Origin of the sequence: Streptomyces sp. NPDC059534, assembly GCF_042743475.1 — a bacterium.
Lineage (GTDB): Bacteria > Actinomycetota > Actinomycetes > Streptomycetales > Streptomycetaceae > Streptomyces.
In genome coordinates this window covers 1-57,532 of sequence record NZ_JBHWAQ010000035.1, presented here as the reverse complement: position 1 = coordinate 57,532, position 57,532 = coordinate 1, and the positions used below count along the sequence as shown (strand labels likewise).

The window sequence follows — 57,532 nt, the reverse complement described above, 5'->3', positions numbered from 1 at the left end:
GTCCGCGTCGGCGGCGGGCTCGCCGTCCGCCACGAGATGCAGACCGTCATCCAGGAGGACCTGCTGCGGGCCGAGCTCATCGCCCTGCCCCTCACCCTCGTCCTGCTCGTCATGGTCTTCGGCAGCGCCGTCGCCGCCCTCCTGCCGCTCGGCGTCGGCATCGTCGCCATCCTCGGTACCAACGCGGTGCTGCGCGGCATCACCGAGTTCACGGACGTCTCCGTCTTCGCGCAGAACCTGACGACCGCGCTCGGGCTCGGACTCGCCATCGACTACGCCCTGTTCGTCGTCCGCCGCTACCGCGAGGAGCTGGCGGCCGGCGCCGACACGCGCACCGCCGTCCGCACCACCCTGCGCACCGCCGGCCGGACCGTGCTCTTCTCGGCCCTGACCGTCGCCGTCTCGCTCTCCGCGATGCTGGTCTTCCCGCAGTACTTCCTGCGCTCCTTCGCGTACGCCGGGATCGCGGTCGTCCTCCTCGCCGCGACCGCCGCGCTCACCCTGCTCCCGGCGGCCCTCGTGCTGCTCGGCGACCGGGTCAACGCCCTCGACCTGCGGCGCCTCCTGCGCCGCCGGGGCCGGCCGGAGCGCGCCGGGGCAGGGGCCGCTTCGGAGGCCGAGGCCGGGGCCGGCTGGGCGCGCGCCGCCGCCCTCGTCATGCGCCGGGCGCCGGTCTTCGCCGTCCTCACCACCGCCGGGCTCGTCCTGCTCGGACTGCCCTTCCTCGGCGTGAAGTTCGGCACCGCCGACGACCGCCAGCTCCCCGTCACCGCCTCCTCCCGGGTCGTCCAGGACCAGCTGCGGGACGGCTTCCCCGGCAACCCCGGCGGCGGGATCACGGTCCTCGCCGAGGGCCCGGCCACCCCCGCGCAGTACGCGGCCTACCGCGAGCGCATAGCCGTCCTCGACGGCGTCGACCGGGCCGACGGCCCGGTGACCTCGGGCGGCGGCCACGCCTACTTCACCGTCGTGCCCGAGGGCGAGACCGTCGGCGCCGGGGCCCAGCGGGTCGTGGGCGAACTCCGCGCGGTCCCCGCCCCCTTCGACACGTCCGTCACCGGCCAGTCCGCCGTGCTCGTCGACTCCAAGGACGCCCTCGCCGAGCGGCTGCCCTGGGCCGCGGCGATCGTCGTCCTCGTCACCCTGCTCCTCGTCTTCCTGCTCACCGGCAGCGTCGTCATCCCCGTCCAGGCCGTCGTCCTCAACGCCCTCAGCCTCACCGCGATGTTCGGCGCGGTCGTCTGGGTCTTCCAGGAGGGACACCTCGCCGGACTCCTCGGCTTCACCTCCACCGGGGACATCGAGACGACCCTGCCCGTCCTGATGTTCTGCGTCGCCTTCGGACTCTCCATGGACTACGGGGTGTTCCTCCTCTCCCGCGTCAAGGAGGAGTACGACGCCACCGGCGACCACGAGCACTCCGTCCGCTTCGGCCTGCGCCACACCGGCGGCCTGATCACCGCGGCCGCCGTGATCCTCGCCGTCGTCATGGTCGCCATCGGCACCTCCCGGGTCACCAACACCAAGATGCTGGGTCTCGGCGTCGCCCTCGCCGTCCTCATGGACGCGATGGTGGTCCGCAGCCTCCTCGTCCCCTCGGTGATGAAGCTGACCGGCCGCTTCACCTGGTGGGCCCCGGGGCCGCTGCGCCGCTTCCACGACCGCTTCGGCGTCAGCGAGTCGGACAGCTCCGGCCCCGCGCCCGCCCCGGAGGTCCCCGGGGCGATCGGGGAGCGGCGGGAGACCGCGGCCGCGGCCGCGCGCCGCTGAGACGACGCGGCACGGCACGGCACGGCGCCGGGTCCGGAACACTCCGGACCCGGCGCCGTGCCGGTGCGGGACGGGGTCAGTCGCGCCGGGCCCGGTTGCCGGGGCGGCCGGCGACCCAGACGCGGATCGTGTCCGCGTACCAGTAGGGCTTGCCCGACGTCACCTGGTCGGGCGGCGGCAGCAGCCCGTGCTTCCGGTAGGAGCGGACCGTGTCGGGCTGCACCCGGATGTGTGCCGCGATGTCCTTGTACGACCAGAGACTTCTGTCCGTCATGCCGGTACCTCCCTGCGCACCGCGCAGCGGCGGCAGGGGGTGCCGTTCGGGGGCGCTGCGGGCGGGCGTTGGCGATCAATCAGCCTGTGCCCCTTGCAACGACCTCTTCCTTCGGAAGGAGAGCGGCTGTCGACCGCCTGTGACGCAAAACCCGCGTAACGGAGACACGCGTGACGGCGCAGGGACCTGTGTGACGGAAGCGGCACATGCGCCCATCGGTGTGTCCGCGTGCGTCACCCCTGGTCAGCCCGGTATGCGCCGCGCCGCGCGCCGGTCACACGCCGCAGGAGCGGAGGAAACGCCGGGTGCGCAGCGCGATCGGGTACGGGACGTCCGGCTCGCACGGGTACATGTCCTGCTCGACGATGGCGAACAGGTCCACGTCCAGGGCCGCCGCCGCGGCCAGGACGGGTTCGAGGGCGGGCACCCCGGACGGCGGCTCGCACATCACGCCCCGCGCCACCGCCGGCCCGAACGGCACCTCCTCGGCCACCACCCCGGCCAGCACCTCCGGATCGACCTGCTTCAGATGGAGGTAGCCGATCCGCTCGCCGTAGGTCTCGATGAGCTTGACGCTGTCCCCGCCGGCGTACGCGTAGTGCCCGGTGTCCAGACAGAGCGCGACGGCCTCCGGGTCGGTCGCGTCCAGGAAACGCGTCACGCTCTCCTCGCCGTCCAGGTGGGTGTCGGCGTGCGGATGGACGACGATCCGCAGCCCGTACCGCTCGCGGACCTCCCGGCCCAGGCGCTCGGTCAGCCGCGCCAGGTCCCGCCACTGGGCGGCCGTGAGCGCGGGGTCCTCCAGGACCTCGCCCGTCCGGTCGTCCCGCCAGAAGGACGGGATGACGACCAGATGGCTGGCGCCCACGGCCTGGGCGAGGGCCGCGTTCTCGGCGACGTGGGCCCAGGTGCGGTCCCAGACGGCCGGACCGCGGTGCAGCCCGGTGAAGACCGTCCCCGCCGAGACCCGCAGCCCGCGCCGTGAGGTCTCCTCCGCGAGGACCGCGGGATCGGTGGGCAGATAGCCGTACGGGCCGAGCTCGATCCACGCGTACCCGGCGCCGGACACCTCGTCGAGGAAACGCTGCCAGGGCACCTGCCGCGGATCGTCGGAGAACCACACCCCCCACGAGTCCGGGGCGGAGCCGACGCGGATACGGGACGGCGGCGGAGACGGGCGGGACGGCTCTGACGGTGACGGTTTCCACGGCTTCGTCATGACTGCCACCTTGGCCGGGGCCCGAGAGCACCGTCAAGCGGGCCGCACGTCCGAATGTCCGGACATGTCGTTGACACGCCTCCGGGCGGACGGCTAGACCTGGACGCGGGGCCGAGGGCGGCCGCGGCGAGAGGTGGCGCGTGGAGACGGAGCCGTACGAGCTGATCACCATGGGGCGCCTCGGGGTGGACCTGTACCCGCTCACGAGCGGCGTCGGCCTCGACCGGGTCGAGAGCTTCGGCAGGTTCCTCGGCGGCTCCCCGGCGAACGTGGCCGTCGCCGCCGCCCGGCTCGGCCGCCGCACCGCGCTCGTCTCCCGCACCGGCGCCGACCCCTTCGGCACCTTCCTCCGCCGCGAGCTCGGGGAGTTCGGCGTGGACGCCCGGTGGGTCGCCGAGGTCGGCGCGTACCCCACCCCCGTCACCTTCTGCGCCCTCTTCCCGCCCGACGACTTCCCGCTCTACTTCTACCGCCGCCCCCACGCCCCCGACCTGGAGATCCACCCGCACGAACTCGACCTCGACGCGATCCGCGCCGCCCGGGTCTTCTGGGCCACCGGCACCGGCCTGTGCGCCGAGCCCAGCCGCACCGCGACCCTGGAGGCGCTGCGGGCCCGCTCCGGGCAGGAGACGACCGTCCTCGACCTGGACTGGCGACCGGTGTTCTGGAGCGACCCGGCCGAGGCCCGCACCGCCTATGCCGAGGCGCTGCGCCACGCCACCGTCGCCGTCGGCAACCTCGACGAGTGCGAGGTGGCGACCGGCGAGCGCGAGCCGTACGCCGCCGCCCGCGCGCTGCTCGCCACCGGGTCCGTCCGGCTCGCCGTCGTCAAGCAGGGCCCCCGGGGCGTCCTCGCGGTCGCCGCCGACGGCACCCGCGCCGAGGTGCCGCCGCTGCCGGTGGAGGTCGTCAACGGGCTCGGCGCGGGCGACGCGTTCGGCGGCGCGCTCGTCCACGGGCTGCTCGCCGGCTGGGACCTCGAACGGACCCTGAGCCACGCCAACGCCGCCGGCGCCATCGTGGCCGGCCGCCTGCCCTGCTCGTCCGCCATGCCGGACGCCGCCGAGATCGCCCAAGCCCTCGCCACCGGCACGGGAACGATCCCCACCGGCCCGGGAACGATCCCGGGGAACACGGGAACGATCCCGGAGAAGGGGTAGGGATCCGCGTATGAGCCCCGACCGACCCCGCTCCCTCCACCTCCCCGCGGGCACCACCGCCCACGGCCCGTACACGCTCGACATCGACCCCGGACGGGCCGGATGGACGTACTCCGCCCTCCGCGTCCTCACCCTCGGACCGGGGCGGACGCACGCGTTCGACAGCGGAGAAGACGAATGGCTCGTGCTTCCCCTCGCCGGTGCCTGTAGCGTGCGCGTCGACGGCGAGATCCTCGAACTCCAGGGCCGCGCGAGCGTGTTCGACGGAGTGAGCGACTTCGCCTATGTACCGCGCGACGCCCACGCCCAGATCGCCTCCGGTGCGGGAGGCCGCTTCGCTTTGGCAGGAGCGAAGTGCGAGCGACGACTCCCCGCCCGCTACGGCCCCGCGCCGGAGGTTCCCGTCGAGACCCGGGGCACCGGCGACCGTGCCCGCAGCGTGCGGAACTTCGCCTCGGCCGACGCCTTCGCATGCGACCGGCTCATCGCCGTCGAGGTCGTCACCCCCGGCGGCAACTGGTCCTCCTACCCGCCGCACAAGCACGACGAGCACCGGCCCGGCGCCGAGTCCGTCCTGGAGGAGATCTACTACTACGAGATCGCCGGCCCGCACGGCCTCGCCTACCAGCGGATCTCACCCTCCCGGCCGGGCGGCGCTGACCTCCTCGCCGAGGTCCGGGACGGCGACGCCGTCCTCGTCCCCGACGGCTGGCACGGCCCCTCGATCGCCCAGCCGGGTCACGACCTCTACTACCTCAACGTCATGGCGGGCCCGGGCGGCGAGCGGGAGTGGAAGATCTGCTTCCACCCGGACCACACGGAGGGATACGCATGAGCATCCGGCTGACCGTCGCCCAGGCGCTGGTCCGCTTCCTCGCCGTCCAGCACACCGAGCGCGACGGCGAACGCCACCGGCTGATCGCCGCCACCTGGGGGATCTTCGGCCACGGGAACGTCGCCGGGATCGGCCAGGCGCTCGTCGAGGACCCCGCGCCCATGACCTTCCACCAGGGCCGCAACGAACAGGCCATGGTCCACGCGGCCGTCGGCTACGCCCGCCAGTCGAACCGGCTCTCCGCGCACGCCGTCACCACCTCCATCGGCCCCGGCGCCACCAACCTCGTCACCGGCGCCGCCCTCGCCACCGTCAACCACCTGCCCGTCCTGCTGCTGCCCGGCGACACCTTCGCCACCCGCCCCGCCGACCCCGTGCTCCAGCAGCTCCAGCTCCGCCACACGGGCGACGTCTCCGTCAACGACTGCCTGCGCCCCGTCTCCGCGTACTTCGACCGGATCGGCCGCCCCGAGGCCCTGATCCCGGCCGCGCTCGCCGCGATGCGGGTCCTCGCCGACCCCGTGGAGACCGGCGCGGTGACCCTCGCACTGCCCCAGGACGTCCAGGCCGAGGCGTACGACTGGCCGGAGGAGTTCTTCGCCGACCGGATCTGGCGGGTCCGCCGCCCCCGCCCCGACCCCGCCGAACTCGACGCCGCCGCCGCGGCGGTCAGGGCCGCCCGACGCCCGCTCATCGTCGCCGGCGGCGGCGTGCGGTACAGCGGCGCCGAGGAGGCCCTGCGCGCCCTCGCCGAACGGACCGGCATCCCCGTCGCCACCACCCAGGCCGGCAAGGGCGTCCTGCCGTACGACCACCCCCGCGAGACCGGCGGCATCGGCCACACCGGCAGCTCCACCGCGAACGCGCTCGCCGGGGCCGCCGACCTGATCCTCGGCGTCGGCACCCGGTACACCGACTTCACCACCGCCTCCGGCACCCTCTTCCCCGCGGACGCCCGCTTCGTCAACCTCAACATCGCCGGCTTCGACGCCCACAAGCTGGGCGCGCTGCCGCTCGTCGCCGACGCCCGCGAAGGGCTGGCCGCGCTCACCGCGGCGCTCGGCGACCACCAGCGGGAACCGGCCGGATGGATCTCCGCCGACAAGCGGGACTGGCAGGAGCGGATCGACACCGCCTACGCCGTCCCCGACGAGGACGCCCGCCCCACCCAGGCCCAGGTCCTCGGCGTACTCGACACTCTGGTCGACGGCGGCGACATCCTGATCAACGCCGCCGGCTCGCTCCCCGGCGACCTCCACCGGCTCTGGCGGACCCGGTCCACCGACCAGTACCACGTCGAGTACGGCTACTCCTGCATGGGTTACGAGATCCCCGCCGCCCTCGGCGTCCTGCTCGCCGCGCCCGGCCGGCCCGTCTGGGCGCTCGTCGGCGACGGTACGTACCTGATGAACCCCACCGAAATCGTCACCGCCGTCCAGGAAAGGCTGCCCCTGCGGCTGGTCATCCTGCAGAACCACGGCTACGCCTCCATCGGCGGCCTCTCCGAGGCCGTCGGCGCCGAGCGCTACGGCACCGACTACCGCCACCGGGACGCGGACGGCGGCTTCACCGGACCACCGCTCCCTGTCGACCTCGGTGCCAACGCGGCCTCCCTCGGCATGCGGGTGCTCCGCCCCCGCACCGTGCGTGACCTGCGAGAAGCCCTCACGGACGCGCGGGCCACGACGGTTCCCACATGTGTCTACGTCGAGACCGAAACGCCAGACACAGTGTCGGGCCCGCCCCCGGCCCAGGCGTGGTGGGATGTGCCCGTGGCCGAGACCTCGACGCGTCCGTCGGCGGTCAAGGCCCGCGAGGAGTACGACCGGCACGTCACCGCCCGACGCCGCCATCTCTGAAGGAGTAACTCGTCATGACGAAGACCGTCCACCACTGGATCGGTGGCAAGACCGTCGAGGGCACGTCGGGCAACTGGGGCCCGGTCACCGACCCGGCCACCGGCGCCGTCACCACGCAGGTCGCGCTCGCCTCCGTCGACGAGGTCGACGCCGCCGTCGCCGCCGCGAAGGACGCCTTCGCGACGTGGGGCACCTCCTCGCTCGCCCAGCGCACCACCATCCTCTTCAAGTTCCGCGCGCTGCTCGACGCCAACCGCGACGCGATCGCCGAGCTGATCACCGCCGAGCACGGCAAGGTCCACTCGGACGCGCTCGGCGAGGTCGCCCGCGGCCTGGAGATCGTCGACCTGGCCTGCGGCATCACCGTCCAGCTCAAGGGCGAGCTCTCCACCCAGGTGTCCAACCGGGTGGACGTGGCGTCGATCCGCCAGCCGGTGGGCGTCGTCGCGGGCATCACGCCCTTCAACTTCCCGGCCATGGTGCCGATGTGGATGTTCCCGATCGCCATCGCGACCGGCAACACCTTCATCCTCAAGCCGAGCGAGAAGGACCCGTCGCCGGCCCTGAAGATCGCCGAGCTGCTCGCCGAGGCGGGCCTCCCGGACGGCGTCTTCAATGTCCTCAACGGCGACAAGGTCTCCGTGGACCGCCTCCTGGAGCACCCGGACGTCTCCGCGATCTCGTTCGTCGGCTCGACCCCGATCGCCCGCCACATCCACACCACCGCCTCCGCCAACGGCAAGCGCGTCCAGGCGCTCGGCGGCGCGAAGAACCACATGCTGGTCCTCCCGGACGCCGACCTCGACGCGGCCGCCGACGCGGCCGTCTCGGCGGCCTACGGCTCCGCCGGCGAGCGCTGCATGGCGATCTCCGCGGTCGTGGCCGTCGGCGCCATCGGCGACGAGCTGGTCCAGAAGATCCGCGAGCGCGCCGAGAAGATCAAGATCGGCCCCGGCAACGACCCGACCTCCGAGATGGGCCCGCTCATCACGGCCGTCCACCGCGACAAGGTCGCCTCCTACGTGCACGGCGCCGCCGCCGAGGGCTGCGAGGTCGTCCTCGACGGCACCGGCTACACGGTCGACGGTTTCGAGGACGGCCACTGGATCGGCCTCTCCCTCCTGGACCACGTGCCGACCACGGCCACGGCCTACCAGGACGAGATCTTCGGCCCGGTGCTCTGCGTGCTGCGCGCCGACACGTACGAGGAGGGCCTCGCCCTCATCAACAGCTCGCGCTTCGGCAACGGCACCGCGATCTTCACCCGGGACGGCGGCGCCGCCCGCCGCTTCCAGATGGAGGTCGAGGCCGGCATGGTCGGCGTCAACGTGCCGATCCCGGTGCCGGTCGGCTACCACTCCTTCGGTGGCTGGAAGGACTCGCTCTTCGGCGATCACCACATCTACGGCAACGACGGCGTGCACTTCTACACGCGCGGCAAGGTCGTCACCACCCGCTGGCCGGACCCGTCCGAGGGCCCGACCGGCGTCGACCTGGGCTTCCCGCGCAACCACTGACGGGCCCGTCCGACCACGGCCCCCGGGGTGCTGACAGCACACCCCGGGGGCCGTCCCCGTGCCGGAGCCCCGCGTCAGCCCTCGTCGAAGGTCCAGCCGAGCATCGCGAAGACCCCCTCGTCCGCCGCCCCCGCCGCCCGGTACGTGGCGAGCGCCGCCTCGTTGTCCGTGTCCACCGGCACCCACGCGCCCCGGCAGCCGAGCGCCCGCGCCTGCGCCACCAGCGCCTCCGTCAGCGCCCGGCCGATGCCGAGCCGCCGATGCCCCTCGTCCACCGACAGCTCGTACAGGCACATCTCGGCGCCCTTGTCCGGATGGACCATCTCGATCCCGGACACGAACCCGGCCGGGAAGCCGTCCTCCGCGTACGCGATCAGCATCAGATGACCGGCCGCCGCCAGGAACCGTTCGGCCCACTCCCGCCGCGCCGGGCCGTCGTACAGGTGCTCCGCCGCGACCAGCTCGGCCGCCGTCGTCGCCCGCCGGATCTCCATCCCGCACCTCCCGATGCGCGCACCCCGGTGCGCATACCGCGCCTGCTGTACGCGGACCGTAACGCGTACGACTCCAGGAGGCCGCCGAATTCCGCCTCGGGAGCGCCGCGCCGGGGCCGCCGCCCCGCCTAGGCTCGACACCATGCGACTCCGACTTCCCCGGTGGGCCGCGGTCACCGCCGCGCTCGCCGTCCTCGCGGGCGCCGGCACCTGGACCGCCGCCGCCTCGGACGATCCACCGCCCGTGCACCGCGCGGACCGGGTCCTCTCCGTCGACGGGGTACGGCTCGACACCTCGTACTTCACCGGAGACGACTCGGGACGCCGGCCCGCCGTCCTCCTCGGGCACGGCTTCGGCGGCTCCAAGGACGACGTCCGCGCCCAGGCCGAACGGCTCGCCCGCGACGGCTACGCCGTCCTCACCTGGTCCGCCCGCGGCTTCGGCGCCTCGACCGGCGAGATCGGCCTCAACGACCCGGACCACGAGGTCGAGGACGTCCGCAAGCTGATCGACTGGCTCGCGGCCCGCCCCGAGGTCCTCCTCGACAAGCCCGGCGACCCGCGCGTCGGCGTCACCGGCGCCTCCTACGGCGGCGCGATCTCGCTGCTCGCGGCCGGACACGATCCCCGCGTCGACGCCATCGCCCCGCAGATCACCTACTGGAACCTCGCCGACGCCCTCTTCCCGGAAGGCGTCTTCAAGAAGCTCTGGGCCGGGATCTTCTTCTCCACGGGGGAGCGGCCCGGCGCCGCCGCCGACGGCTGCGGCCGGTTCACCCCCGAACTCTGCGCCCTCTACCAGCGGGTCGCCGTCGCCGGGAAGCCCGACGACGCCGCCCGCGCCCTCCTCGAAGCCCGCAGCCCGTCCGCCGTCGGCGCCCGCGTCAAGGTGCCCGCCCTCCTCGTCCAGGGCCAGTCGGACTCCCTCTTCACCCTCGCGCAGTCCGACGCCATGGCCCGTACCCTCACCGCCAACGGCGCCCCCGTCGCCGTCGACTGGATCGCCGGCGGCCACGACGGCGGCGACCGGGAGACCGACCGCGTCGAGCGCCGGATCGGCGCCTGGTTCGACCGCTGGCTCAAGCGCGACACCTCCGTCGACACCGGCCCCGCCTTCCGGGTCAGCCGCACCGGCGGCGTCGACTCCACCGACGGGCGGGCCACGCTGCGCGCCGCGACCGCCGACCGCTACCCCGGCCTGACCGCCGGCACCACGGCCGTCCCCCTGGCCGGCGGGCCGCAGACCTTCGCCAACCCGGCCGGCGCCGCGCCGCCCGCCGTCTCGGCGGTCCCCGGACTCGGCGGCGGGCTCTCCGGGCTCTCCTCCCTCGGAGTGGGCCTCTCCCTCGACTTCCCCGGGCAGCACGCCCGGTTCGACGCGAAGCCGCAGACCGAGGCCGTCCGGATCACCGGCACGCCGACCGTCCGCGTCCGGGTCACCTCCACCGCCGCCGACGGCTCGGCCGTCCTCTTCGCCAAGGTGTACGACGTCGGGCCCGACGGCCGGCAGCAGGTGCTGCCCGCCCAGCTCGTCGCCCCCGTCCGCGTCGACGACGCCCGCACCGGCCGCGAGCTCACGCTGACCCTGCCCGCGATCGACCACGAGGTGGAGGCCGGGCACCGGCTGCGGCTGGTCCTCGCCGCCACCGACCTCGGCTACGCGTCCCCGACGGTCCCCGCGACGTACACCGTCGCCGTCGAGAGCCCGCTCACCGTCCCCACCGCGCCCGGCCTGGCGACCCAGGCCGCCGCCCTGCCCTGGTGGGTGTGGGGCCTGCCGCTCCTCGGCCTGGCCGCCGCGGCCGCCCTGCTGCTCACCGCGCGCCGCAGGACCGCCGCCCCCGCGCCCGACCCGGAACTCCTCGCCGTGCCCCTGCAGATCACCGGGCTCTCCAAGAAGTACGCGGGCGGCGACCGCTACAGCGTCCGCGAGCTGTCCTTCCGCGTCGAACAGGGACAGGTCCTCGGCCTGCTCGGGCCGAACGGCGCGGGCAAGACCACGACCCTGCGCATGCTGATGGGCCTGATCACCCCCGACGAGGGCGAGATCAGGGTCTTCGGCCAGGCGATCAGGCCCGGCGCCCCGGTCCTCTCCCGGGTCGGCGCGTTCGTCGAGGGCGCCGGCTTCCTGCCGCACCTCTCGGGCCGGGAGAACCTGGACCTGTACTGGAAGGCCACCGGCCGGCCCGCCGAGGACGCCCACGTCGACGAGGCCCTGCGGATCGCGAACCTCGGCGGCGCACTCGAACGCGCCGTCCGGACCTACTCGCAGGGCATGCGGCAGCGGCTAGCCCTCGCCCAGGCCATGCTCGGCCTGCCGGACCTGCTGATCCTCGACGAGCCCACGAACGGACTCGACCCGCCGCAGATCCGCGAGATGCGCGAGGTGATGATCCGGTACGCGGCCGGCGGCCGCACCGTCATCGTCTCCAGCCACCTCCTCGCCGAGGTCGAGCAGTCCTGCACCCACCTCGTCGTCATGGACCGGGGACGGCTGGTCCAGGCCGGACCGGTCGCCGAGATCACCGGCTCCGGCGACAGCCTGCTGGTGACCCTGGCCGGGGAGATCGACGACGCCCTGGTCGAGAAGACCGCCGCCCTGCCCGGCGTCGGCTCCGCCACCCGCGCCGACGGCGGACTCCTGGTCCGCCTCGACGGCGCCGACGCGACCGCCCTCATCGGCGAACTCGTCCGCCTGGACGTGCCGCTGACCGGGGTCGGGCCGCACCGGCGCCTCGAAGACGCGTTCCTGACCCTGATCGGAGGAGGATCCGCATGAGTGCCACCGACACCCTTCCGGGCGCGGCGGAGTCCGCCCCCGGCTACCGGGCGGGACGCACCCTGCCGCTGCGCGTGGAGGCCCTGCGCCAGTGGAAGCGGCGGCGCACCCTGGTGATGGGCGGCATCCTCGTCGCCCTGCCGTTCATCCTGGTCGCCGCCTTCGCGATCGGCGGCCCGGCGGACGGCGGCGGCAACGGCCGGATCACCCTGATGGACACGGCGACGTCCTCCGGCGCCAACTTCGCGGCGACCTGTCTCTTCGTCTCGGCCGGTTTCCTCCTCGTCATTCCCGTGGCGCTGTTCTGCGGGGACACGGTCGCCTCCGAGGCGAGCTGGTCCTCGCTGCGCTATCTGCTGGCGGCGCCGGTGCCCCGGTCCCGGCTGCTGGCCTCCAAGCTGGTGGTCGCGCTCGCGTACAGCGCGGCCGCGATGGTCCTCCTCCCGCTGGTGGCGCTGGCCGTCGGCACGGTCGCCTACGGCTGGGGGCCGCTCCGGCTGCCGACCGGCGGCTCGGTGGGGGCCGGGGACGCGGTCTTCCGGATCGCCGTCGCCGTCGCCTTCGTCTTCGCCTCCCAACTGGTCACGGCGGGGCTCGCCTTCTGGCTCTCCACCCGTACCGACGCCCCGCTCGGCGCGGTGGGCGGGGCGGTCGGCCTCACCATCGTCGGCAACGTCCTGGACGCCGTCACGGCGCTCGGCGACTGGCGCGACTTCCTGCCCGCGCACTGGCAGTTCGCCTGGATCGACGCGCTCCAGCCCCAGCTGGAATGGGGCGGCATGGTCAAGGGCACGGCGATCTCGGTGACGTACGCCGTGGTCCTCTTCGCCCTCGCCTTCCGCGGCTTCGCCCGCAAGGACATCGTGTCCTAGGGCCTGTCGTCACGGTCTTCTCATACCCACCCCCTTCGAGCCGCTTCCGCGCCCGCGCGGAAGCGGCTCGTCGTGCCGAGGGCCGCCATCAGCTCGCCGACCCGGCGGCTGTACGTCCGCGCCGACATGCCGAGCCGGGCCGCGGCCGTCTCGTCGGTGAGCCCCGACAGGAGGGCGTCGAGGACCGGCCGCAGCTGGGACGGCAGGCCACACGGCGGGGGCAGGGGCGGGGGTATGGACGTCAGCTCCTCGGCCGCCGCCCAGCAGGCGTGGTGGGCGCGGACGAGGGCCTGCACCACCACCGGGTCGCGGATCAGCAGCAGCCCGTTGTAGAGCAGCTCCAGATCGAGCGGGACCGCGGCGACCGTGCGGTCGACGACGATCATCTTGAAGGGGATCGCCTCGGCGAGGCGGGCCCGGCCGGGGATCCCGAGCCCCCCTTCGAGGCGGGGCCGCGCGTGTTTCGGGACGATCCGTCTGACCTCGCCGGCCCGCTCGGCCGCGGCCCGCATGCACGCTCCCGCCAGCTCCAGGAACGGCCCGGGGAGGGCGCAGCCCGCGGACGCGACCGGGTCGTCGAAGGTCAGCAGTTCGAACCGGGTGGAAGCGGCCAGCCCGGCGAGCGCGGCGCTGATGCTCCGCGCACCCCGGACCGGGCGTCCCGCGGGTCGCTGCCCCTCGGTCGCGGCCCGGTTCATCGCCGAACGGGCGAGCATCACGGAGCCCGCGCTCTCTGCCACCGCTGACCACCCCCGCCCGATCGATGTCCACTCCATGTACGCATGCGACTGCACACGGTGACAACCCCTGTTGAAAAGGATGGCGAATCCATGCCACCCGGGTGTGGAGCGGTCGCCGTTGCCGCATCGAGATCCATCCGCAACTTCTTCGACTGCTCCATCGGGGCTCCTCGTTCGTCACATTCACAAGTGCCGTACGAAGAGGGGGAGATGTCATGGGACGACAGAACACGCGGCCGGCCCGGCGCCGCGGGGCCCGGTTCCCGGCCGTGGTCGCCGGGCTGCTCGCGGCCGGACTGGCCGTCACCGGCTGTGGCGCGGGGAGCGGGGACAGCAGTTCCGACCGGGGGTTCGGCGGGGGAGGCAGGACCGCCCCGGCGGCCCCCGACGGCGGGCGCACCGGAACCGGAGCGCCCCAGGAGGGCGAGCAGCGCTCCTCGCCGCCCGCCCCCGACTACCTGTCCACGTTCGCCCTGGACGTCGACACCGCCTCGTACGGCTACGCCCGCCGCACGCTCGCCGAGGGGCGGCTGCCCGAGCCGGGGACCGTGCGACCCGAGGAGTTCGTCAACAGCTTCCGGCCCGACTACCCGCGCCCGGCGGACAACGGCTTCAGCGTGACCCTCGACGGGGCCCGCACCGGGCAGGACGGCTGGTCGCTGGTCCGGGTCGGGCTCGCCACCCGCGGCGCGGACCGGGGCGCCGAACGCCCGCCCGCCGCCCTGACCTTCGTCGTGGACGTCTCGGGCTCGATGGACGAGCCGGGGCGGCTCGACCTCGTCAAGGAGTCCCTCGGGCTGCTCGCCGACCGGCTGCGCGAGGACGACTCGATCGCGCTCGTCACGTTCAGCGCCGAGGCCGAGACCCGGCTGCCCATGACGCGGGTCGGGGCGGCCCGCGGCCGGATCCACGAGGTGGTGGAGTCGCTGGGGACGAGCTCGTCGACCAACGTGGAGGCGGGTGTCCGCACCGGGTACGACGTGGCCGTCGCGGGCCACCGCGCGGGCGCCACCAACCGGGTCGTGCTGCTGTCGGACGCGCTCGCCAACACCGGCGCCACCGAGGCGGAGACGATCCTCGCCCGGATCGAGGAGGAGCGCCGGGAGTACGGGATCACCCTCTTCGGCGTCGGGGTGGGCAGCGAGTACGGCGACGCGTTCATGGAACGGCTCGCGGACCGGGGCGACGGCCAGACGACGTACGTCGCCGACTCGGCGCAGGCGCGGAAGGTCTTCGTCGACCAGCTGCCCACGCACGTGGAGCTGCGGGCCCGCGACGCCAAGGCGCAGGTCGCCTTCGACCGGCGGACCGTCGAGAAGTTCCGGCTGGTCGGGTACGAGAACCGGAGCGTCGCCGACGAGGACTTCCGCGACGACCGGGTGGACGGCGGTGAGATCGGCGCCGGGCACACCGTCACCGCGCTGTACGCGGTGAAGACCCGGCCCGGGGCGAGCGGCCCGGTCGCCACCGCCACGGTCCGCTGGCTCGACCCGGCGACCCGGGCGCCGCACGAGCGGTCCGGCACGGTCGCCACGGGCGCGCTGACCGCCGGTCTCTGGGACGAGGGTCACGACAGCCTGCAACTGACGGCGATCTCGGCCTACTTCGCGGACACCCTGCGCGGCGGCGACCTGCCGGGCGACCCGGGGCTGAGGGCGCTCGCGAACCACGCCGGGGCGATCGCCGGCCGGTCGGGTTCGGCGGTGGTCCAGGAGCTGGCGGACGCCGTCCGGCAAGCTTACGGACTCATGGGCCCGGACGAGGGCGGGAGCGAAGGGCCGTCCAGGGAGGGCGAGTTGCGGTCGGGCGACCCGTACAGCTGAGCCGCGCGACCGGGCCGGTCGGCCGAGCCGCGCCCCGGGCGGTGGCTTGCCGATCGGGCCGGGCTCGCGGCGTGATCGACCCGGCACCCCCTGGCTCGTACACGTGTCCGGGGAACTGTCCGTACCACCGGCGCGGAGGGCGGGCGGCGGGCCAGAATGGCCGCATGGCCACCCTGCTGCTCGCCCTCGCCGTCGGATGCACCGGTCTCTACGCGGGTTTCCTGGTGATCTTCCAGACCGGGATCATGCCCGCCCTCGCCCGCCTCACCGACGCGGAGTTCGTCCCGGCGATGCGCCGGATCAACGAGTACGTGCCGAGGCCGCTGTTCCTCACCGTCTTCCTCGGGGTGATCGCCTTCCCCGCCGCCGCCTTCCTCGTGCCCGTCGACGGGCGTACGGACACCCAGAAGTGGCTCGTCCTCGCGGGGCTCGTCTGCGCGGCCCTCAACCACGTGGTCACCGTCGCCGGCAACGTCCCGCTCAACGTGGCGCTGGCCGCGTCGGAGGGGAGTGCGGGGGACGACCCGGCGGCGGTCCGGGCCGCCTTCGAGGGGCGGTGGAACCTCTTCCACCGCGTCCGCACGGCTCTGGTCACCGTCGCCTTCGGCCTGCTCACCGCCGCCGCCGTGCTCTAGGCCGTGCGGCAGGGGTCCTCGCGAACCGTACCCCCGCGTCGGTTTCTGGCCGGAACTCGCGGTTCCTGGTGCCTCCGCGGTCCGCGAGGACCCCCGGAAAGCGTACCCCCGAGTCCGGAAACAGTCTTCCGCCGGGTACATGTCTGCGCCAATGACGAAAACTTGACGGTTCAAAACCACCATAAAGGGGGTGAATCACCCCGATATCCCGGTTCCGTATTCCGTACCCTACGGTTTCTTATTGACATGCCTACGGGGGTCTTTTCTAATCATCGAGAGGTCATCCCGCGCGCAGACACCGCACAGGCACTGAGGGGGCAAGGTGGACGTCCGGATCCTGGGGGGACTGTCGGTACGCGAGAACGGGGTGTCGATCACCCCGACGGCTGCCGCACCCCGGCAGCTGCTCGCCCTGCTCACGGCCAGCGCCGACCAGGTCGTGCCCGTGACGGTCCTCACCGAGGAGCTGTGGCCGTCCGGCCCGCCCCGCGCCGCCCGCGCCGAACTCCAGGCACACATAACGGAGTTGCGCACCCTCATCGCCGGTGCCCTGCGCGGCGCCGAACCCGCCGAACCGCGCCCCGGCTGGTCGGAGCGGCGCACCGCCGACGCCGTCCTCGTCGCCCAGCCCGGCGGCTACCGGCTCGACACCGGCGGCGGCGTCCACGACGTCTGGCAGTTCGAGCGGGCGGCCGGCGCCGGCTACCGCGCCATGGAGGCGGGCGACCTCCCGCGCGCCGCGCTCCGCCTCGGCGAGGCCCTCGCCCTGTGGCGCGGCGACCCCTACGCGGGCGTCGCCGCGGGCCCCCGCCTCCGCCGCGAGATCGAACGCCTCGAAACCTCTCGGCTGAGCGTCCTCGACCAGTGGGTCGAAGCCCAGCTCGGCCTCGGCCGGCACGCCGAACTCGTCTCCGAACTCACCGGACTCGTCGCCCGCTACCGCACCAACGAGCCCCTGCACGCCCACCTCATGGTCGCCCTGCTGCGCTGCGGCCAGCACGACGAGGCCCTCGCCGCCTACGAACGGCTGCGCGGCGCGCTCACCGGGGAGAGCGGCATGGAACCCTCGGCGCGGCTGCGCCGTCTCCACCGCTCGATCCTCGCCGTCCGGCACACCGCCGGCCGGCCCGTCTACGCCGCCCGGACCCCCGCCGCGTACGCCCCCAGGATCCCCGCCCAGTACACCCCGGCGCGCTCCCGCCTCGTCCCGGCGGGCTCCGTCGGCTGACGGAGCGGCGGGGCCGGCCGGTTCGAGCGGGAATGAAGTGCGGCAGGTCACCGTTGACCGACTCCCGAAGCCGAATTAACTTCGGCGAGCAGTACGGGTTTCCTCCGAGGTGCCCGATTTCGCTCGACTACGGGGGTGGGGCCATGACCTTGAACGGCGCGGACGGAGCCGGTGGTGCCGACGCGCTGCTCACGGTCCTGGAACTGGTCGCCGGGCAGGCCCCGCCCGCCCGCTTCGAGGCCCTCCTCGACGACGCCCGCCTGACCGGCCTCGACGGCGCCGGGCTGGCCCGCCTGGAACGGGCCGTCGAACTGGCCGGCCGGATCCACGCCGGACGCGAGCACGACGCCCGCCGCGAGGCCGGCCTCGCCACCCTCACCGACACGGCCCGCGACCTGACCTTCTCGTACGACCTCGACAGCCTGCTGCGCGTCATCACCCGCCGCGCCCGGCGGCTGCTCGGCCTCGACCTGGCGTACGTGACCCTGCGCGGCCCGCACGGCGCCTGCTACGTCCACACCACCGAGGGCTCCCGCGCCGGCACCGACCGCGCCGGCGGGCCGCGCCTCGCCCCCGGGCTCAAGATCGCCGAGGGGTACGGGCTCGGCGGCGCCGTCCAGCTCCACGGCGAGCCCGTCTGGACCCCCGACTACCTCGCCGACGAACGCTTCGCGCCCTCCGGCTCCCTCGACGCCGGCGTCCACGCGCCCGCCTTCGACGAGGCCGCCGAAACGGCCCTGCGGGCCGAGGGACTGCACGCGATGATGGCCGCGCCGCTGCGCAGCGGCGACACCGTCATCGGCGCCCTGCACGGAGCGGACCGGCGGGTCCGCGACCACACCCCGGAGGAGGTCGGCCTCCTCGCCGCGCTCGCCGACCTGGCCGCCCTCGCCGTCGACAAGGCCGGGCTCCTCGACCGGACGCGGGCCGAGGTCTCCGAACTCGAACGGGACAGCTCCCGGGTCCGCACCAGCCTCACCCGCATGCGGCACGTCAGCGAGACCCACGGCCGCATCATGAACCTCGTCCTGTCCGGCGGCGACCTGTGCAACGTGGCCAAGGCGGCCGCCGACGCGCTCGACGCGACCGTGACGATCCGCGACCCGGGCGGCCGCTGCCTGGCCACCGCCGGCGACATCCCCGGCCTCGACGAGGAGGCCGTCGCGAAGGCGTCCCTCGACGCGCACGCCCGCCGCCGCCCCGTCCTCGCCGACGACGACACCTGGGTCGCCCCCGTCATCGCCGGCTCCGAGGACCTCGGCGGTCTCGTCGTCCGCGCCGCCAGCGGACTCACCGGCGAGGACGAGCGGCTCCTCGAACTCGCCGCCCAGGCCGTCGCCTTCCTCCTCCTCATGCGGCGCTCCACGGCCGTCGCCGAAGGCCCCGTCCGCGACGAACTCCTCGACGACCTCATCGCCGACCCGCCGCACGCGCCGCAGCAGATCGCCCAACGGGCCCGCCGTCTCGGCGTCGACCTGCGCAAACCGCACGTCCTCGTGGTGGCCCGGCCGGAGGGCGGCGAGCAGGGCCGGGCGGTGGTGTGGGCGTCCTCGTACGCCTATCGCCTCTCCGGCCTCAAGACCGTGCAGGGCGGCTGCATCGTGCTGCTGCTCCCCGGCATCGACGCCTCGGCCGCGGCCAAGGCCGTCGCCGCCGAACTGTCCCCGCTGCTCGGCCACCCCGTCTCGGTCGCCGCCGCCGGACCCGGCTGGAGTCCGGACGGCGTCGGGCGCATGCACCAGGAGGCCGGGCGCTGCCTGGACGCCATGAGCGCGCTGGGCGGGACCGGCTCGGCGGCCTCGGTGCAGGACCTCGGCTTCCTGGGACTGCTGCTCTCCGACGACCACGACGTCGAGGGCTTCGTCGAGACGGCGATCGGCCCCGTACTCGACTACGACGCCGAGCGGCTGACCGACCTCACCCGCACCATGGAGGCGTACTTCGCCTCCGGCGGCAGCCCCACCAACGCGGCCGAGGCACTGCACGTCCACCCCAACACGGTCTCGCGCCGGCTGGAGCGGATCGGCGAACTCCTCGGCCCCGAGTGGCAGAAGCCCGGCCAGGTCCTGGAGGTCCAGCTCGCGCTGCGGCTCCAGCGCACCCGCGAGGTCCTCGCCCAGGGGCGCGCCGCGGCGGACCCGTCCCGCCCGCAGGCCCCCCAGGACCGCACCACCTGACCGCCGCCCGGCCCGTTGGGGCGGACCGGGGCGGTCGCGTCGCGGTCGCGGGGAAGGATCCTGCGGGGTGGCACGCGCCGGGGAGCGGGAGCGGGACCGGGAGCGCGGCCGGGGGAGCGGCCGGGGATCCGGCCGGGTCCGGAGGCGCGTGGCCCGTCAGCTGGCCGTGCGCCCCGAGCCGTACTCGGCGTCGTAGGCCGCCTGCCAGCCGGTGGACAGGACCGTCGCCGCGTGGGCCGCGGAGGCCAGCGTGATGTGCCGGTGCCAGCCGCGGAACGAACGGCCCACGAAGTCGCGGAGCCCCGCCCCCTCGCCGACCTCGACGAAGTCCCGCTCCACCCGGCGCGCGAGCTTCGTCAGCCGCACCAGCGAGCCGACCGGCGAGTTGGTCAGATCGCTGACCCACACCCGGGCCGGAGGACGCCGCGGGTCGTCCCACTCGCCGAGCAGCACCAGCGGCCGCATGCGCTCCCCGCCCGGCGCGGGCAGCGCCACCCGGACGGCGATGGCGAGGGAGGTCCGCGAGGTCCGCGCGCCGGCCACAGTGTCCACCCAGCTCACCGGCCTGCGCAGCCCCTTGAGCGACTCCAGGATCTGCAGGGCGGACAGCGGGCCCGCCCCGAAGCCGGGCAGCGACCGGTCGGCGATCGCCATCCGGGAGCCCGGGTTGATGCGGGCCACGACCGGCAGCCCGGCCGCGGCGAGCCGGGTCAGGGCCGCCCGTCCCGCGCCGCCGCGGATGTCGAGGAGCACCGGCTTGCGGGTGACGTCGGGCCAGCGGGCCGTGTCGAGCGCCGCGGCGACCGCGCACTCCTCCAGGGTCTCCTCGCCCGCCTCCTGCGGAACCTCCGCCCGGTCGCGCCGCGTGCGGTCGTTGACCCACTCGTCCGGCAGGAACAGGCGCCAGTTCACCGGCACGCTCAGCTCGTCGCTCGCGAGCCACACGCCGAACGCCTGCTGGCCGTGGAAGACCTGCCCCCGCTCCGGGTCGAAGCGCCGGTCCACGCCGACCGAGTGCTCGCCCGCCTTCGGGATCGGCATCGGCCGCACGACCCACGCCTGCGGGCAGCTGTTGCGCTCCAGGTAGCGGGCGAGCGACGCCCGCATGGGCTGCCAGTCCCAGGTGGAGCTGGAGACGAAGTGGTGCAGGCTCTGCTCGGCCGCCGGCCCGCCTATCTGGGCGGCGATGTTCCGGATCGACTTGCGGCCCTGCGCGGTCAGCAGGCCGTGCAGGTACTGCTCGGCCTTCAGGCGCTGGTCGCGGCGCGGGAAGCCGGCGAAGAGCGTGCTGCACAGCTCGGCGTGGACGTCCCCGTCCGAGCCGGCCGCGCCGGCGGACCGGACGACGCCCAGCGACGCCGCCGGGGTGACGGTCCCGGTGGTGGCCCTGCGCTTGATTGCGACGGATGTACTCACGACACTCCTGCCCGAAGGTTGCGCAGCTCCCTCCCGCTGCCCCACCACCGTCGCCCGTCACCGCCCCCGGGCACGAGGTGTACCCGGCACCCGAATCGGCCGCCGGATGGTGGCCGGACCACCTCCCCGGGCGTCACCGCAGGTCGGAGCGGTCCCCGTGGCCCTCGCGCGGGCCTCGCGGCCGGGCTCGGGAACGGGTCGCGGACACCCTCGCGGTGTGCCCCGGACACCGCTCGGGGGATCTGACAGACTCACCGGACCCGCTTTGACCCGTAGCAGGGAGTGGCCGGACCATCGCAGAGCGAGGCCGCACGGGCCGGAATCCGGTTAATGCCCCAGGCCGGGATCCGTGCCTGTGCGCCTCGCCTCGGCGCCCGCTTCGTACCCTGGGCGCATGGGACTGCGCGCGGAGCTGCCGGTCGTCGCGGCGGTCGCCGCCGGCGGCGCCCTCGGCGCGTGCGCCCGTTACGGCCTCGCGCTCGCCTGGCCCACCCCCGACGGGGCCTTCCCCTGGACGACGTTGACCGTCAACGCGACCGGCTGCGCGCTGCTCGGCGTGCTGATGGTCCTCCTCACGGAGGGGGACACGCCCCCGCACCCGCTGCTGCGCCCGTTCCTCGGGCCCGGTTTCTGCGGCGGGTTCACCACCTTCTCCACGTACGCCCTCGACACCGAGCGGCTGCTCGACGCGGGCGACCCCGCGCGCGGTCTGCTCTATCTCGGCGGGACCGCGCTCACCTCCCTCGCCGCCGTGTGGGCGGGAACCGCGGCCACCAGGGCCGCACGGTCACCTGCGCGGACGGGGGCGGGGCGCGGGTGAACTGGCTGCTCGTCGTCGCCGGAGCGGCCGTCGGCGCTCCGCTGCGCTATCTGACGGACCGTGCGGTCAGGGCCCGGCAGCGCTCGGCCTTCCCCTGGGGCACGTTCCTCGTGAACGTCGTCGGCTCGTTCGTGCTCGGGCTGCTCACCGGCGTCGGCTCCGGCCGCCTCCACCTGCTGCTGGGCACGGGGCTGTGCGGGGCGCTGACGACGTACTCGACCTTCTCGTACGAGACGCTGAGGCTGTACGAGGACGGGGCGAGGAGGTTCGCGGTGCTGAACGTGGCCGGGAGCCTGGCCGCCGGACTCGGCGCCGCGTGGCTGGGAGTCCGGACGGCCGGGCTGCTGTGAGCCGGGTGCGGCTCAGGCGGCCGGCAGGACACGGGACTCGACCGTCGGCAGGCCCTTGACCCACCAGTGGTCGTAGCGGCGGTAGACGTGCGGGTCCCGGTCGGCGAGGAGGCGGCCGAGCGCCGCGGCCTCGGACGCGAGGGCCTCCCAGGCGTCGGTGGGGAGCGGGTGGAAGGCCGACGCCTCGATCCCGCCGGGGACCGGGCGCCAGACGCCGGCCACGTACCCGTCGACGAGGAGCGTCGGGAGGGCGTCGCCGTTCACGCGGATCACGTGCTTGCGGTAGGCGGGCGGGATGATCCGGCCGCGGTCCGCGTACGCCAGGAGGACGCTGTCCCACATGGCCATCAGCCGGGGCGGTGCGGGGGTGTCCTCGTCGGGCAGGGCGGTTCCGGGCACGTCGTGGAGGACCGTGCCGTCCGGGCCCTCCAGCCGGTCGAGCGCGCCGCCGAGGGACTCCACGGCCTTCCGCACCGAGCCCTTGGGGGCCAGCGTGAACTGCGCCATGTCGGCGACCGACGCGGGGCCGAAGCCCTCCAGGTAGCGGCGGATCAGGACGGCCAGGCCCGCGGCCGACGCCTCGGGGTCGGCGAGCGCCGGGCGGTCGCTCGCCGTGACGAAGGACTGCGCGGTGCCGAACGACCACGGGAGGCCCGTCGGCGCGTGCCACAGCGGGGCGTACTGCCGGATCATCCGCCAGACCACCGACTCCACCGGCCCGCCGTTGCCCGCCTCCAGGCGTGCCTTCATCTCCGCCCCGGTCCTGGCCTGTTCGGCGTACGCGAGGAGGTCGGGAAGGAGGGCGTCGGCGTCGTCGGCAGTGAACCCCGCCGCCTTGAACCGGGGATCGTGCAGCCGGGAGCCGCGCACGGTCGGCTCCATGGCCTCGCGGAACGCGCGGTAGTCCTCGACGTGCACCAGGTGCAGCGTCAGCCGCATCAGGGTCGACCTGACCAACGCGAAGTCGCCCACGGCCCCGTCGAGCGCCACCGGGTCGAATCCCGCGACGCGGTTCCACAACGCCACGTAGGGCGAACCCGGTTGCTGGGCCTGGAGGGCCACCACCCGCCGTACGGCGTCCCCGACGTCGAGCGGCTCGCGGTCGAGGAGCAACTGCCGGGCGAGGGTGGAGCGGTTGAGGGTGCGCGCGGTGATCGCCATGGCCCGATTCTGCCTGCCCGACGCGACGGACACGCAGCGTAGGGTCATGGCCATGGGGGCAGCATCGACAGGCACACCTGCGCACATACCGACACGCACACCGACACACCTGTCGACCCGGATACCGGGACCGCGGGGGACCGCGGTGGCGGAACCGGCGGAGACCCGCGGACCGGCGGAGACCGCGGGGCCGGCGGAGACCACGGGGCCGGGGGAGACCGGCGGGCCGGGGAGGGCCGGGGGGCGCGGCCGGGGCGTCGCGCTCACGCTGCTCTGCTTCGCCGTCTGCTTCGGGCTCGGGTTGCAGTCCTGGACCGCGCTGCGGCTCACCGGGTTCGACCTCGGCATCTTCGACCAGGCGGTGCGGGCGTACGCGCACTTCGAGTTGCCCCGGTCGCCGATCAAGAACACGCACCACGAGTTCCCGCCGGGCTTCTCCCTCCTGGGCGACCACTTCACACCGGCGCTCGCCCTCCTCGCACCGCTGTACTGGATCCGGGACGACCCCCGGGTCCTCCTCCTCGCCCAGGCGGCGCTGTTCGCGGCCGGGGTGCCGGTGGTGCGGCGCATCGCCCGGCACGCCTTCGCCGGCGCCGCGCCGCACGTCGTCCGCCGGGCCGCCGACCTCGGCGGTCTCGTGTACGCGCTGGGCTGGCCGCTCCTCGACGCCTCGTACAACGGCTTCCACGAGGTGGCCTTCGCGGTGCCGTTCACCCTCCTCATGCTGGAGCGCGGGCTCGCCCACCGGTACGGCGCGGCGGCCTGCTGGGCCGCGCTGCTGTGCACGGCGAAGGAGGACATGGGGCTCGTGGCCGGGGCGTTCGGCCTCGTCCTCGCGGTCCGCGCGCACCGAGCCGGCCACCGCGCGGGCCGGGCCACCGGGGCGGTCCTCGCCGTCGCCGGGCCGCTGGTCTCCGCCCTCGCCATCTGCTGGTTCATCCCGGCGATGGGCGGACCAGAGGGCTACTACTGGTCGTACGGGCGCCTCGGCGCCGACCCCGGCGCCGCGCTGTCCCACGTCCTCACCGCCCCCTGGATCCTGCTCCAGGTCGCCGTCACCCCGTTCGTGAAGGTCGCCATGGCGGCCTGGATCCTGGGCAGCCTCGCCCTCCTCCCGCTCGGCTCCCCGACGTTCCTCCTCGCCCTGCCGCTGCTCGCCGAACGGGTCCTCTCCGACAACCCCAACCACTGGCCGGTGATCAACCACTACGACGCCTTCCTGTGGCCGATCCTGGTCACCGCCGCCCTGGAGACGGCGGCCAGGCTGCACCGCGCACGCGACCGGGCCCTCGTCCGCCGCTGGGCGGCCGCCGCCGTCGCCCTCTCCTCGGCGGCGGCCGTCACCCTCGGCCTCGGCCTCCTCGTCCGCCCCGGCTCCTGGCAGCCCTCGCCGGACAAGCGCCCGCTCGCCGCGGCGGCCGAACTCATCCCCGACGGCGCCACGGTGGAGGCCGACAACACCATCGCCCCCCGCCTGACCGCCCGCACCCACGTCGTCATCGCCGACGCCACTCCCCGCGGCGCCGACTGGGTCCTCCTCCGCACCGAGGACCGCACCTTCCCGTTCGCGTCCACCGACGACCAGCGGCAGCGGGTCCGGCTCCTCCTCGCCCACGGCTACACGGAGGTCCGGCGGCAGGACGGCACCGTCCTCCTCCACCGCACCACCCCCCTCCCGATCCCCGGCATGCGCCTGCCCGGCCCCGGCAGCACCCCGGTCCGCGAGGCCGTCCCGCCGGACGTGGGCGTGAACCTGCTGCTGCGCTGAGGAGGTTCCGCCGAGGCGCGCTGGACGCCGCCGGTTCACCGGGGGCACGTCGAGGGGTCACGCGGCCCTCACCCGGGGTCGTGAGGATCGGCGCATGACCTTCACCTCCCGGGCCGGCCGCCCGGCCGCCGCCGCGTCCGCCGTCGCCCTCGCCGCCGCCGTCGCGCTCCTCGCGCCCGCCTCCCCGGCGCACGCCGCCTCCAACGCCGTTCCCACCTACGAGGTGAAGATCAACCTCACGGCGGCGGCGCTCGACTCGGCGCACGCGCCGACCTCGGCGGTGAAGTCGGCCTTCGGCATCACCGGTTCCGCGAAGGCGCGCTCGTACGGCTACTACGACACCGACGGCCTGGCGCTCGACGCCGAGGGGTGGAGCGTACGGCTGCGGCACAAGAGCGGGTCGTCGTTCGAGGAGACCTACAAGAAGCGGTTCCCGGTCACCGGCGGCGACATCAACGCCGCGCTCACCACGGCCAACGCCGCCGGCTTCGACAGCTCCGACACCAACTACGACGCCGAGGTCGACTGGGGCTACGCCAAGCAGACCCTCAGCTTCAGCACCGAGAAGAGCCACAGCGCGAGCGGCTACTCCGGCACCGCGATGCCGACGAACACCACCGGCCGCACCTGGCTCGTCAACGACATCCCCGGCAAGTTGGAGAACTGGGGCAGCACCGGCTGGGGCAAGACCACCCTCCAGACCTCCCGCGTCCACGGCCCGGTGACCGCCAAGGTGTACGGCGGCGCCTGGGGTGCCTCCGACGACGCGAGCATCGAGGTGCTCCCGGTCGTCGGAGCGGGCGGCACCGGTACGGAGTACGTCGTCGAGCTGTCCTTCAAGACCGACTCGTACGCCGACGCCGCCGACCTCCACGCGGACGCCATCTCCGTCGCCGAGGCCAACGGCTGGCTCTACCACGGCGACATCCTGAAGACCCGGCTCATCCTCGACCGCTACTAGGTCGCACACGCGCGTTCACCCAGGGCTCGCCCGGGTGTCGTGAACGCGTTGCCCGGAGTTGCGTGCAGGACTGGACCATGGGGCCGCCCTCACCGGCGACTTTCCACGCACTCCAGGGAGTTCTGATGAATCCGCGCCTCCTGCGCCGGCCCGCCGCCGTCGTCCTTCCGCTCGCCGTCGCGCTCGCGCTCCCGGTGGTCGTGGGGACGGCCGACGCGGCGCCGGCGCACCACGGGCCCGCCACCGCCCGGGTCGTCTCCACCGCGACCCTGCCCGACATCCCGCTGGCCGCCTTCAGCAACGGGCTGCTGCCCGGCAGCGTCCGGGACGACCGGGGCGTCGACCTCGGCGGCATCGGCAGCGACCTGTACCCGGCCGAACGGCGCGGCGAGTACTGGACCGTGACCGACCGCGGCCCCAACGGGCAGATAGCCGTCGGCAAGGACAAGCGGCGTACCTTCCCCGTGCCCGGCTTCGACCCGGCCATCGTGAAGATCCGCGCCGTCGGCGGCCGGATCCAGGTCCTGAAGTCGATCCCGCTCACCACCGCCTCCGGCGCCCCCGTCACCGGACTGCCCAACCAGCCGGGCCGCGACGAGGCCCCGTACACCTACGACGCCTCCACCCCCCTCGGGTACGACCCGAACGGCCTGGACACCGAGGGCCTCGTGCGGGACCGGGACGGCAGCTTCTGGCTGGTGGACGAGTACGGCCCCTCGCTGGTCCACGTGTCCGCGCAGGGCCGGGTGCTCGCCCGGCACGTCCCCCGGGGGCTCGGCCTGACCGGCGCCGACTACCCGGTCGTCGAGTCGCTGCCGTCGATCTACCTCCAGCGCAAGGTCAACCGCGGCTTCGAGGGGCTCGCGCTGCTCCCCGACGGCGATCTGGTCATGGCGCTGCAGAGCCCGCTGCTCAACCCGGACAAGGTCGCGGGGGAGAACTCCCGCACCACGCGGCTGCTGCGGTTCTCGCCCCGGAAGAACCGGGTCACCGCCGAGTACGCCTACCGCTTCGACGCCGTGGGCGACGTCGAGCCCGGCCAGACCAAGACCTCCGAGCTGAAGATCTCCGCGCTCGTCGCGCTCGGCGGCGACCGCCTCCTCGTCCAGGAGCGCACCGACAAGTCCGCCCGCGTCCACGAGGTGCGCCTGCGCCGCGGCTCCGACATCCTCGGCTCCGCCTGGGACACCGCCGCCACCCCCACCCTGGAGCAGCTGGACGACCAGGGCGCCGCCGACGTCCCGGTCCTCGCCAAGCGCCTGGTCGTCGACCTGAACACGGTCCCCGGCGTCCCCGGGAAGATCGAGGGGATCGCCCTCGAAGGCTCCTCGACACTGGTCCTGCTCAACGACAACGACTTCGGCATGACCGACGGCCCCGCGGCCTTCGACGCGGCCGGCCGTCTCGTCGACAGCGGTGTGGAGACCACCCTCGTCCGGGTGCGGCTGAACCGCCCCGTCCGCTGATCCTCCGCCTTCACGCAGAACACCCGTGCCCCGGCTTTCCCAGCCGGGGCACGGGTGTTCTCGTACGTGCGGACAGATGTCCCGCCGCCAGCCAACAGGAAGCCGCGGGTCCGCCGCAAATCCGGTGAACAAAACTCGACCGGTTCACTAGCGATACGCGAGCCGAGCGCGATAACCGCGGGCCACACTGCTGCGTGGGTCGACACGTAGTGAGGTGCATATGGATACAGCAGTAGAAAGGGCGATCGAGTGCATCCGGGAGCGTTACGGCGAACCGCTGACCCTCACGGAGATCGCCGAAAGCGCTCTGCTCAGCCGTTTCTATTTCACGCGGCTGTTCAAAGAAGAGACCGGGCTCACGCCCGGCAGATTCCTGGCCGCGATCCGTATCTACCAGGCGAAGCGGCTCATCGAGACCACCTCGATGAGCATCACCGATATCTCCTACGCGGTCGGTTACAACAGCCTGGGTTCCTTCACCAATTCCTTCACGGCCAGCGTCGGCGTCTCACCCAGCCGGTTCCGCCGGCTCGCGCGGGACGGCGGGGACGGCCTGCCGGGACCCGAGCCGACGGCGTGGACCGGGTTCGGGACGATCGCGGGCACCATCAGCCTGCCCGCCGGCCACGGCAACGCCCGGGTGTTCCTCGGGGCCTTCGGCACGCCGATCGTCCAGCACCCGTCGGTCGCCTCGGGCGTCATCGACGTACCCAGCGGACGGCCGTCCTGCTACTCGCTGAAGAACGTCCCCGAGGGCAGCTGGTACCTGCTCGCCGTGGCCGTCGCCGACGGCCTCGGGCCCGAACCCGGCGCGTCACGGGCCCCGCTCGTCGGAGGGCACGGACCGAAGACCGTGACCGTCACCGCCGACACCGTCACCAGTGCGGCCGTCCGGCTGCGCCCGGCCCGGCCCGCCGACCCGCCGGTCCTGCTGGCGCTCCCGGAGCTCGAACCCCCGGCCGACGTCGTACCCCACCCGGGGTGCGCCTCCGTCAATCCGGCGCAGGAGCCCGGCGGACGGCGCCAGGCCGCGGGCCACCTCAGGGTGGCGTCCGCGGCACCGGCGCCGACGGCCTCGTGAGCAGGGGGAGCGGGATCAGGGCACCATGTCCTGCTTGGTCTTGAGCTGCTCGGCCAGGAGGCTCCACTCCCGGCTGATGCGCTCGGCGATCGGCGCGATGACACCGAGCCAGTGCGGCGGGACGGCGTCGACGAGCTCGCGCCAGTCCTCGTCGGGATCGGTGGCGTGCAGCTGCATCCAGCGGAGGAACTCCCGGCCGCCCGCGTTGTACCGGATGGCGGGGTCGGTGGCCATCTTGGCCGCCACCGTCGCCCACGCGGGCGGCGCCTCGGTGTGGTTCCTGCGCGGGGCCGGCGCGGCGTCGGGATGCGGGGCCACCCGCAGCGGTCCCCGGGCCGTGCCGCACGCCGCCGGGCCGACGGGCCGCGTCACCTCGCCGGGGTGCCGCACCGTCTGCCGTACGGTCGGCACCGACTGCACGGCCGGGATGGCCTGTACGGACCGTACGGACTGCACCGACCGCACGGGCTGTACCGGTTCCGGCCGGGCGACGGGCGCCTGGCGCCCCCCGTCCCGCTCGGGGCTGTCGCCGCGGCGGAGCCGCGCGCTGACGTCGTGGACCGTGCCCAGCGACACGTCGGTCTCCCGGGCGACCTGACGCAGCGGGGCGTTGGGGTGGGCGGTGATGTACTCGGCGGCGCGCCGCCTGCCCTCGCCGGCGTCCACCGGACGCCGCCTGCCGTCCCGGCCGATGCGCTTGCCGTCGAGCGGCGCCCCGTCCGACGACCGGTCGCGCAGCGACGCGATCGTCTTGGCGCTCAGCCCGGTGATGCCGGCGATGGCCCGGTCGGACCAGTCGGGGTGGGAACTCAGGACGCGCTGCGCCCCGGACACCCGGTCGGCCTTCGACAGCGGGAGTCCGTGCGAGCCGTTCGCCTTCATGGCGATGACGAGCGCCTCGGAATTCGAACAGTCGAGGAAGCGCGCCTTGATGCTGACGTCACCCCGGAGCCGGGCGGCCTCCAGGCGGTGCAGACCGTCGATGATGCGGTAGCCGTCCATCTGGACCAGAATGGGCGGCAGTTCCGCCGACCCCGCCGCGTCGACGAGAAGCTGGATGTGAGCGGCGTCCGTACCGCTCTGGCGCAGGGAGACGCCGGGCGACAGCGCGCTGACGGGTACGTCGCGTGCCGGCAGTTTCTCGAAATTCTTGAGATCGAATTCGCTGCGGGTCGCTGCTTCGGCGCTCTCCGTTCTGACGGGGCTGAATGCACTCGTGATCAAGACGGCCTGCCCACTGCTCTGAGCCATTCCCTTCACTCCCTTTCTGCTGCCGCTGCCGTCGAGCGTCGCAGGAGGGTCTTCAGGCCCAGTCGAGGAAAGCTGGACGCCGCCTGGAAACACGACACCGCGGGTGCCCGCCTGTATCGGCGGGCACCCGCGGTGTTCGGGAGGGGTCAGGCGTCCCTGCGACGCAGCAGTACGGCCGCGACGGCGAGCAGGACGGCGGTCCAGAGCGCGAGCACCCCGAGGCCCTGCCACGGGCCGAGCAGGTCGTCCACGCGGGAGTGCTGCTGGGTGACGAGGAACCCGGCCTCGGTGGGGAGGTAGGCGTGCACGTGCTCCCCGACGGTACCGGGCAGCAGCCTGGCCATCGGCGCGAGCACCAGGACGAACGCGATGACACCGGTGATGCTCGCCGCCGTGTGGCGGATGATCGCACCGACGGCGAGCGCGAACAGGCCCAGCAGCGACAGGTAGAACCCGCAGCCGACGACGGCCCGCAGCACGCCGGGGTCGCCGAGCGCGACGGGCGCCTTGCCGTCGAGCATCGGCGCGCCGATGAAGAACGAGCCGAACGCGGTCACTTCGCCCATGGCGAGGACGAGGAGACCGAAGACGGCGGCCTTGGCCAGGAGCACCGGCACCCGCTTGGGCACCGCGAGCAGACTGGCACGGATCATGCCGGTGGAGTACTCGGACGCCATGACCATCGCGCCCAGCACGCAGACCGCGAGCTGGCCGATCAGGATGCCGCTGCCGAGGATGGTGCCGGTCGGGTCCAGGCGCATGGCGGCCTGCTGCGCCGGGTCGGTCTTGTCCCAGTTCGCGACGCCCATCTGGATGAAGAGCGCCGTGAAGATCAGGGTGACCACGACCAGGATCGCGAGCGACCAGACCGTGGAGCGGACGGAGCGGATCTTCGTCCACTCCGACAGCATCAGTCGCCCGAAGGTCGGCTTGTGGGCGCCCGCGACGGGGACGGTCGCGGATGCGGTCGCGGCGGTCACTTCACACCTCCGGCGGTGCGCACGCCGGCGTCGTACTCGACGGCGTCCTTGGTCAGTTCCATGAAGGCGTCCTCGAGCGAACCGCGGCGCGTGGACAGTTCGTGCAGCACCAGGCCGTCGGCGGCGGCGAGTTCGGCGATGCGCGGTGCTTCGATGCCGACGACGTCCAGGTCGCCCTCCTCGGTTTCGGTGACGGTGCCCCCGTGGCTCTTCAGGAGTGCGGAGAGCCGTTCCCGGTCGGGGGTCTTGATGAGGACGGACTGCTCGGTGCTGCGCTCGATGAACTCCTGGGTGGAGCAGTCCGCGACGAGCCGGCCGCGCCCGATGACGATGAGGTGGTCGGCCGTGACGGCCATCTCGTTCATCAGGTGGCTGGAGACGAAGACGGCGCGGCCCTCGGCCGCCAGGGACTTCATCAGGTTCCGGATCCAGAGGATGCCCTCGGGGTCCAGGCCGTTGACCGGCTCGTCCAGGACCAGCGCGGCGGGGTCGCCGAGCAGCGCGGCGGCGATGCCGAGCCGCTGTCCCATGCCGAGCGAGAAGCCGCCGGCCCGCTTGCGGGCCACCGGCGTCAGGCCGACCTGGTCGATGACCTCGTCGACCCGGCGTCTGCCGAATCCCTGGGTCTGGGCGAGGCAGAGCAGGTGGTCGTAGGCGCTGCGGCCGGTGTGGACGGCGCGGGCCTCCAGAAGCGCGCCGACCACCCGCATCGGCTGCGGAAGGTCGCTGTAGCGCATGCCGTCGACGGTCGCCGAGCCCCCGTCGGGCCGGTCCAGGCCGAGGAGAAGTCTCATGGTGGTGGACTTCCCCGCGCCGTTGGGGCCCAGGAAGCCGGTGACGCGACCGGGCTCGACCGTGAACGACAAATCGTTCACGGCGGTCTTGTCACCGTAGCGTTTGGTGAGGTTCTTGGCTTCGATCATGGGTTACCTCGGTCTACTGGGCTGCGAGAGATTAGCCGGGGATGCAATAATCCCCACCCACCTTGGTACCAGGGTTGCATTCTGTTCAGTAGGCCCCTACGGGGCCGGTATTGAACGATGGCCTCCGTTTCCCGTCCGTGGCAATTTTGACCGTGCCGTCCTTCCGAGTCGGCGGTTGTTCCATCTGCTCGATTTCCTCAGTTGAACACCAATCGAGGGAAGCCACGGAACCCACGGAACCCATGAGGGTGGTCATGAATTCAGACGTGAACGGCCCGGCGCCCGCCGCCGGCCGGCCGGTCATCGGGATCTGCGCGCGGACCGCGCCGGTCACGCTCCAGGGCAGCGACATGCTGGTCAGTCTCGCCCTCCAGGCACACGTGTCCTACCTGTCCGCCGCCGGTGCCACGCCCGTGCTGCTCCCGCTGCTGCCCGGCGCCGAGAGCCTGGTCGACCGGATCGACGGCCTGCTGGTCCCGGGCGGCCCGGACCTGGATCCGGCGCTGTACGGTGAGACCGCCCACCCGGTGACGCGGGCCATGAGCCCCGACGCCGACCGGGCCGAACTGGCCTTGGTCAGGTCGGCACTTGAGGTCGGACTGCCGGTCCTCGCCATCTGCCGCGGGATGCAGCTGCTCAACGTGCTGCACGGCGGCAGCCTCCACCAGCACCTGCCCGAGATCACGGGTCACGACGAGCACCAGCCGCGGACGCCCTCGTTCACGCTCGGCCGCCACCCGCTGAAGCTCACGCCGGGCAGCCGGATCGCCGGCGTCCTCGACGAGGACGAGCCGGAGACGGCCTGCCACCACCACCAGGCGGTGGACCGGCTCGGTGCCGGTCTCACCGTCACCGCACGGGCCCAGGACGGCACCGTCGAAGCCGTCGAAGTCACGGACCACCCTTTTGCGATCGGCGTGCAATGGGAGGCCGGACACACTCCCGACACCCGGCTCCACGAAGCACTTGTACAAGCCGCCGGAAGCCGGAAAAGCAACTGATCCGTCGAAATTCGGAATACTTGAGAAAAGGCTGCCCGGTGGGCAAGCTGTTATCTGATCCCGATCCGAAGGAGAATTACAGATGTCGCCGCGGATGCCTAACCCGTCGCTGGTCGTTCCCGATGTTCTGCCGCCCATGCGTGCACTGGTCAAGGCCGTCAACAGCGTCGGTGTGCCGTTGAAGACCCTCGTCCTCATCCACCTGCGGGTGAGCCAGATCAACGGCCGCCCGGTGCAGATCCCGAAGAAGCAGGCCGAGTTCGAGGCCGCCGGGGAGGAGGACCACCGTCTGCCGGTCGTGGAGACCTGGCGCGAGCAGGACTGCTTCACCGACGCCGAGCGCTCCTGCCTCGCCCTTGCCGAGGCCGCCACCCGCATCAACGACCGGGAGGACCCGGTCTCGGACGAGGTCTGGGAGGAGGCCGCCAAGCACTGGAACGAGGTCGAACTCGGCGCGATCGTCCTCCACATCGGTCTGGTCAACCTGTGGAACCGCGTCAACGTCGCCACCAAGCAGGAGCCGGTCGACTGGCGCATCAACCCCAAGAAGTGGACCCCGATGACGTCCCGGCTCGCTCAGGCACAGGCGCAGCCCTCGGCTTCCCACTGACTCGTTTCGTTTCCAGGCATTCGCAATCAGGCCCTGTCCGGTGGAGATTCCACCGAACAGGGCCTGATGCTTTTCCCGGGGTCAGAAGGAGAGCGGGGCGCGGCCGGCCGCGTTCGTGGTGAGCACGGCGAGCAGGGTGCGGGCCTGGACGTTGACGTAACGGCTGTGTCCGGCGAGCCAGTTCAGCTGTCCGGCGGTGACCCAGTGGTATCCCGGGGGCGCCGCGGCCGGTGTCGTGTCCTCGTCGGTGTCGACGATCAGATAGCGGCTCTCGGCGTTGAGGAACCGGCCGCCCTCCTCGGAGTGGACCGTGGAGTAGCGGACGCGGTCGGGCGAGGCGCCGAGGATCGCGTCCAGGAACGGCGGGCGGTGCTCCGCCGGCAGATGGGCGTAGTTCTCGGGGACGTACTGCACGGTCGGCGCGAGCTCGGCGGTGTCGAGGAAGCCGCCCTCGACGCGCGCGTGCACGAGGACGTGCGGGACGCCGTCGAACACGCGGCGGGCGAAGGCGACGATGCCCTGTCCGACCGGTTCGATGATCGGCTGGGTCCAGCCGGCGACCTCGCGGCCCGCGCCCTCCACGGAGACCGCCACCACCTGGAAGAACCGACCGTCCTCGCGGCGGACGGAATGGTCGTCGCGGCGCCAGCCGGAGATCTCCCGCAGCGGCATGCGGCGGGTGTGGATGTCCTGGCGCGCCCGCTCGCCCGTGAACCAGGCGAGCAGGTCGGCGTCGGACGTCAGCGCCCCGATCTCGGACGGGGCCATCGGGGCGCTGGCCAGGACGGTCCGGGCGTCCATGTTCACCACGTTGTCGAGGCGGAGCATGGCCACGATCTGGCCGAGGGTGAGCCAGCGGAAGTCCTCGTCGGCCGGGACGTCGCCGGTCACCTCGACGATCATGTTGCGGTTGCGCTTCCGGTAGAACCAGGCGCCGTGCTCGGACTGCAGGACGTCGGTGAGCACCCGCTCCCGGTCCGGGGTGAGGAAGTGCTCCAGGTACTTCACCTCCGCCCCGCCGTGGGCCTTCGTGTAATTGCTGCGGGTGGCCTGCACGGTGGGGGAGAGCTGCACCAGGTTCGGGTTGCCCGGCTCCATCTTCGCCTGCATGAGGAAGTGGAGGACGCCGTCGAACTCCTTGGCCAGGATGCCGAGGATGCCGATCTCCGGCTGGACGATGATCGGCTGTTGCCAGGCGCCCTCCGGCCGGACGGCGTGCAGGCCCTCGACGGTGAAGAACTTGCCGCTGCTGTGCCGCAGGTCGCCGGTGTCCGGGGCGAAGGACCAGTGGTCGAGCTCGGCGAAGGGGATGCGGCGGATCGCCGTCCCGCAGGTCACCCGGTGGAACTCCAGCCAGCCGGGGACCTCGGACGTCGCGATGTGGACGCCCTCGGCCGTCGCAGCGGACAGGGCGAGGCGCTCGGATATGCCGGCCCGGTGACGCGGGACCAGTCGTGTCTCCACGGTCACGGCCGACCACCGCTCTCCTTGACGGGCTTCCACCACTGCGGGTTGTTGCGGTACCAGGCGACGGTGGCCGCCAGGCCCTCGTCGAAGGAGGTGAGCGGCCGGTGGCCGAGCTCCTCCTCGATCTTCGTCTGGTCGAGGGCGTAGCGCCGGTCGTGCGCCTTGCGGTCGGCGACGTGGTCGATCATGTCCGGGTCCACGCCGCAGAGTTCGACGAGCCGGTGGGCCAGCGTCAGGTTCGGCACGGACGAGCCGGAGCCGATGTTGTACGCCTCGCCGGCCCGGCCCGCGGTGAGCACCCGCTGGATGGCGCGGCAGTGGTCGTCCACGTGCAGCCACTCGCGGATCTGCTGTCCGTCGCCGTAGACGGGGATGCGCCGTCCTTCGAGGAGGTTGGTGACGGCGAGCGGGATGAACTTCTCGGGGTGCTGGTACGGCCCGTAGTTGTTGGAGCAGCGGGTGACGGAGACGTTCAGCCGGTGCGTACGGAAGTAGGCGAGGGCGACGAGGTCGGACGCGGCCTTGGAGGCGGCGTACGGGGAGTTGGGCAGGAGGGGGGACTCCTCGGTCCAGAATCCCTCGTCGATGGAGCCGTACACCTCGTCCGTCGAGACGTGGACCACCCGCTCGACGCCGGCCGCCAGGGCGGCCTCGAGGACGGCCTGCGTGCCCTCCACGTTGGTGCGGACGAACGCGGCGCCGCTCTGGATGGACCGGTCGACATGGCTCTCGGCGGCGAAGTGCACCACCGCGTCCTGGCCTTCGAGGACCGAGCGCAGCAGCTCCCGGTCGAGGATGTCGCCCCGGACGAAGGTGAGCCGCGGGTGGGCGGCGGGGAGGTTGTCGCGGTTGCCCGCGTACGTCAGCAGGTCGAGGACGGTGACGTGCGCGTCCTCGTAGCCCGGGTACCCCCCGTCGAGCATGGTCCGCACGTAATGCGAGCCGATGAATCCGGCTCCGCCGGTGACGAGGATCTTCACGAGATCACATCGCATTCGGAATTCCACGGTCGAGGCATGTGTCTAACCCTTTTCGATGAGGGGGACGGATGGCATGCAATTCACGCTAAAGAAATGCCTGATGAGAGGCATCTTTCAGATTGCGGGTTCAACCGCTGAAAAACCGAAAGGGGCCGGCGGCGGGACGAATCCCGCTGCCGGCCCCCGTGGTTCCCGTGCGGGTCACCCCTTGCCGACGTACGCCGCCAGGTGCTCGCCGGTGCGGGTCGAGCGGCTCTCGACGAGGTCGGCGGGCGTGCCCTCGAAGACGACCCGGCCGCCTTCCTGGCCGGCGCCGGGGCCGACGTCGACGATCCAGTCGGCGTGCGCCATCACGGCCTGGTGGTGCTCGATGACGATCACCGACTTGCCCGCGTCGACGAGCCGGTCGAGCAGGCCGAGCAGGTTCTCCACGTCGGCGAGGTGCAGTCCGGTGGTCGGCTCGTCCAGGACGTAGACACCGCCCTTCTCCGCCATGTGCGTGGCCAGCTTGAGCCGCTGGCGCTCGCCGCCGGACAGGGTGGTGAGCGGCCGGCCGATGTCGAGGTAGCCGAGGCCCACGTCGGAGAGGCGCTCCAGGATGCGCAGGGCGGCGGGGATGCGCGTCTCGCCGGCGCCGAAGAAGTCCTTGGCCTCGTCGACCGGCATCGCGAGGACCTCGCTGATGTCGCGGCCGCCGAAGCGGTACTCCAGGACCGACGCCTCGAAGCGCTTGCCCTCGCAGTCCTCGCAGGTGGTGGCGGCGCCCGCCATCATCGCCAGGTCGGTGTAGATGACGCCGGCGCCGTTGCAGGTGGGGCAGGCGCCCTCGGAGTTGGGGCTGAAGAGCGCCGGCTTCACGCCGTTGGCCTTGGCGAAGGCGTTCCGGACGGAGTCGAGCAGACCGGTGTACGTCGCCGGGTTGCTGCGGCGCGAACCCTTGATCGGCGCCTGGTCGACGGAGACGACGCCTTCCCGGCGGGCCACCGAGCCGTGGACGAGCGAGCTCTTGCCGGAGCCGGCGACGCCGGTGACCACGCACAGCACGCCCAGCGGGATGTCGACGTCGACGTTCCGCAGGTTGTGCGTCGAGGCGCCGCGGATCTCCAGGTGCCCGGTCGGCTTGCGGACGGTGTCCTTGACGGCCGCCCGGTCGTCGAAGTGGCGGCCGGTGACCGTACCGCTGGCGCGCAGCCCGTCGAGGGTGCCCTCGAACATCACCTGGCCGCCGCCGGAGCCGGCGCGCGGGCCGATGTCGACGATGTGGTCGGCGATCGCGATGGTCTCCGGCTTGTGCTCGACGACGAGGACGGTGTTGCCCTTGTTCCGCAGTTCGAGGAGCAGGTCGTTCATCCGGCTGATGTCGTACGGGTGCAGGCCGGTGGTGGGCTCGTCGAAGACGTAGGTGGTGTCGGTGAGCGAGGAGCCGAGGTGCCGGATCATCTTGATGCGCTGGCCCTCACCGCCCGACAGGGTGCCGGCGGGGCGGTCGAGCGACAGGTAGCCGAGGCCGATCCGTTCGATCGAGTCCAGGGTGTGCAGCAGCTTGGCGAGCAGCGGCGCCACCGACGGCTCGTCCAGGCCGCGCGCCCAGGCGGCGAGGTCCCTGATCTCCATCGCGCAGGCGTCGGCGATGGAGACGCCGCCGATCTTCGACGACCTGGCCTCCTCGCTGAGCCGGGAACCGCCGCACTCGGGACACGAGGTGAAGGTGACCGCGCGCTCCACGAACGCCCGCAGGTGCGGCTGGAGGGTGTCCTTGTCCTTGGAGAGCATCGACTTCCGGATCTTCGGGATCAGGCCCTCGTAGTTGAGGTTGACGCCGTCGACCTTGACCTTGCGCGCCTCGCCGTGGAGGAACTCCGCCATCTCCTCGGCGGTGAAGTCGCGGATCGGCTTCTTCGGGTCGAGGATGCCCGAGTCGGTGTAGACCCGGGTGGTCCAGAAGCTGTCCTGCTTCCAGCCGGGGATGGTGAACGCGCCGTCGCCGAGCGCCTTCGACTCGTCGTACAGCTGGGTGAGGTCGATGTCGTTGGCGGTGCCGCGGCCCTCGCAGCGGGCGCACATGCCGCCGTGGTAGACGGCCTTGGTCACGACGAGCTTCTCGCCCTTGCCCTTGTCGATGCTCATGGCACCGCTGGCGACCCGCTTGGGGACGTTGAAGGCGAAGGCGCTGGGCGGGCCGATGTACGGGGTGCCGAGGCGGCTGAAGAGGATGCGGAGCATCGCGTTGGTGTCGGTGGCGGTGCCGACCGTGGAGCGGGGGTCGGCGCCGAGCCGCTGCTGGTCGACGACGATCGCCGTCGTCAGTCCTTCGAGGACGTCGACCTCGGGGCGCGCGATCGTCGGCATGAAGCCCTGGACGAAGGCGCTGTACGTCTCGTTGATCATCCGCTGCGACTCGGCGGCGATCGTGCCGAACACCAGGGAGCTCTTGCCCGAGCCGGACACCCCGGTGAACACCGTCAGTCTGCGCTTGGGGAGCTCGACGCTGACGTCCTTGAGGTTGTTCACCCGTGCCCCGTGCACGCGGATCAGATCGTGACGGTCGGCGACGTGCGGCTCGTCGGAGCGCGCGTCCGTCCCGGTGTCCTTGCTCATGGTCTCTCCATCTCTCCGGATGGGGCCGCCCTTGCCCGGCCCCATCCGGCGAGCTTAGGCGGGCATGCTCGAATCCCCCTCGAATCCCGCTCGAATTCCCCTCGCGGGGGGCTTGAGGGCAATTCGAGCGGGAATCAGGGGGGATTCGAGTCGCAGGGGGGAAACGCCGGGTGGCCGGCGGGGGCGCTCCGGGCGGGCGCGGCGGGGCGGGCCGGTCTCAGCGCTCCTGCAGCAGGCCGAGGACGTTGCCGTCGACGTCGGTGACGGTGGCCACCAGGCGGCCGCCGCCGACCTCGGCGGCGGGGTTCTGCACGACGGCGCCGGCGGCGATCACCTCCGCCAACTTCGCCTCGATGTCCGGCACATGCCAGTAGGCGACCGGCGAGGCCATGCCCTGCGTGCCCGCCCCCGGGACCAGCCCGATGTGCTGTCCCGCGACGTCGAAGCCGACGTAGAAGTCCTCGTCGGTCTGCGGTTCTACGCCGAGCAGCGCGGTGTACACCGTCTTTGCCGTCGCCAGGTCCTTGACGGGGTGGAGCACCGTCTTGATTCCCTGGGTGGCGGGGTGGGACATGATCACTCCTAGGTCGGGATCGTGTGACCGCATGCTAGGGAAAAGCCCTGTCGAAACGCTTCTCCGTTCTTGCTCACTCAAGTGGGAATCCAGCCATCTTTGACCGGAATTACAGAGGGACTTGTCAGGCTGCGAGCGCGTTGCATCCAGAAGGGGAATCACGTGAAGAAGCTCGCATTGGTCACAACGGTGATCGTGACCGGCCTGGTGGGTCCGGCCGTCACCCCGGTGGCGGCGGTGGAGGCGGTCACGCCGGCCGCAAGCGTGGCCTGGTCGCCGTGTCCGGAAAACGACCCGAACCTCGGAGCGCTGCTCAAGGGCCTCGAGTGCGGCTCGATCCAGGTGCCGCTCGACTACGCCCATCCCGAGGGCCAGAAGATCAGTCTGGCACTGACCCGGGCCAAGCACACCGTCGCCGAGGCACAGTACAAGGGCGTCGTCATCCTGAACCGCGGCCAGTGGCCCGGCGGCATCGGACGGGACCTGCCCACCCGGTACGCCAAGGGCACCACCGGCCTCGCGCAGGACGTCGGCACCGCCTACGACTTCATCGGCTTCGACCCGCGCGGCGTCGGCGCCAGCGAGCCGGCGGTCGTCTGCGACCCGTCCTACATCAACCCGGGGCAGGCCCTGCCGGACCCGGTCCCGGACTCGCCCGCCGCCGAGCAGCTGCTGGTGGACCGGGCCCGCGCGTACGCGGTGAGCTGCGGCCAGCAGTACGGTGACGTGCTCAACCACCTCACCACCAAGGACGCGGCGCGCGACCTGGACCAGATGCGCATCGCGCTCGGCCAGGAGAAGATCACCTACTTCGGCACCGACTGGGGCACCTACCTCGGCTCCGTCTACGCCTCCATGTACCCCAACCGCATCCAGCGGATGATCGTGGACAGCGTGGTCAGCCCGAGCGGCGTCGGCTACCTGAACCAGCTCGGCAAGAACTTCACGACCGAGCAGAACGCCGGAATCTTCTTCACCTGGGTCGCCAAGTACGACTCCGTCTACCACCTGGGCACGACCGCCGCCCAGGTCGAGGAGAAGTACTACACAGCCCAGAACAGCCTCCGTGACGCGCCCATCGACGGCAAGATAGGCCCGGCCGAGTGGGCCGACGTCTTCGAGCCCGTCGTCTACCGCCACTGGCTCTGGCTGAACCGCGCGAAGATCCTCTCGGACTTCGTCGTCAACAACGACCCGACCGCCCTGAAGGCCAACTTCTCGACGCCGGGCTTCCCGCACCAGAACCGCCACACCATGACCAACGCGGTGAACTGCACCGACGGCCCCTGGCCGCGGGACTGGAACCAGTACAGCGCCGCCTACTCCGCCCAGTACGCCCTCGGCGCCACCTTCCTGACCTGGAACAACGCCTGGTACACCGCGCCGTGCGCCTTCTGGCCGGTGCCCTCCCAGACGCCCGCGCAGGTCGGCAACTCCTCGGTGGACGTCCTCATCATCCAGCCCGAGTTCGACACCGCGCACGGCGTCTTCGGCGCCTACGACACGCACCTGCGGTTCCCGAACTCCCGCTTCGTCATGGAGAAGGGCGGCCACAGCGTCGGCGCGGCCCTCTCGGCGAACGGCAACACCTGCCTCAACGCCTACGTCAGCGACTACCTGAGGGACGGCACCCGGCCGGCCTCCAAGTGGGGCGTCGACGCGACCTGCGCGGCAGCGCCCGACCCGGTTCCGGCCGGCGCCTGAGCGGACGGGCAAGGGCCCCGCATGAGCGAGACATGCGGGGCCCCTGCCCTCCGGGACACACTCCGGGACGGCTCTCCCGGAGCGACGCCCGTCGGGTCAGTGCGCGGTGGTGGCCGCGTCTGCCCGATGGGCGTCGACCAATTGCTCCAGAGTCCGCGCCAGTTCGTTCGGCGCCGGCATCGTGAGCACTTCCAGACGGAGCCGCCGGGCATTGGCCCGCAGGGTCTGGTCCTCGATGAGCCGGACGATCGCGGCGCGCACGCCGGGCCCGTCCACCTCGGCGGGCTTCATGGCCAGCCCCGCCCCCGTCCGGTCGAGGCACTGGAGCTTCAGCGGCACGTCGAACGCCCGGCTGACGAGCAGCTGGGGGACGCCGTAGCGCAGTGCGCAGCCGAACGACCAGGTCCCGCCGTGATGGACCATGGCCGCGCAGGTCGGCAGGACGTCGGCCAGGGGCACGGACTCCACCAGGCGCGTGTTGTCCGGCACCCGGCGCAGCTGCTCCTGGGACTCCCGCGGCAGCGTCAGCACCAGTTCCATCTCCAGATCACCGACCGAGTCGAGGATCTCCTGGATCTTCTCGACGGGCAGCAGCTGCCGCACCGGCCCGTCGTTCACCGCGTCGCCGAACGTCATCAGGACCCTGGGCGCCCGCGGCGGCTCGGCCAGCCAACGCGGCACCACCGTCGGCCCGTTGTAGGGCACGAACTGCATGGGGAGCGTCGTCGGCCGGGCGTCGGGGCGGAACGCCCCGGGCAGCGGGTCGATCGTGAACTGTCCGTTCACCAGGTCCTCGGAGAACTCGACGCCGTACTTCCCCGCCCAGCCGGACAGCCAGTCGCGCAGCCCGTCGGCGCGGTCCTCCGGCGGCTGCCGCTCCTGGGCGTGCAGGAAGTCCTCGCGCATCCGGCTGTAGACGTCCACCGAGTACAGCACCCGGGCGTGCGCCGCGCCGACCGCGGCGGCCGCCACCGCTCCCGCGAACGCCTTCGCGCCCCAGAGCACCAGGTCGGGCCGCCATTCGAGGGCGAAGCGGACGACGTCGTCCATCATCGTGTCGTTCGACCGCCGGGCCTGCGGGAGCACCAGGTTCTCGAAGACCCGGGTCGCCTGCTCCCAGTCCAGCCGCTCCCGGTCCGGCCGCACGTCGAACAGCGGCTCGAGACCACCTCCTTGCTGCGGTCCCTGACCGGCCCCGCCGGAGCCGGCCTTGGCGGCCTTCTTCCGCTGGTCCCGCTGGTCGCGCTCCCTGCGCACCTCGGCGGTCTCGCCCGGACCGACACTGATGCCGGTGAGCCCGGCCCCGGTGACGTCGTCGAGGAGGTCGGGCCAGCCGGCCACGCGCACCTCGTGACCGGCGGTCTGCAGCGACCAGGCCAGTGGAATCAGGTTGAACAGGTGCGTCTTAAAGGGAAACGGCACGATGAGCACGCGCATGACGGACCGCCTTAGCGTCGGGGCCGGGGGAGTTCATGGGGGTACTCCGCCCTTGCCGGTCCCGATCATCATGCTCATGCATCAGGCACGGGTCTTCTCCAGATTTGCCGGGTACCACCGGTTGCGGCGGTCACCAGGAACGTGACGGCGGCGACCACGAGGGCCGCGGGAACCGGGCCCACCAGGTCGCACAGAGCGCCCATGACCAGGATCGACACCGCCACGCCCGACGGGAGCAGCGTCGCCCGGAGCGTCACCACCGACGACAGTTCCTCGGCGGAGGCCGCGGCGAGCAGCCGGTTGTTGAAGTGGACGAAGGCAACCTCGAAGAGCACCAGGAACAGCGCGTACAGCGCGAGCGTCGCCGCCGTGCGGCCGACCAGCACCGCGGCGAGCAGCGGCGGCATGGGCAGGACGGCCCAGACGGCCGACGGGACCCGGTCGAGGTACTGCTGCGCGGGCAGCGCGGCCAGCGAACCGGCGAAGATGGCGACCGCCGACATCGCGACGAACACGCCCACCAGGCGGGTCCCGCCCTCCAGGAGGCGCAGCGGGATCACCGTGACGGCCACCGTGTGGAAGCCCTGCCAGAACGCCACCAGCAGGAAGCGGGCGAACAGCCGCCGCACCACCGGGTCCTCGACCCGCAGGCGGGTGTCGGCCGGGGCCTTCCCGTCGGCCTTCGCGTCGTCCGCGGTCCGTCCCGCGGACACCGGCAGCGCCCAGGCCAGGAGCGCGGAGAGCGCGAGGGTGACCGCGTTCACCGCGATCAGACCCCGCAGCGACAGGACCGAGCCGGCCGGGCCGGCCAGCGCGGCGCCGACGCTGAGGCCGGTCAACTTGCCGATCTCGGCGATGGTGTTGGCCCGGTCGAGCCGCTCCGGCGGGACCGCTCCGCGCAGCACCACCGAGGTGGCCGAGCGGGTGACCGCCTCGAAGAAGCCGCGGACCAGGACGAGTCCGGTGGCGACCGCGAGCAGCGCGGATCCCGGCGCCGCGAGGGCGGCCGCGGTGAGCAGCAGGCTCGCCGCCTCGGCCAGCCGGACGAGCCGCTCCGGAGCGCGCCGGGCGAGCAGCCGGTTGAGCGGCGCGGCGAGCAGCAGCGCGGGCAGCCAGGGGGCGCTCAGCACGGCGCCGGCGAGCAGGCCGGAACCGGTCACCGACCCCACGTGGGTGGACAGGCTCACAAGAACCAGAAAACTCCCGCACGTGTTGACGAACAGCAATGCGGGAGTGAAATGCGGCGACCGAAATGTCGCGGTGGAAAACGTCATGAAGTATCCCTCCAGGGCTGGAGGATGGCAGAGCTGAACGGATTTCGGCCAAGCAGAAGTCTGTCTATCGTTGAACGTATGACAGCAGCCACACAGGGCGGCCCGTGCATCGTGATGGTCGATGCCTATGCCGCGGTCCGTTCGCTCGTTCTGGAATTCCGGGAGCAGGGGTGCTCCGTCGTCCGCGTGCAGAGCACCCGCGACGTGCCGTACGTGTACCGGTCGGCCCCGCACGTTCCCGACGACTTCGTCGCCGACATCGTCCACGAGGGCGACGTGGCGGCCACGGCCGACGCGATCGCGGCGTTCACGCCGATCGCGGTGATCTCGGGCGGCGAGATCGGGGTGGAGCTCGCGGACCTGCTCGCGGAGCGGCTCGGCCTGCCCGGCAACGGCAGCGCCCTCAGCGCCGCACGCCGCGACAAGCACCTCATGATCGAGACCCTGCGCGCCGCCGGTCTCCGCGCGGCCCGCCAGCTGTGGGCCACCGACGCGGACGAACTCGCCGCCTGGCACCGCGAACTCGGCGGCCGCGTCGTCGTGAAGCCGCCGCGCAGCGCCGGCAGCCAGGGCGTCTCCTTCTGCGACACCCCGGAGGAGTCGGTCGCCGCCTACCGCTCCCTCGCCGACGCCGACGACGTCTTCTCCCAGCCCAACCGGGGCGCCGTGGCACAGGAGTACCTGGCGGGCACCGAGTACATGGTGAACACCGTCAGCCGGGACGGCCGCCACCACGTGTGCGACGTCTGGCGCACCGGCCGCGTCAGCGCGAACGGGGTCGTCGACCTCTGCGACGCCCTCTCCCTCGTCGACTCCGGCAGCCGGGTCGTGGAACCCCTGACGGCGTACGGCTTCCAGGTCCTGGACGCCCTCGGCATCCGGCACGGGCCCGCGCACCTGGAGATCAGGATGACCCCGGACGGACCGTGCCTGGTCGAGGTCGGCGCCCGGATCGCGGGCGGCGGCATCCCGGCCGCCGCCGGTCTGGGCATCGGCGCCTCGCAGCTGGAGTGGACCGTCGAGGCGTATCTGCGGCCCGAGCTGTTCCACGCCCGCGCGGGGACCCCGTACGAGGTGAAGCGGTACTGCGCGATCGCCGGCATGGTCTCCCCGGTGGAGGGGGTCCTCGGGGCGTACCGGGGCATCGAGGAGATCGAGCGCCTGGAGGGCTTCCACGCCCTGGCGACCCTGGTGAAGCCGGGCCAGGACATCCGCCGGACGGTCGACGACCTCACCTACCCGGTGATCGTGACGCTGCTGCACGACCTCGACGAGGTCGTGCAGCGCGACCTGAACACCATCCGGCACCTCGACGGTGTCGGGTTCTACGCCCTCGACGGTTCCTGACCGCCGTCCGACCGGGCCCCGACCGGCCGCCGACCCGCCCCCCGTTCGACCGCGGACCGACCGCAGTCGAACGTCAGGCGCGGGCGGCGGCCGGTTCGCGTCGCGTCCAGGAGGGTCGCGGCACCCGGTAGACGAAGCTGACCGCGGTACGGGGCTCGGCCGCCGTCGTGTTGGGCGCCGAGCGGTGCACCACCATGCCGTCGAACATCACCGCCGAGCCGGCCGCCAGGGGCATCGCCACCGGTGCGATCGCCGGCAGGTGCCCGTCCGCGACGTGCGGTTCGACCGCCGCCGCGAGCGGAGCCTCGCCCGGCAGCCGCTCGCGGTCCCCGGTGTGCGGGAGCAGCCCCAGCAGATGCGAGCCGGGCAGGAACTCCAGGCAGCCGTTGCGCGGGGTGGCGGCCTCGAGCGCGATCCAGATCGTCACGATGCCGTGTTCGTCCGTGCCGAAGCCGGGCGGGGCGAAGGCCAGGTCCTGGTGCCAGGGCTTCGCCGAGCCCACCACGGGCGGCTTGGCCCACAGGAAGGCGTTCACCAGGGTGCCCGGACGACCGCCGGCGGCCCGGGCGACCGGCCCGTCGGCCAGCCCGAGGGAACGCTGTACCGCGTCGAACTCGGGGACGTGCTCATGGATGCGGTCGGCCGAGCGGAGCACCCCGGCGAGCGCCCCGGCCCCTTGCTGCCAGGCCGCCCAACCGCCGATGCCGGGTGCTTCGAGGACGAAGTCCCCGCTGGAGACGGTGCGGTCGCGGGCGAGCTCCTCCAGGCGGCGGACCGCGCCGCGGAGCCGGTCGAGCGTGTCGCCGGCCACCAGCTCCGGGAGCCGGGTGAACCCGCTCTCCCGCAGGTCACGGGATTCGGTGTCAGTCATTCCGCTGTTCCTCTCTCCTCGCGTCGGATTGCCGCGAACGTACCCCCGACCTATCGCAGAATGCTCTCTTTCGGCGTTCGCGGACTTTTCCGTTGTAGTGCCTCCCTGCCTCTCCCTAAGCTCCTTGGACATGAGGTCGACCGACCGCATGAAGAGAAATACGAAGGGAGTTCACAATGAGCGACGGTACCTTCATGGAGACTCGTGACGCGCAGCAGGAGACCAGCAAGTGGTAATCCGCTGACAAGCGAAATGCGCCGCCCGTACGGATTCGCATTCCGTACGGGCGGCTCGTCGTCCGTCGTCCCGAGAGAGAGGTTGAGATGGTAGGTAATCGCGTTTCCCACGTCATCGACATTCCCGCCGACCTGTTGGTGATCGACGACTCCACCGACGACCGCTACTGGGCGTCGGTGGACCGGATCGTCGGTCTGGCGGGGGAGAAGGGGCGCGCGGCCGACGGGGTGCCGCTGCTGGCGAGCATCGCCATCACGCACCCGGAGTGGCCGGTGCGCGCCGGCGCCGTACGCCTGCTCGCCGAGCGGCACGCGGACGACCCGGCGGCCGGCTCCGCGGTGGCCGCCGCGACGCACGACACCGTCGACTGGGTCGCGTTCACGGCCCTCAAGGTCATCACCGAGTACCGCATCTCGGCCGCCGTCCCCGACCTCATCCGCATCTCGGGCTGGCCCAGCAACTTCACCAAGCCGGGCTGGGCGCGCAAGCCCGTCGGCTGTGGCGCGGCGCTCACCAAGCGCGCCCTCATCAGCGTCTTCGGCACCCGCGACTCCGCCGAACTCCGCCGCCTGGAGGACGAGTACTTCGCGGACATGCGGGCCCGGATCGACGCCGCGCGCAAGCGGCCCCGGCGCAACGACGACGTCGTCCTGGTGCCCGGCGGCCCGGCGATCATCGGCGCGATCGAGGAGACCGACGCCTTCCGCATGCTGACCGACGACCTGACGCTGAGCGCCGTGGACGTGCCCGCGTTCCTCGTCGACCGCACCACCGTGACCAACGCGCGCTACCGGGAGTTCCTCGAAGAGGTCGGCGACTCCGGCGAGTTCGACCACCCCGACCAGCCGGAGGAGCGCTCGCACCGCCCCGCGCACTGGCACGACCCGCGCTTCAACGCGCCGGAGTTCCCGGTCGTCGGCATCGACTGGTACGACGGCTACGCCTTCGCGAAGTGGGCCGGCGGCGCGCTGCCCAGCGAGAACCAGTGGGAGAAGGCCGCGCGCGGCACGGACGGCCGCCGCTTCCCGTGGGGCGACGAGTGGGACCCGGCCCGGGTCAACTACGTCGAGCGGTCCTTCGGCGAGAACGTCGCCGACCTCGACTCCCTGGAGGCGCTGCTCGTCACCGTCGAGCAGGGCGAGAACCCCGCCCACCCGGTGCTGGCCGCGGACGCCCTCCCGGAGGGCGCGAGCCCGTACGGCGTGCTGCAGACCTCGGGGAACGTCTGGGAGCTGACCCGGACCAACTTCTACACCGGCGAGGACATGGACCCCTTCTTCAAGGGCCGCCACCCGCTGGACTTCATGAACCGCAAGGACGCCTTCCACGTCCTGCGCGGCGGTACGTGGACGTCGCCGCCGGCCTGCCTCACCACGTTCTACCGGGGCAAGGACCTGATCACCGACCGCCACATGGAGGTCGGCTTCCGCTGCGTGTACGAGACGGCCGGCTGATGCGGCTCACCTCCCTCGGCCACGCCGCGGTCCTCGTCGAGACGGGCACCGAGCGCATCCTCTTCGACCCGTGGCTCACCCAGCGCCTGGACCGCTTCTGGGAACACCACCCGCCGCTGCCGGACGGCCTGGTCCGCCAGGTGCTCGACGAGGGCGTCGACTACGTGGTCCTCAGCCACCACCACTACGACCACCACCACTTCCCGTCGCTGCACCGGCTCGTCGACGGCGCCGACGTCGACTTCGACGACAGCCCGCGCCAGAGCGCCGGCGTCACCTGCGTCTACCCCGCCGGCCCCGTGCCGCCGCAGCTCACCGCCTCCGGCCTCGGGCACCAGGCGATCGCCTGGACGCTGCGCCGCTTCGGCTTCGAGCGCCTGCACCCGGTGACGCCCGGCGACACCGTGACCCTGGGCGGGGCGACCCTGCGGACGTTCCCCTCGGCCGTGTCGTTCCCCGAGATGAGCGTGCTCGTGGAGACCGCCGACGCGGCCGTCATGCTCTGCGGGGACGCCCTGCTGCACGAGGCGACCGTCGCGGCCTTCGCGCGCGACGACGCGCCCCGCCTCGACGCCGTGTTCGTCCCCGCGCACAGCGTCTCGCCGCCCGGCGTGCTCACCGAGCGGCGGGCGCTGACGGACCCGGACGCGGTCCGGGCCCGGGCCGTCGCGAACTTCGACCGGTACGTCTCGACGCTCCCGGCGACCGTGACCGTGCCCTCCTCGTTCGGCTGGCGGGTCAGCGGCGACGGCGAGCGCGACTACTCGTGGTGCAACCGGACGATGTTCCCCTTCACCCCGACCGAGGCCCTCGCACGCCTCGACGAGCTGGGCCGCGACGGCCTGCTGTGGGGCCCGGGGCAGGTCATGGAGGTGGCGGACGGCAAGGCCGTGCTGACCGAAGGACCCGTCGCGCCCGACGCGTACGACTTCGACGAGGTCTACGACGAGGTGCGGCTCCGGCCGGACACGCCGGTGCCGCCGTTCGACGCCTCCCTCGACCGGTACGGCGGCCAGACCCGCCCCGCCGAGGACCTGCTCCACGAGGTCCTCGACCGGCTCGTCGCGACCGACTACTGGTACCGGGCGCTCGACGACGGCGCCGGACGGCACGTCGTCTCGCTGTACGAGGACGGCGGCGCGGACGGCGGGGGCGGCGAGACCGCGTTCCTGCTCGACCCGGTGGCCGGCCGCGTCACCCGGCTCGGCCCGGGCCCGGCCCGCGGCCATGTCGCCGGCGGCGAGGGCTGGACGGAGATCGCGGCGAGCACCCTGGAGGCCATGCTCGGCGCGGACCTGCTGTTCGGCAGCTCCTTCGGCCTGTGGGCAAGCGACGGCGTCCTGCTGTCCGCGGTCTTCCACCACCCGTCGTTCTACACCCGCCACGTGGACCGGCACCTGTGGGAGGAAAGCCGCTCATGAACGACTCCGCCGTCTCCGGGACCGCCGTGTCCGCGCCCGCCGGGTCCGACCCCGCCGCGTCCGCGCCCGTCGTGTTCGAGCACGCGAGCGTCCGGCTGCGCGGCAACCCGCTGGGAGACCCGTACCGGCGCCGTACCGAGGTGCACCTGCCGCCGGGCTACGACGGCGTCCGCCGCTTCCCGGTCGTGTACTGGCTGCCCGGATTCGGTGCCCACCCGAGCCTGACCGGCCGGGCGCTGGCCTTCGGCGCCTCCGTCGCCGACCGCCTCCGGCAGGCGATGGAGGACGGCCGGGTGCCGCCCGCGCTGCTCGTCGTACCGGACTGCACCACCGCCTACGGCGGCTCGCAGTACCTCGACTCCGCCGCCTCGGGGGAGTACGCCGGCCACCTCGCCGAGATCGTCGCGGAGGTCGACCGCCGGTTCGCGACCCGGCCCGAACCGGCCTGGCGGGCCGTCGGCGGCAAGTCGAGCGGAGGCTACGGAGCACTCGTCGCGGGCATGACCTCCGACCTGTTCGGGTCGGTCGTCGCCTGCTCGCCCGACGCCAGCTTCGAGCACTGCTACCTGCCGCTGCTGCCCGGCACCCTCGACACCGTAAGGGCGGCCGGCGGCGTCGACGCCCTGCTCGCCCGCCGGACCGGCGGCCCGCACGACGTGCCCTTCATGGTCGCGATGAGCATCATCGCCATGGGCATGTGCTATGCCGAGAAGGCCGGCACGAGCCCGTCGGACGCGCTGCCGTGCGACCCCGCGACGGGCCTGTTCCGCGACGACGTGTGGCAGCGGTGGCTCACCCACGACCCGGTGCGCATGCTGCCCGCGCACGCCGGCCGGCTCAGCGGGCTCGGCCTGCTCCACCTCGACGTCGGACAGCGCGACGAGTACGGCATGCACTGGGGCGTCCGCGCCCTGCACGCCGCACTCGGCGCGCACGGCGTCCCGCACGTCTACCGCGAGCACGAGGGTGGCCACCACGGCATCGAGCACGTCTTCACCGAGGCCCTGGCCGGCCTCTGGCGCGTGTGGCGCGAACCGGCCGCGCCCGAGCCGGTACCGGCCCCGAAGAGCGAGACACCGGCGGTGAGTTGGGTGAGTGGCACATGTGCGGTATAGCGGGCTTCATCAGCTTCGACGGACGCCGGGACCCCGCCGCGCTGGACGCGCTGGGCCGGACCATGACCCGGGCCATGGCCCACCGCGGCGAGGGCTCCCGCGCCCCGTACGTCTCGGCGTGCGGCACCGTCATGCTCTGCGCGACCCGGCTGGCCGTCCGCGACCGCAGCCACGCGGGCGACCAGCCGATGGCCGACCCCACCGGCCGGGTCGTCCTCGTGCACAACGGCGAGGTCTACGGCTCCCGGGCGCCCGCGCCGCCGCTGTGGCCCCGCCGCACCAGCTGCGACACCGAGTTCGCCCTCCAGCAGGTCTGCCGCGAGGACGACCCCGCCGACGCCCTGCGGCCGCTCGACGGGATGTTCGCGCTCGCCTGGCACGACACCTCGACCGGGCGGGTGGTGCTGGCCCGCGACCACTTCGGCGTCAAGCCGCTCTTCTACGCCTTCACCGACGGCGGGCTGCTGTTCGCCTCCGAGCAGCAGGTCCTGCTCAGCACCGGCCTGATCACCCCCGAGGTCGACGCCGAGGAGTACCTGCTGCGCTCCTGGATCCGGATGGACGCGGCCGACGACCACACCTGGCTGCGCGGCGTCCGCTCCCTCCAGCCCGCCGAGTACCTCGTCGCCGACGGGGGCAGCACCCGCACCGCGCGCTACTGGCGGCCCGCCTCGGTGGACGGCCTGGTCGGCCCCGAGGAGATCAGGGCCGCCTTCGACCGGGCGATCGAGCAGCGGTCCGTGTCCGACGTCCCCCGGGCCGCGGTGCTCAGCGGCGGCGTCGACAGCACGGCGATCGCCGCGGGCCTGACCGCCGCCGGAGTACCCCTCGACGGGTACGTGCTCCGCTACCAGGACGGCATCGGCGGCTCCGGCGACGACGTGGCCTACGCCACCGAGGTCGCCGAACACCTCGGGGTGAGGCTGACCGTCTGCGACCTCGACCGGAACGCCGCCGCCGACCTGGTGCCCGTCCTGCCCACCCGGCTGATGCGCCCGCTGCTGCACGGCGCCGAACTCGCCATGCACCACCTCTACGGGACCATCGCCGGCGACCGGAAGGTGGTCGTCTACTCGGGCCACGGCGCCGACGAGCTCTGGGGCTACCAGGACGGCCGCTACTTCCCCGTCGTCGACCCGCTCGCCCCCACGTACATCCACGGACGCCACTACCTGACCCACCGGCTCCACGCCGACGAACGGCCGGTCTGGGCCCGCCTCGTCGGCTGGATGGCGCAGGAGCTCGACGTCGACATGGACGTCGTCACCGACCGGGTGTGGTCCCGCACCATGGACGAGTACCGGGCGCTCAAGACGGCGTCGCCGCTCAAGCGCGGCCGGCACCACCTGATGCGCCGCTTCCTCGTCTACGTCAACGACATGGTCGACGCCACCTCGTCGACCTTCACCCTGGAGGACCGGCCCGTCTTCCAGGACGTCACCCTCACCGAGCTGGCCTTCCGCTGCCCCGAGCACCTCAAGGACACCAACAAGCCCGGCAGCCACAAGGGCCTGCTGAAGGCCGCGCTCGCCGACCTGATGCCCGAGTCGGTACGCCACCGCCGCAAGCAGGGCTTCCCCACCCCCACCGACCCGCGCTACGTCCGGCGGCTCACCGAGCTCGCCGACGGACTCGGCACCCCGTTCGGGCTGCCGCCGCTGCCCGCCGACCTCCGCGCCGAACTGGGCGTCGGCGAATGGATGTTTCTCGCGTCCTCCTCCGCCTGGCTCGACCACCTCGCGGAGTTCAGAACCGAACCGAGGAGTCATGGTCATGGTGAACAGTCCCGTACCGCAGTGGCGCTGGCGGATCCTGGAGCACGCCGCCGACCTTGACCCGGTACCGCCGGTGCTCACGGAGGCGGCGGCCCAGGACGGCTGCAACTTCGTGGTGTGGCAGCCGGCCGCCCTGCCCGCGGGCTGCGACACCAGCGTCGGAACGCTCCGCCGCGAGGCGCCCCCCGGCCGCGTCGAGGCCGAGGGCCGCACCCCCTGGAGCGACGCCAACCCGGCCGGCTACCGCACCGAGATCTCCGGCGGCGGCCGACGGCTGCGCCTCAAGCAGTTCCATTACGACTGGGCCTTCCCCGCCGCCGACCACCCCTGCCTGTGGGGCGGCGAGACCCGGCCGTACGAGATCGGCGAAGGCCGCGTCGCCTGGCTCGGCACCGACTACCTGGGACATGTCGCCGGCAGCGCCCGGATGGCCCGTACCACCGTCGAACTCTCCGTCCTCGAAGGAGAGTTCACCGACGACGAGCTCGTCGCCCTGTTCGCCGCGCTCCGCCCGGCCGTACCGGAGGCCGTGGAACGCGTCCTCGCCACCCCGTTCGCCGAACTGAGCTACTGGGCCAGGCACCGCGCCGACATGGTGTCCGTGCCCACCGGCGTCTTCTCCTTCCACCGGCGTGGCAAGGAGCACGAGGGCGACTGGATCCCCTCGGCCGACGTCACCGCCTTCCTCACCGCACAGGGCGTGCCGGTCACGGCCGGCGGATTCCACGCCGAGAGCGCCGCCACCTTCGGGGACGGCGCCGCCGTCCGCGAGCTGGAGGTCGTCTACGCCTCGCCCGGCGGCGGCGAACTGCGCCTCACCGCCCAGCGCACCGGCGGTGGCCGACTGGAGTTCCCGCCCGTCCGGGAGAAGCACCCCGCCGCCGAGGAACTCCACGACCTCGGCGGCCGGCCCCTGCACCTCGGCTACCTCGACGCCGAGTACGGCGCCTGCGACGCCTGGTGGCAGCACCCCGACGGCTACGACCTCCGCCTGCTCGGCAGCGCCGGCGAGGGCATGGGCCGCGAGACCTTCCTCGGCCTGGTCGCCGGCCTCGACGCCGGCCTCCGCCTCGCCGGCAACGCCGAGGTGCTGGGATGACCACGGCGGGGCGGACCGTGCTCGACCCCGCCACCGGCCGGTCCCTCACCCGGCTCCCGGACACCGGCGCGGCCGGCGTCGACGACGCCGTGGCCCGCGCGGACGCCGCCTTCCGCGGCGGCTGGGGCGACACCTCCCCGGCCCACCGCGGCGACCTGCTGCGGGCGCTCGCCACCCTGCTGCGCGACGACCGCGAGGTCTTCGCGGCCCTGGAGCGGAGCAACGCGGGCAAACCCACGGCCCGCGCCCTCGGCGAGGTGGACTTCGCCGCCCGGGTGGTCGACTGGTTCGCCGCGGCCGCCCGCCACCCGGTGGGGGAGACCCATCCGGCGGGCCCCGGCATGCGCACCTACACCGACCGGGTGCCGGTCGGCGTCTGCGCGGCGATCGCGCCGAACAACTACCCGCTGCTCCTCGCGGTCTGGAAGATCGCCGCCGCGCTCGCCTACGGCAACACCGTCGTCGTCAAACCGGCGCCCGAGACCCCGCTGTCCCTGCGCCACCTCGTCGAACGCGCCGGGGAACTGCTCCCCGAAGGCGTCCTCGGCGCCGTCTACGGCGGCGCCGACACCGGCCGGCTGCTCTGCGCGCACCCGGCCGTCGGCACGGTGTCGTTCACCGGCTCGACGGATGCCGGACGGGACGTCGCCCGCCGCTGCGCCGACGGCCTCAAGCCCGTCTCGCTCGAACTCGGCGGCAAGAGCCCCGTGGTGGTCTTCCGCGACGCCGACCTCGACGCTGCCGCGCGCGCCGTCGTCACCGGCTTCACCGGCAACACCGGCCAGATGTGCGTGGCCGGCACCCGCCTGGTCGTCGACCGCGCCGTGCACGGCGCGTTCGTCGCCCGGGTCGCCGAACTGGCCGCCGCCCTGCGGGTCGGGCCGCCCGAGGACCCCGCCACCGACCTCGGCCCGCTGATCAGCGCGGCCGCCGCCGACCGCGCGGCCGAGGTGGTCGAGGAGGCGGCGGCGAAGGGCGCGCGGGTCGTCCTGCCGCCCGGCGCCACCGGCGTCCGCCACGACCTCGGCGGCGGGTTCCACGTCCACCCGGCCATCGTGGACGACGCCCCCTCCGACAGCCGCGCCTGGCGCGAGGAGGTCTTCGCCCCGGTGCTGTCCGTCGCCGCGTTCGACACCGACGTCGAGGCCCTGGACCTCGCCCACGACACCGCGTACGGCCTGTCGGCCTCCGTCTGGACCTCCGACGCCGACCGCGTCGAGCACTTCGGCCGCCACCTGCGCGCCGGCATGGTCTGGGTCAACACCTGGGGCGACACCGAGGAGTCCGTCAGCGTCTCCGGCATGGGGCGGTCCGGATACGGCCGCGAACTGGGCCTCCACGCCGTGGAGGGCTACACCCGGCCGCGTGCCGTCTGGGTGGCCCACCGGACGGGGAGGTAGCCGGCGATGGCGACCGCCACCTCCCCGAGGCTCGACTTCCGCAGCGACACCCGCACCCTGCCGGACGCCCGGATGCGCGCGGCGATGGCGGAGGCGAAGGTCGGCGACGACGTGTACGGCGACGACCCCACCGTCACTCTCCTGGAGGAGACGGTCGCCGAACTCCTCGGCACCGAAGCCGCGTTGCTCATGCCCACCGGCACGATGGCCAACCTCGTCGCCCCGCTCGCCGCGGCCGGCCCGCCGGGCTCGCCCCCGCCCCGGCTGATCGCCGGCGCCGACACCCACATGGCGTTCCTCGAAGCCGACGGCCTGCGCCGCTTCGGCGGCGTCGAACTCCTGTCGGTGCGGCAGCGGTCCGACGGCCTGCCCGACCCCGACGCCCTGACCGCGCTGCTCGCCGCCGGCACGGAGGACCGCAGGACCGTGGTGTGCCTGGAGAACACCAGCATGATGCGCTCCGGGAACGCCCTCGACGCCGCGGCGACCCGCTCCGTGGCCGCGCTCGCCCACCGGTACGGCGCGCACTTCCACCTCGACGGAGCCCGCCTCGCCAACGCGGCCGTGGCGCTCGGCGTCCCGCTCGCCGAGCTGGCCGGACCCGCCGACAGCGTCGCCTTCTCCGTCTCCAAGGGGCTCGGCGGCCCGGTCGGCGGACTGCTCTGCGGCACCCGTGAGTACCTCGCGCACGCCCGGGAGGCGAGGACCTGGCTGGGCGGATCCCTGCACCAGGCGGGGATCGTCGCGGCGCCCGCACTGGTCGCCCTGGGGCGGCTGTCCGAGCTGGCCACCGACCACGAGAAGGCCGCGCTGCTCGCCGCCGGGCTCGCGACGGTGCCCGGCGCCGAGGTGATGCGCCCGCCGCGGCCGACCAACATGGTCATGGCCCGACTCGCCGGGATGGCCGCCGAGGAGTGCGCAACGGGACTCGCCGCGTACGGAGTTCGCGTTCTGCCGCTGCCGAACGGGCATGTCCGCTTCGTGGCGCACCGGTCACACGACATGATCAGTGTGCGCGCGGCCGTCAGGGCGCTGGCGGCCGTGGCGGCCACCCTGCCGGCGGGGCCCGGCCGGCAACCGAACGAGCCGTCCCCGGACGGGGAGGGCTCCGTGACATCGATGGAGGAAGCATGACCGACACGCCACCGCGTGGACCGGAGGAGCGGCTCAAGGACACCCGCGCCAGGCTCGAGAACGACATCGACCTCTGGGTCGCGACGTCCGGCGCCGAGGGCGGGGTCCACCTCATCCCCCTCTCCTACCTGTGGGACGGCGCCGCGTTCCTCGTCTCGACGCCGCGCGCCTCGGTCACCGGCCGCAACCTGCTCGCCGACGCCCGGGTCCGCCTCGGCCTCGGCCCGACCCGCGACGTGGTGATCGTCGACGGCGTCGCGGAGCCGGTGGACGTCGCCGAGCTCGGCCAGGAGGCCGGTGACGCCTTCGCGGCGAAGACCGGCTTCGACCCGCGCGAACTCGACCAGCCCTACCAGTACTTCCGCATCCGCCCGCAGCGCATCCAGGCGTGGCGGGAGGCCAACGAGCTGGCGGGCCGCGGCCTCATGCGCGACGGGGCCTGGCTCGGCTGACCCCGCGGGGACACCGCTCCCCTCCGCCCGCCGGCCGGTCACGTCCCCGTGACCGGCCGGCGGGCGTCCGGCGCCGTCCGGGTCCAGCCGTTCTTGACCGGCCCTGAAGAACCCTTTGTCAGGCTGCGACGGCAATGCATCCGTCAATATTTCTGGAAGGGCGAACATGGGGACAATCGAGGTTCCGGTCCTGATCGTGGGCGGTGGCGGATGCGGTCTGTCCGCCTCCGTCTTCCTGGCCGACCAGGGCGTCGACCATCTGCTGGTGGAACGGCACCCGGACACGTCGAGGATTCCGAAGGCGCACTATCTCAACCAGCGCACGATGGAGATCTTCCGGCAGCACGGCATCGCCGACGACGTGCTCGCCGAGGCGGCACCGCTGGAGATGTTCGGCAAGGTGCGCTGGCAGACCACGCTCGCGGGCGACGGGCCGATGGACCGGCGCCTGATCCACGAGATGGACGCCTTCGGCGGCGGCGAACTGCGCGAGAGCTACGAGGAGGTCGGGCCTGTCCTGCCGGCCAAGCTGCCGCAGATGTGGCTGGAGCCGATCCTGCGCCGCCACGCGGAGAACCGCAGCCCCGGCCGCGTCCTTTTCCACCACGAGCTGACCACCTTCTCCGACGAGGGCGACCACGTCCGCGCCGAGGTGCGCAACGTCGAGACCGGCGAGGTCACCACCGTCAAGGCGCAGTACCTGATAGGCGCCGACGGCGGCCGGTTCGTCGGCCCCGAGGTCGGCATCAAGCTGGACGGCCCGCCCGGACTCGTCAACACCACGACCGCCTACTTCTCCGCCGACCTGTCCGAGTGGTGGGAGGAGGGCACGCTCATCACCCACTTCCTCAGCCCGGAGGACCCCGACCTCTCCAGCAACCTCATCGAGATGGGGCCGAGCTGGGGCAAGGCGTGCGAGCAGTGGGGCCTCCACTTCGCCCCCGGCCCGCCCGGCCGCTGGGACGCCGAGACGGTGATCCCGCGCATCCGCGAGCTGCTGCGCCTGCCGGAGCTCGAGGTGGAGGTCCACAAGGTCACCGACTGGATCGTGCACGCCCACCTCGCCGACCGCTACCGGGTCGGCCGTGTGCTGATCGCCGGCGACGCCGCGCACCGCCAGCCGCCGGCCGTCGGCCTCGGCCTCAACACCGGCATCCAGGACGCGCACAACCTGGTGTGGAAGCTGGCCGCGGTGATCAACGGCGGCTCGCCCGACAGCCTGATCGACACGTACGAGTCCGAGCGCCGCCCCGTGGGCCGGGAGAACGTCGACTGGGCCGTGTCCGCCGCAAGCCACCACCAGGTGGTCATCGACGCCATCGGCGCCGGCCACAACATCCCGGCGGGCCGCCGCCTCCAGCGTCTCGAGGCGTACTTCGACCCGTCGGCGAACGGCGACACCGTGCGGGCGCGGGCCCTGGAGATCTTCCACACCCACCGGGGCGGCTGCCAGTCGCTCGACATGGAGGTGGGCTTCGGTTACGAGGAGGGCGCGCTCGTCCCCGACGGCACCGAGCGGCCGGCCCGCGTCCCGATGCGGAACGTGCACGTGCCGACGTCCCGCCCCGGGCACCGGGTGCCGCACGCCTGGATCAGCCGGGACGGCGAGCTTCTCTCCACGATCGACCTCACCGGCACGAGCGGCTACGTGCTGCTCACCGGCCCGGAGGGGACGGCGTGGACCGAGGCGGCCGAGCGCGTGGCGGAGAAGTACTCCGTCCCGGTCGTCACCGCCCGTATCGGCGAGGGCGGCGACTACGAGGACGTGGACGGCGGCTGGGAGGCCGTCCGGCAGATCACCGCTGCCGGCGCGCTCGTGGTCCGTCCGGACGGGCACGTCGCCTACCGCGCCACGGACGCCGTCGAGGACCCGGAGCAGGCCCTGACCGAGGTGTTCGCGGCCCTCCTGGACCGCTGACCCGGCCGGAGACGACGAGAAGGGGCCGTACCCGATCGGGTACGGCCCCTTCTCTGTCTCTTATAAACAACAACCAGCCCACCAGACCCCCTGATATCGCGTATG

At 73.0% G+C, this 57,532-nt stretch carries 46 protein-coding genes (1 of these 46 cut by a window edge); 30 read left to right on the top strand and 16 right to left on the bottom strand.

Going from position 1 to position 57,532, the window contains the following annotated elements; genetic code table 11:
- Positions 1-1,770, top strand: partial view of an MMPL family transporter gene (locus ACFVZH_RS31900; RefSeq protein WP_384902792.1) — the 3' portion only. It extends 582 nt beyond the left edge of the window; only the last 1,770 of its 2,352 coding nucleotides appear in the window; its start codon lies beyond the left edge, outside the window; the stop codon is at positions 1,768-1,770.
- 76 nt (positions 1,771-1,846) lie between these two features.
- Here the strand turns inward: ACFVZH_RS31900 and ACFVZH_RS31895 are convergent, their stop codons facing one another.
- Positions 1,847-2,044, bottom strand: coding sequence for a helix-turn-helix transcriptional regulator (locus ACFVZH_RS31895; protein ID WP_384902791.1), 198 nt, complete (start codon positions 2,042-2,044; stop codon positions 1,847-1,849).
- A 274-nt stretch (positions 2,045-2,318) separates the two neighbouring features.
- Positions 2,319-3,263: a sugar phosphate isomerase/epimerase family protein gene (locus ACFVZH_RS31890; RefSeq protein ID WP_384902789.1), complete on the bottom strand. Its 945-nt coding sequence runs from the start codon at positions 3,261-3,263 to the stop codon at positions 2,319-2,321.
- Positions 3,264-3,433: 170 nt separating this feature from the next.
- Between ACFVZH_RS31890 and iolC the strand changes: the two genes are divergently transcribed.
- The 4 genes from iolC to mmsA are packed head-to-tail and all read left to right on the top strand — an operon-like array spanning position 3,434 to position 8,634.
- Positions 3,434-4,423 (top strand): 5-dehydro-2-deoxygluconokinase, encoded by a 990-nt coding sequence (gene iolC, locus ACFVZH_RS31885; RefSeq protein ID WP_384902823.1) that lies wholly within the window; start codon positions 3,434-3,436, stop codon positions 4,421-4,423.
- Between the two features lie 10 nt (positions 4,424-4,433).
- On the top strand, positions 4,434-5,258 hold the full coding sequence (gene iolB / locus ACFVZH_RS31880; protein ID WP_384902787.1) for a 5-deoxy-glucuronate isomerase: 825 nt from the start codon (positions 4,434-4,436) through the stop codon (positions 5,256-5,258).
- Entirely contained in the window at positions 5,255-7,117 is a 1,863-nt protein-coding gene (gene iolD, locus ACFVZH_RS31875) for a 3D-(3,5/4)-trihydroxycyclohexane-1,2-dione acylhydrolase (decyclizing) (RefSeq protein WP_384902785.1), read from the top strand. The genes iolB and iolD overlap by 4 nt, the downstream gene beginning before the upstream one ends.
- 14 nt (positions 7,118-7,131) lie before the next feature.
- Positions 7,132-8,634 carry a CoA-acylating methylmalonate-semialdehyde dehydrogenase gene (gene mmsA, locus ACFVZH_RS31870; RefSeq protein WP_384902783.1) on the top strand — a complete coding sequence of 501 codons (1,503 nt, stop codon included), beginning with the start codon at positions 7,132-7,134 and terminating at the stop codon, positions 8,632-8,634.
- A 74-nt stretch (positions 8,635-8,708) separates the two neighbouring features.
- On the opposite strand, the gene ACFVZH_RS31865 is transcribed toward mmsA, so the two are convergent.
- Positions 8,709-9,128 (bottom strand): GNAT family N-acetyltransferase, encoded by a 420-nt coding sequence (locus ACFVZH_RS31865; RefSeq protein ID WP_384902781.1) that lies wholly within the window; start codon positions 9,126-9,128, stop codon positions 8,709-8,711.
- Between the two features lie 142 nt (positions 9,129-9,270).
- On the opposite strand from ACFVZH_RS31865, the gene ACFVZH_RS31860 reads away from it, so the two are divergent.
- Together ACFVZH_RS31860 and ACFVZH_RS31855 are read left to right on the top strand one after the other, a co-directional pair.
- Complete coding sequence (locus ACFVZH_RS31860) at positions 9,271-11,907, top strand: CocE/NonD family hydrolase (RefSeq protein WP_384902779.1); 2,637 nt, start codon at positions 9,271-9,273, stop codon at positions 11,905-11,907.
- Positions 11,904-12,779 (top strand): ABC transporter permease, encoded by an 876-nt coding sequence (locus ACFVZH_RS31855; protein WP_384902778.1) that lies wholly within the window; start codon positions 11,904-11,906, stop codon positions 12,777-12,779. The genes ACFVZH_RS31860 and ACFVZH_RS31855 overlap by 4 nt, the downstream gene beginning before the upstream one ends.
- Positions 12,780-12,799: 20 nt before the next feature.
- Here ACFVZH_RS31855 and ACFVZH_RS31850 read toward each other — a convergent pair whose 3' ends face one another.
- Positions 12,800-13,519: a DNA-binding response regulator gene (locus ACFVZH_RS31850; protein ID WP_384902777.1), complete on the bottom strand. Its 720-nt coding sequence runs from the start codon at positions 13,517-13,519 to the stop codon at positions 12,800-12,802.
- A gap of 215 nt (positions 13,520-13,734) precedes the next feature.
- Between ACFVZH_RS31850 and ACFVZH_RS31845 the strand changes: the two genes are divergently transcribed.
- From ACFVZH_RS31845 to ACFVZH_RS31830, 4 genes are all read left to right on the top strand, one after another.
- Positions 13,735-15,342 (top strand): von Willebrand factor type A domain-containing protein, encoded by a 1,608-nt coding sequence (locus ACFVZH_RS31845; RefSeq protein ID WP_384902776.1) that lies wholly within the window; start codon positions 13,735-13,737, stop codon positions 15,340-15,342.
- A 164-nt stretch (positions 15,343-15,506) separates the two neighbouring features.
- Positions 15,507-15,977: a DUF1772 domain-containing protein gene (locus ACFVZH_RS31840; protein WP_384902774.1), complete on the top strand. Its 471-nt coding sequence runs from the start codon at positions 15,507-15,509 to the stop codon at positions 15,975-15,977.
- A gap of 322 nt (positions 15,978-16,299) precedes the next feature.
- Positions 16,300-17,205 (top strand): BTAD domain-containing putative transcriptional regulator, encoded by a 906-nt coding sequence (locus tag ACFVZH_RS31835; protein ID WP_384902773.1) that lies wholly within the window; start codon positions 16,300-16,302, stop codon positions 17,203-17,205.
- Between the two features lie 143 nt (positions 17,206-17,348).
- The gene (locus ACFVZH_RS31830; RefSeq protein WP_384902771.1) at positions 17,349-19,382 is read left to right on the top strand and encodes a helix-turn-helix domain-containing protein; all 2,034 of its coding nucleotides are present in this window, start codon (positions 17,349-17,351) and stop codon (positions 19,380-19,382) included.
- A 156-nt stretch (positions 19,383-19,538) separates the two neighbouring features.
- Here ACFVZH_RS31830 and ACFVZH_RS31825 read toward each other — a convergent pair whose 3' ends face one another.
- Entirely contained in the window at positions 19,539-20,798 is a 1,260-nt protein-coding gene (locus tag ACFVZH_RS31825; protein ID WP_384902770.1) for an IS701 family transposase, read from the bottom strand.
- A 394-nt stretch (positions 20,799-21,192) separates the two neighbouring features.
- On the opposite strand from ACFVZH_RS31825, the gene crcB (ACFVZH_RS31820) reads away from it, so the two are divergent.
- Together crcB (ACFVZH_RS31820) and crcB (ACFVZH_RS31815) are read left to right on the top strand one after the other, a co-directional pair.
- The gene (crcB, locus tag ACFVZH_RS31820; protein WP_384902768.1) at positions 21,193-21,618 is read left to right on the top strand and encodes a fluoride efflux transporter CrcB; all 426 of its coding nucleotides are present in this window, start codon (positions 21,193-21,195) and stop codon (positions 21,616-21,618) included.
- Entirely contained in the window at positions 21,615-21,968 is a 354-nt protein-coding gene (gene crcB / locus ACFVZH_RS31815; protein WP_384902766.1) for a fluoride efflux transporter CrcB, read from the top strand. Before crcB (ACFVZH_RS31820) ends, crcB (ACFVZH_RS31815) begins: the two co-directional genes overlap by 4 nt.
- Before the next feature lie 12 nt (positions 21,969-21,980).
- Here the strand turns inward: crcB (ACFVZH_RS31815) and ACFVZH_RS31810 are convergent, their stop codons facing one another.
- Positions 21,981-23,129, bottom strand: a complete 1,149-nt coding sequence (locus tag ACFVZH_RS31810; protein ID WP_384902764.1) for a winged helix DNA-binding domain-containing protein — start codon at positions 23,127-23,129, stop codon at positions 21,981-21,983.
- Positions 23,130-23,274: 145 nt separating this feature from the next.
- Here ACFVZH_RS31810 and ACFVZH_RS31805 point away from each other — a divergent pair, with 145 nt between their 5' ends.
- From ACFVZH_RS31805 to ACFVZH_RS31790, 4 genes are all read left to right on the top strand, one after another.
- The gene (locus tag ACFVZH_RS31805) at positions 23,275-24,897 is read left to right on the top strand and encodes a DUF2079 domain-containing protein (RefSeq protein ID WP_384902762.1); all 1,623 of its coding nucleotides are present in this window, start codon (positions 23,275-23,277) and stop codon (positions 24,895-24,897) included.
- A gap of 94 nt (positions 24,898-24,991) precedes the next feature.
- A complete protein-coding gene (locus tag ACFVZH_RS31800) occupies positions 24,992-25,858 on the top strand; it encodes a hypothetical protein (RefSeq protein WP_384902760.1) in 867 nt (288 codons plus the stop codon).
- Between the two features lie 125 nt (positions 25,859-25,983).
- On the top strand, positions 25,984-27,324 hold the full coding sequence (locus ACFVZH_RS31795; protein WP_384902758.1) for an esterase-like activity of phytase family protein: 1,341 nt from the start codon (positions 25,984-25,986) through the stop codon (positions 27,322-27,324).
- Between the two features lie 220 nt (positions 27,325-27,544).
- On the top strand, positions 27,545-28,405 hold the full coding sequence (locus ACFVZH_RS31790; protein ID WP_384902756.1) for a helix-turn-helix domain-containing protein: 861 nt from the start codon (positions 27,545-27,547) through the stop codon (positions 28,403-28,405).
- Positions 28,406-28,420: 15 nt separating this feature from the next.
- Here ACFVZH_RS31790 and ACFVZH_RS31785 read toward each other — a convergent pair whose 3' ends face one another.
- The 3 genes from ACFVZH_RS31785 to ACFVZH_RS31775 all read right to left on the bottom strand — a co-directional run bounded on the left by ACFVZH_RS31785 (position 28,421) and on the right by ACFVZH_RS31775 (position 31,559).
- A complete protein-coding gene (locus ACFVZH_RS31785) occupies positions 28,421-29,656 on the bottom strand; it encodes a ParB N-terminal domain-containing protein (protein ID WP_384902754.1) in 1,236 nt (411 codons plus the stop codon).
- 146 nt (positions 29,657-29,802) lie between these two features.
- On the bottom strand, positions 29,803-30,636 hold the full coding sequence (locus ACFVZH_RS31780) for an ABC transporter permease (protein WP_384902752.1): 834 nt from the start codon (positions 30,634-30,636) through the stop codon (positions 29,803-29,805).
- Positions 30,633-31,559, bottom strand: a complete 927-nt coding sequence (locus ACFVZH_RS31775; RefSeq protein WP_384902750.1) for an ABC transporter ATP-binding protein — start codon at positions 31,557-31,559, stop codon at positions 30,633-30,635. Before ACFVZH_RS31775 ends, ACFVZH_RS31780 begins: the two co-directional genes overlap by 4 nt.
- Positions 31,560-31,813: 254 nt before the next feature.
- Between ACFVZH_RS31775 and ACFVZH_RS31770 the strand changes: the two genes are divergently transcribed.
- Both ACFVZH_RS31770 and ACFVZH_RS31765 read left to right on the top strand, forming a co-directional pair.
- Complete coding sequence (locus ACFVZH_RS31770) at positions 31,814-32,560, top strand: gamma-glutamyl-gamma-aminobutyrate hydrolase family protein (RefSeq protein WP_384902748.1); 747 nt, start codon at positions 31,814-31,816, stop codon at positions 32,558-32,560.
- A gap of 136 nt (positions 32,561-32,696) precedes the next feature.
- Entirely contained in the window at positions 32,697-33,170 is a 474-nt protein-coding gene (locus ACFVZH_RS31765) for a carboxymuconolactone decarboxylase family protein (RefSeq protein ID WP_384902746.1), read from the top strand.
- An 81-nt stretch (positions 33,171-33,251) separates the two neighbouring features.
- Here ACFVZH_RS31765 and ACFVZH_RS31760 read toward each other — a convergent pair whose 3' ends face one another.
- The 4 genes from ACFVZH_RS31760 to ACFVZH_RS31745 form a co-directional block, all read right to left on the bottom strand.
- Entirely contained in the window at positions 33,252-34,640 is a 1,389-nt protein-coding gene (locus ACFVZH_RS31760) for an NDP-hexose 2,3-dehydratase family protein (protein WP_384902744.1), read from the bottom strand.
- Positions 34,637-35,617 carry a dTDP-glucose 4,6-dehydratase gene (gene rfbB, locus ACFVZH_RS31755; RefSeq protein ID WP_384902821.1) on the bottom strand — a complete coding sequence of 327 codons (981 nt, stop codon included), beginning with the start codon at positions 35,615-35,617 and terminating at the stop codon, positions 34,637-34,639. Before rfbB ends, ACFVZH_RS31760 begins: the two co-directional genes overlap by 4 nt.
- A gap of 201 nt (positions 35,618-35,818) precedes the next feature.
- The gene (locus tag ACFVZH_RS31750) at positions 35,819-38,215 is read right to left on the bottom strand and encodes an ATP-binding cassette domain-containing protein (RefSeq protein ID WP_384902742.1); all 2,397 of its coding nucleotides are present in this window, start codon (positions 38,213-38,215) and stop codon (positions 35,819-35,821) included.
- A 217-nt stretch (positions 38,216-38,432) separates the two neighbouring features.
- Positions 38,433-38,789, bottom strand: a complete 357-nt coding sequence (locus tag ACFVZH_RS31745) for a VOC family protein (RefSeq protein ID WP_384902740.1) — start codon at positions 38,787-38,789, stop codon at positions 38,433-38,435.
- 162 nt (positions 38,790-38,951) lie between these two features.
- Here ACFVZH_RS31745 and ACFVZH_RS31740 point away from each other — a divergent pair, with 162 nt between their 5' ends.
- Entirely contained in the window at positions 38,952-40,493 is a 1,542-nt protein-coding gene (locus ACFVZH_RS31740; RefSeq protein WP_384902738.1) for an alpha/beta fold hydrolase, read from the top strand.
- A gap of 96 nt (positions 40,494-40,589) precedes the next feature.
- Here ACFVZH_RS31740 and ACFVZH_RS31735 read toward each other — a convergent pair whose 3' ends face one another.
- A complete protein-coding gene (locus ACFVZH_RS31735; RefSeq protein WP_384902736.1) occupies positions 40,590-41,930 on the bottom strand; it encodes a nucleotide disphospho-sugar-binding domain-containing protein in 1,341 nt (446 codons plus the stop codon).
- 74 nt (positions 41,931-42,004) lie between these two features.
- Positions 42,005-43,204, bottom strand: coding sequence for an MFS transporter (locus ACFVZH_RS31730; RefSeq protein WP_384902734.1), 1,200 nt, complete (start codon positions 43,202-43,204; stop codon positions 42,005-42,007).
- Between the two features lie 78 nt (positions 43,205-43,282).
- Between ACFVZH_RS31730 and ACFVZH_RS31725 the strand changes: the two genes are divergently transcribed.
- Positions 43,283-44,551, top strand: a complete 1,269-nt coding sequence (locus tag ACFVZH_RS31725) for an ATP-grasp domain-containing protein (protein ID WP_384902733.1) — start codon at positions 43,283-43,285, stop codon at positions 44,549-44,551.
- Between the two features lie 73 nt (positions 44,552-44,624).
- Here ACFVZH_RS31725 and ACFVZH_RS31720 read toward each other — a convergent pair whose 3' ends face one another.
- The gene (locus ACFVZH_RS31720) at positions 44,625-45,422 is read right to left on the bottom strand and encodes a phytanoyl-CoA dioxygenase family protein (protein WP_384902731.1); all 798 of its coding nucleotides are present in this window, start codon (positions 45,420-45,422) and stop codon (positions 44,625-44,627) included.
- A 323-nt stretch (positions 45,423-45,745) separates the two neighbouring features.
- On the opposite strand from ACFVZH_RS31720, the gene ACFVZH_RS31715 reads away from it, so the two are divergent.
- From ACFVZH_RS31715 to ACFVZH_RS31675, 9 genes are all read left to right on the top strand, one after another.
- The gene (locus ACFVZH_RS31715) at positions 45,746-47,113 is read left to right on the top strand and encodes a formylglycine-generating enzyme family protein (RefSeq protein ID WP_384902729.1); all 1,368 of its coding nucleotides are present in this window, start codon (positions 45,746-45,748) and stop codon (positions 47,111-47,113) included.
- Complete coding sequence (locus tag ACFVZH_RS31710) at positions 47,113-48,534, top strand: MBL fold metallo-hydrolase (RefSeq protein WP_384902727.1); 1,422 nt, start codon at positions 47,113-47,115, stop codon at positions 48,532-48,534. Before ACFVZH_RS31715 ends, ACFVZH_RS31710 begins: the two co-directional genes overlap by 1 nt.
- Positions 48,531-49,649: an alpha/beta hydrolase-fold protein gene (locus ACFVZH_RS31705; protein WP_384902725.1), complete on the top strand. Its 1,119-nt coding sequence runs from the start codon at positions 48,531-48,533 to the stop codon at positions 49,647-49,649. The genes ACFVZH_RS31710 and ACFVZH_RS31705 overlap by 4 nt, the downstream gene beginning before the upstream one ends.
- Positions 49,637-51,484: an asparagine synthetase B family protein gene (locus ACFVZH_RS31700; RefSeq protein WP_384902723.1), complete on the top strand. Its 1,848-nt coding sequence runs from the start codon at positions 49,637-49,639 to the stop codon at positions 51,482-51,484. The genes ACFVZH_RS31705 and ACFVZH_RS31700 overlap by 13 nt, the downstream gene beginning before the upstream one ends.
- The gene (locus ACFVZH_RS31695) at positions 51,423-52,523 is read left to right on the top strand and encodes a hypothetical protein (protein WP_384902721.1); all 1,101 of its coding nucleotides are present in this window, start codon (positions 51,423-51,425) and stop codon (positions 52,521-52,523) included. The genes ACFVZH_RS31700 and ACFVZH_RS31695 overlap by 62 nt, the downstream gene beginning before the upstream one ends.
- Positions 52,520-53,923 (top strand): aldehyde dehydrogenase family protein, encoded by a 1,404-nt coding sequence (locus ACFVZH_RS31690; RefSeq protein WP_384902720.1) that lies wholly within the window; start codon positions 52,520-52,522, stop codon positions 53,921-53,923. Before ACFVZH_RS31695 ends, ACFVZH_RS31690 begins: the two co-directional genes overlap by 4 nt.
- A gap of 6 nt (positions 53,924-53,929) precedes the next feature.
- The gene (locus tag ACFVZH_RS31685; protein ID WP_384902718.1) at positions 53,930-55,057 is read left to right on the top strand and encodes a threonine aldolase family protein; all 1,128 of its coding nucleotides are present in this window, start codon (positions 53,930-53,932) and stop codon (positions 55,055-55,057) included.
- The gene (locus ACFVZH_RS31680) at positions 55,054-55,509 is read left to right on the top strand and encodes a pyridoxamine 5'-phosphate oxidase family protein (RefSeq protein WP_384902716.1); all 456 of its coding nucleotides are present in this window, start codon (positions 55,054-55,056) and stop codon (positions 55,507-55,509) included. The genes ACFVZH_RS31685 and ACFVZH_RS31680 overlap by 4 nt, the downstream gene beginning before the upstream one ends.
- Positions 55,510-55,675: 166 nt before the next feature.
- Complete coding sequence (locus tag ACFVZH_RS31675) at positions 55,676-57,427, top strand: FAD-dependent monooxygenase (RefSeq protein WP_384902714.1); 1,752 nt, start codon at positions 55,676-55,678, stop codon at positions 57,425-57,427.
- The last annotated feature ends 105 nt before the right edge of the window (positions 57,428-57,532 follow it).

Coding starts and splice junctions, on each gene's coding strand:
- ACFVZH_RS31790 (WP_384902756.1), top strand. CDS start 27,545: ATGGATACAGCAGTAGAAAGGGCGATCGAGTGCATCCGGGAGCGTTAC.
- iolC (WP_384902823.1), top strand. CDS start 3,434: ATGGGGCGCCTCGGGGTGGACCTGTACCCGCTCACGAGCGGCGTCGGC.
- ACFVZH_RS31685 (WP_384902718.1), top strand. CDS start 53,930: ATGGCGACCGCCACCTCCCCGAGGCTCGACTTCCGCAGCGACACCCGC.
- mmsA (WP_384902783.1), top strand. CDS start 7,132: ATGACGAAGACCGTCCACCACTGGATCGGTGGCAAGACCGTCGAGGGC.
- ACFVZH_RS31840 (WP_384902774.1), top strand. CDS start 15,507: ATGGCCACCCTGCTGCTCGCCCTCGCCGTCGGATGCACCGGTCTCTAC.
- ACFVZH_RS31765 (WP_384902746.1), top strand. CDS start 32,697: ATGCGTGCACTGGTCAAGGCCGTCAACAGCGTCGGTGTGCCGTTGAAG.
- crcB (WP_384902768.1), top strand. CDS start 21,193: ATGGGACTGCGCGCGGAGCTGCCGGTCGTCGCGGCGGTCGCCGCCGGC.
- ACFVZH_RS31775 (WP_384902750.1), bottom strand. CDS start 31,559: ATGATCGAAGCCAAGAACCTCACCAAACGCTACGGTGACAAGACCGCC.
- iolB (WP_384902787.1), top strand. CDS start 4,434: ATGAGCCCCGACCGACCCCGCTCCCTCCACCTCCCCGCGGGCACCACC.
- ACFVZH_RS31785 (WP_384902754.1), bottom strand. CDS start 29,656: ATGGCTCAGAGCAGTGGGCAGGCCGTCTTGATCACGAGTGCATTCAGC.
- ACFVZH_RS31810 (WP_384902764.1), bottom strand. CDS start 23,129: ATGGCGATCACCGCGCGCACCCTCAACCGCTCCACCCTCGCCCGGCAG.
- ACFVZH_RS31830 (WP_384902771.1), top strand. CDS start 17,349: ATGACCTTGAACGGCGCGGACGGAGCCGGTGGTGCCGACGCGCTGCTC.
- iolD (WP_384902785.1), top strand. CDS start 5,255: ATGAGCATCCGGCTGACCGTCGCCCAGGCGCTGGTCCGCTTCCTCGCC.
- ACFVZH_RS31770 (WP_384902748.1), top strand. CDS start 31,814: ATGAATTCAGACGTGAACGGCCCGGCGCCCGCCGCCGGCCGGCCGGTC.
- ACFVZH_RS31715 (WP_384902729.1), top strand. CDS start 45,746: ATGGTAGGTAATCGCGTTTCCCACGTCATCGACATTCCCGCCGACCTG.
- ACFVZH_RS31695 (WP_384902721.1), top strand. CDS start 51,423: ATGGTGAACAGTCCCGTACCGCAGTGGCGCTGGCGGATCCTGGAGCAC.
- ACFVZH_RS31795 (WP_384902758.1), top strand. CDS start 25,984: ATGAATCCGCGCCTCCTGCGCCGGCCCGCCGCCGTCGTCCTTCCGCTC.
- ACFVZH_RS31725 (WP_384902733.1), top strand. CDS start 43,283: ATGACAGCAGCCACACAGGGCGGCCCGTGCATCGTGATGGTCGATGCC.
- ACFVZH_RS31730 (WP_384902734.1), bottom strand. CDS start 43,204: ATGACGTTTTCCACCGCGACATTTCGGTCGCCGCATTTCACTCCCGCA.
- ACFVZH_RS31895 (WP_384902791.1), bottom strand. CDS start 2,044: ATGACGGACAGAAGTCTCTGGTCGTACAAGGACATCGCGGCACACATC.
- ACFVZH_RS31680 (WP_384902716.1), top strand. CDS start 55,054: ATGACCGACACGCCACCGCGTGGACCGGAGGAGCGGCTCAAGGACACC.
- ACFVZH_RS31690 (WP_384902720.1), top strand. CDS start 52,520: ATGACCACGGCGGGGCGGACCGTGCTCGACCCCGCCACCGGCCGGTCC.
- ACFVZH_RS31735 (WP_384902736.1), bottom strand. CDS start 41,930: ATGCGCGTGCTCATCGTGCCGTTTCCCTTTAAGACGCACCTGTTCAAC.
- ACFVZH_RS31865 (WP_384902781.1), bottom strand. CDS start 9,128: ATGGAGATCCGGCGGGCGACGACGGCGGCCGAGCTGGTCGCGGCGGAG.
- ACFVZH_RS31860 (WP_384902779.1), top strand. CDS start 9,271: ATGCGACTCCGACTTCCCCGGTGGGCCGCGGTCACCGCCGCGCTCGCC.
- ACFVZH_RS31675 (WP_384902714.1), top strand. CDS start 55,676: ATGGGGACAATCGAGGTTCCGGTCCTGATCGTGGGCGGTGGCGGATGC.
- ACFVZH_RS31800 (WP_384902760.1), top strand. CDS start 24,992: ATGACCTTCACCTCCCGGGCCGGCCGCCCGGCCGCCGCCGCGTCCGCC.
- ACFVZH_RS31720 (WP_384902731.1), bottom strand. CDS start 45,422: ATGACTGACACCGAATCCCGTGACCTGCGGGAGAGCGGGTTCACCCGG.
- ACFVZH_RS31855 (WP_384902778.1), top strand. CDS start 11,904: ATGAGTGCCACCGACACCCTTCCGGGCGCGGCGGAGTCCGCCCCCGGC.
- ACFVZH_RS31750 (WP_384902742.1), bottom strand. CDS start 38,215: ATGAGCAAGGACACCGGGACGGACGCGCGCTCCGACGAGCCGCACGTC.
- ACFVZH_RS31705 (WP_384902725.1), top strand. CDS start 48,531: ATGAACGACTCCGCCGTCTCCGGGACCGCCGTGTCCGCGCCCGCCGGG.
- ACFVZH_RS31710 (WP_384902727.1), top strand. CDS start 47,113: ATGCGGCTCACCTCCCTCGGCCACGCCGCGGTCCTCGTCGAGACGGGC.
- ACFVZH_RS31845 (WP_384902776.1), top strand. CDS start 13,735: ATGGGACGACAGAACACGCGGCCGGCCCGGCGCCGCGGGGCCCGGTTC.
- ACFVZH_RS31700 (WP_384902723.1), top strand. CDS start 49,637: ATGTGCGGTATAGCGGGCTTCATCAGCTTCGACGGACGCCGGGACCCC.
- ACFVZH_RS31745 (WP_384902740.1), bottom strand. CDS start 38,789: ATGTCCCACCCCGCCACCCAGGGAATCAAGACGGTGCTCCACCCCGTC.
- ACFVZH_RS31890 (WP_384902789.1), bottom strand. CDS start 3,263: ATGACGAAGCCGTGGAAACCGTCACCGTCAGAGCCGTCCCGCCCGTCT.